A 45,901-nucleotide genomic window follows, 5' to 3' on the forward strand; every position below is an offset into this window, starting at 1 on the left:
ACGGGCAAGATGCCCATCCCACAAGAAAAAATAACTCTTGTGGGATGGGCATCTTGCCCGTCCCATCAATTGATGAAAAGGATTTTTGCAAGAGGTCTAGTGAACCAATCCCAAATAATGGAGATTGCTTCGCGACTTTAAACAAGTCGGACAAATTGTAATTATGGAACTTACACAAAGGTGGTGAGAAACCGGGTTTTTTCAGGAAAATCATTCGCTACAGCGCGAATAAACCATAAAAAACCCGGTTTCTGGGGTCTTGATGCGTAAGCCCTAAATTAAACAATTTGTCGCTTAAATGCTCTCAGGATCGATGTTCAATTCGCGCAGTTTTGCTGCCAAACGTTCGGCCCTTTGAGCTTCTTGTTCGGCACGCTGGCGGTTTAATTCCCCCTGTTCCTCCAATTCCGCATAGGAAAGAAACCTTTGTCCATCGGGTCGATATATTTCTAACCCAGCTTCGCCCAACTCAAATCGTACTCCCAATCTCGGACTTACCCAGCCCTCCATCGGCTCAATTATTTCTAAGTTTCGTTCTATTCTTTGCCAACCGCTCAAATCGTTGTTTTCGGGATCGTAAAGGTAATATTCATCGACTCCATAGCGATTGTAAAATGAAAGTTTTTTGTACATCTTGGTTTGTCTGTCGTTGTGAGAGCGAATCTCAAACGCAACTTGGGGAGCAATATTATCTTCGTTAAATTGCAGGTAGGAACGTCGATCGCCCTTTGGTCTGCCAAATATTACCATGACATCGGGTGCTTGAGAAATGTCTGGTCTACCTTCAACTGGAGACCACAGTAAATCCGCTGCTACAAACACGTTTGGGTCGTTTTTAAATAGCGATTCGCAACCTTCTTTGATTTTGACAATTAATTTGTATTGAATTGTGCTATCTGCCATTGGTTGACCGTCGCTGCATGGATAAATAATTTGTTCGGTCGTGACTTGCATGGTGGTTGTCTCCGAGAACTATTTGATATTAATTATACTATTTTTTGAACTAGCATAATTTGTTGATACTTTTTTTGTTTAGATTACAGCTTCTCTAATTTTGCCAATTGTTCCTGGGCAAATTTGCGGACTTCTTCCTCTGGATCGTTGGCAAATCGATCGCGAAGTATTTCTAAAGTTTTTGGGCGATCGGGGTATTGCTTGAGCATTATTTCAAGTGCTGTTTGTCTGGGATTTTCTTGGAATTTGGATTGGCGTTTAAAAGGATGATTGATAGCAATATCGCCCAACCATTCAAATATCTCTGGTTCATCTTTCCAACCGCGTGCTAATTTTTTAACCGCTAAATATCGCACATCCCAATTATCATCAGATTGAGCCAGTTGTTTGAAGATAAGTAAGGTTTTCGGGTCATCTTTCCACCCCCGTGCTAATTCTTCGACTGCTGCTTGCCGCACAGCTAAATTGTCATCAAATTGAGCCAGGTGTTTGAGGATAGGTAAGGTTTCCGGATCATCTTTCCACCCCCTTGCTAATTGTTTGACTGCTGCATATTGCCCAGCAAAATTATCATCAGATTGAACCATTTGTTTGAGCCAAGGTAAGGTTTCCGGATCATCTTTCCACCCCCGTGCTAATTCTTCGACTGCTCCATTTAGCACATACCAATTATTATCAGATTGAGCCAGTTTTTTGAGCCAAGGTAAGGTTTCCGGGTCATCTTTCCACCCCTGTGCTAATTCTTCGACTGCTGCACGTCGCACATTCGGATTATCATCAGATTGAGCCAGTTGTTTGAGAATAGGTAAAGTTTCCGGGTCATCTTTCCACCCCTGTGCTAATTCTTGGACTGCTGCCGATCGCACATCTGAATCATCATCAAATTGAGCCAGTTGTTTGAAGATAGGTAAGGTTTCTGGCTCATGTTTACACCGCCGTGCTAATTCTTGAACTGCTGCTTGCCGCACAGCAGAATTCTTATCAGATTGAGCCAGTTGTTTGAGGATAGGTAAGGTTTCCGGGTCATTTTCCCACCCCCGTGCTAATTCTTGGACTGCTGCTTTTCGCACATCCGAATCCTCATCAAATTTAGCCAGTTGTTGGAGCCAAGGTAAGGTTTTTGGGTCATCTTTCCAAGTGTAGGCGATCGCACTTACTGCTTGATTATGAATTTCCCCAATCAGTTTAATTTCTGCGTCATTTACATGAAAAATTATGCTATTCTTGCTGAGAGGGCACTGCGTTAACTGTTTTAAACGTTCAAGCAATTCACTATCAATCCCAGCAATAATTTTTCTATCTCTCACCTCGTTCAAACACTTTGCAGCCAAAAACAGGCTCTGGCAATTTTCAAATTTCTCAGACTGTTCAATCAAAAACTCAATCAATTTCCCTGTAAACCGTCCATCTATCAATCCCGCAATCAAGCACAAAACTTCCTGCCAAGATTCATCATTCCAGTGCGTGCCAAAAACCTCTGTTTTCAACTCATCTAAAGAAAGTTCTCGCGTCTTCTCAAATCTCTCCACCACCTCCGACGCACAGAAATATTCCAAAAAAGTTCGATGCACAAACCCATAAGTATCCGCACCCAAATAACATAAAATAAAGTTGCGAGTTCGCAGTTGGTTAATTATCAACTTTGCCCGCTCTTTCGGTCGATCGAAATCTTTATTCTTCAGATATGCTGTCAGGGTATTCTCCAAATCTTCCGCACTAATAATATTGCCAGCCAACCCTTCAGGTGCTGCTTGCATTTTGTAAGCGACTCGCCGCAGCATTTCTTGCTTATCTTTAGCATCAATAGTTTTCGGATCGAGCCTGCTATCCTCTACCAAAGACCTTTCCACATCCCATTGATAAAGCAATACCCGCGAAGCTTGATTGTAAAGTTCCGCCCTGTCTCTCGGCAATTCTTGCCCGCGATTTAAAATCGCCATAATCGTCAACAATAACGGATTACCCGCTAAATCTCGAATCGTTGATGAATACGCTAATGCTCTTTCCATGCGATCGCGAATCCGCGCTTTTTCCCCAGCATCAGTAAAAGTTAATTCGTGCCAGCGGCGAACAAAATCCTGAATTTGTTCCGCGTTCAAATCTTGAAGAATAAAGTGATGAAACTCTGCATCTTGCAACCGTTGAGGTTTGTAACCAATAATCCGAGACGTGACAATTACTCGCACGCGGGGATACTCATTGGTAAACCGATGAATCGCGGTAATTACATCTTCTCGTTTCCCGGGATCGAAAATTTCATCTAACCCGTCGAACATCACCACAGCCTCGCCTGCTTTAAGCTGTTCCTGCAATTGATGCTGATTCAAGTGACAAATTGAACCAGGACTTTGATGGAAAAATTCGAGGAAGTTCTGGCAATGTCCTGATTCCCCGCTGCGAATGTAAGTCCGCAATTCTATTAGCAGCGGAATCGGCAGAGATGTCACGCTATTTAAGGGCGATCGCGCCCAGTTTAATGCTAAATATTGTAACAGAGTAGACTTGCCAGAACCCGGATCGCCTAAAATAACAATGTAGGGATACTTTTGCTGGTCATTGATAACATCTAACACCGATACGATCGGCTGAGAAAAATAACCGCGCCGATATTTCTCTAAATTTTCTAGATCGATCGCGTCTAATTGATTGCAGTCTTGCAGCCGCCGTTGATGTTCTTTAGGAATTTCGTAAGCTTGGGGCAAAAATGATTCGTAAATCGATCGCACATCTTGGAAAATAAAGATTTGCCAAACCTTCAGTTTTTCCCGATAACCGAAGGTAGTGGGATCGACGCTGCTTAAATTGAGATTGCTGTAACGCTCGCACAAAGCTTCTTGATATTGCCTCAAGTCAAAATCGGGAATAATCCCCGCCGTTTCTTGAGTATTTTTCTGAATGCTATCCAGATTTTGAGCATTCAAGATATCGCGCAAGTCTTGTGAGTCAAAGAGAATTTCTTGAACTTCTTCGAGATACTGATTGGCGATTCTTTCCCACTTAAATCTTGCGGGTAAAGGAGTTAAATCTAGTTGACTCCAGGTTTGTTCGAGAAGTTCTGCATCGAGAGATTCGCGATCGCTCTCAAAAGCCTTGCCCAAAATTTCCTTAACAGACTTGTTGCTGATAAACTGTTTAACATCTTTAATATACCGCTTAATTTCCTCGGGGGGAAGTCCGGCGATTTTTAACTGCTGTTGCACCAACTCCAAAAACTTTTTGATCGCTTTGCCCGCTGCGACTTTTCGCGGGTCTTTTTCGCCTAAGAAGACGTTTTTTAGGGAATCTTTAAAAAAATCTTTAGCAAAATCCTTCGCGCCGTCTTTGACTAAATCTTCTAAGATGGGTTGAACGAGAATGCCGACTCCTTGCGTCACTCCCCAGATCACAAGCCAATCGATCATAAAGCTAGCCCGAGAATTAATTTATCTTTATAATATAGCAATTATCAAGGATGGATGAAATTATCAAAAACTGTATGGTACTAATCTCCCGTGATTGGCCCGATAGGTTAGGGTAGTATCAGTTTTCTATCCCTGCGCTGCGATTAGCCCCGATCGCCCCTGATTCTTGCCCCCTACTTCCCCTTAAAAATCGGGAACAGTATCAAAGTTGCGCTTTTTTACAAGGATTTATGGGAGTTCGACTCGGCTATAACGAGCGATCGACAATTAGCTCTTTTATTCTTGGCGGCGGCTCGAAAATAGTTACATTTTTATATGTTTTTTGTCGATCGCTTGTGCTATACTCTAATAATGGGAGTGTGAGCAGTTTTAAATTAAACGCACAGATTCCTATTATTAAATAATACCAGTGCAAGCGCAAAAAGTAAAGTAGTTGACCCCAAAAAAAACAAAAAATTTTTGAGATATCATTAAGAAAAGTAGACCTCTTGCAAAAATAACTAGGACGGGCAAGATGCCCATCCCACAAGAGTTATTTTTTCTTGTGGGATGGGCATCTTGCCCGTCCAATAAATTTATGAAAAGGACTTTTGCAAGAGGTCTAGTAAAGGACAAAAATCGTAAAATTGAGATAGGACATTCGCGACAATTATGACATACGACTACGACTTGTTTGTGATAGGTGCAGGTTCCGGCGGATTGGCGAGTTCCAAGCGAGCAGCATCCTACGGCGCAAAAGTGGCGATCGCCGAAAATGACTTAGTAGGCGGAACTTGCGTAATTCGCGGCTGTGTCCCCAAAAAACTCATGGTGTACGCCTCAACATTTTCGCACCTTTATGAAGATGCGGTGGGCTACGGTTGGAGTCCAGTAGAAAGCAGCTTTGATTGGGAAAAACTGATCACCAGCGTAGACACAGAAGTGCGGCGGCTGAGCAAACTGCACATCAGCTTCCTCGAAAAAGCCGGAGTCGAATTAATCTCAGGATACGCCAAATTTATTGATCCCCATACCGTCTCCGTTGGTGACAGAAAAATTACCGCAGCCAAAATCTTAATAGCAGTCGGCGGAGAAGCCACAAGAGTCCCAATTCCCGGCATCGAACACGCGATCACCTCCCGGGAAATCTTCCTGCAAAAAGAGCAGCCAAAACGGTTAGCCATTTGGGGCGGCGGCTACATCGGCGTCGAATTTGCTTGCATTATGAACGGGTTGGGAAGCAAAGTAAGTCAAATCATCCGCCGTGACTTAATTTTGAAGGACTTTGACACAGATATTCGCACCAACGTGCAAGAAGGAATGATTAAGCACGGAATAAACATTTTGACAGAAAGCTCGATAAACCACATAGAGAAAACCCCAGAAGGCTTAAAATTAACTTTGTCGGGAACATCGGAAGGAACGCTGATAGTAGACGCGCTGTTGTCCGCAACCGGGCGCTTGCCGAATTTGGAAAAATTGGCTTTAGAAAATGCGGGAGTAGAAATCGATCAAGGTGCGATCGCAGTTACCAAAGACAGCCGCACCAGTCAGCCGCATATTTTTGCAGTCGGAGATTGCACCAACCGCATCAATTTAACGCCAATTGCTATCGCCGAAGGACGCGCTTTTGCAGATACTGAATTTGGCAACAATCCCAGAGCAATCAGTTACGAAAATGTCCCGTCGGCGGTATTTTCCCAGCCGGAAGCGGGTACAGTCGGCTTAAACGAAGTGCAGGCTAGAGCAAAGTTCCCCGACTCAATTAAGTGTTACACAGCCAAGTTTAAGCCGATGTTTCACGCCTTGACAGGTGCAGATGAGAAAACTTTTGTCAAGTTAATCGTTGAAACTAATACCGATCGAGTTTTGGGCGTGCACATGGTTGGAAAAGACGCGGGCGAAATTATTCAAGGAATGGCGATCGCGGTTAATATGGGAGCTACCAAGAAAGACTTCGACGCGACTATTGGCATTCACCCATCGACTGCTGAAGAGTTTGTGACTCTGCGGTAAAGCTAAAGTCGGGATGCGGCAATCAGGAGGCGGCATTGCTCAAGCCGTGTCAATTTACTCGTTACTTTCCCTGGAGCGAAAGTAACGCAGATAGGCGAGGAAGAGCCTCCTTTTTTACTCGTTACTCGTTACTTTCGCTGGAGCGAAAGGAACCAGTTAAATCAAGACACGGCCAGGCTCATTGCTGTCAACTTAAGACTGAAAGCCCTGATAAATCTTGCTTCCCCTCAAGTTTCGATCCCCGTCGCATCCCCTTTAAGAAGGGGGAAGAAAGAGAAGATTCCTGTCCCCCCCTTATTAAGCAGGGCTGTTTTATCCTCCGGTGCGATCGCTAAAAATAAAAGCGATCGCTTGTCTGATAAAAGCTTGAGCGATCACTTAAAAACAAAACAAATATATATGCTGACTCTAATCTCCTAACTCAAAAAAGTCAATTACCTACGCCCAAATCACCGAAATAGACATCCTTTATGGCTGATATTACTATTGATTATTTTGGGAATTATGTTCTGTCATCTGGGATATAGAGACCTCCGACACCAGTGCTAAAGCAAACCAAAAACTGATTGTCACTACGTTTAAGATCGCATTTCAAAATTAATGAATTTTTTAACCAAAATCCACACCTTTTTAACTGCTTTAATTAGTTGTTAATCCCTTCAACTATGACCTTAGTTGTTCTTTGTGCAAAATACCCCACCCTCAGAGCAAACCATCTTTTTGTGGCGATGTTATAGCACGGGAGCCAACTTCAGAAGACCTAGATTAACTCTTGGTCTGCAAAGTGTATAGTGGTCAGAAGGGTAACATAAGATAACTAAAGTAAAAATACCGCGGGTGTGGATGAAATCAAATTTCTAACCCCAAAGCAACGTATTAATACCAATTTAATGTGAAGTTGCACATATCTCGATCCCCCTCGCATCCCCCTTAATACGGGGGACGAAAGAGCGGGATCTTGTCCCCCCCGATGCCTTGGGGGGCGCCAGGGTGATCGGATTCTACGGGGCCTCATAAAAAATTGGTATAACTGGGTAGCTTGGTGACGGCAACCCCTGTCAAGGTGCGATCGACCAGCTTTACGTCATCCTACTGGTTGGCGATCGACAATAAACCTAGCTTATTGGTAATCACCTGTTAAAACAAGAAGATTTAACGATCGCCAGCAACCAATTTTCAAGGGTTTTAGGGTCTTCTTCACCACCTTGACAGGGCGGGCGTGGAAGAGCAACCCCAATAGGCTAAACTTGTCTCTGATAACCACATTGACTATAAAGCAATGACTACTTCTGTGCATCAAGACCAGACCGAGATTTCCAATACCGTCTCATCAAGCCCACAATTTTTATCTTTCGTGAAAATTATTGAGTATTTATCTCTAGCGGCTTTTATTGGTGCATGGAGCCTTACTAGAGTTTTTCCAGACAATCAACTTATCGTTATCTGGGCAGCAGTTTTTCTCTCTAGTTTTATTTTTCTGTTCCTGGCAAATAGACAATTGGCTTCCAACTCTAGGAATCGTGCTAATCAGTTAGAGATCCGAAGAAAAGCTGAACTCTATAGTTATCTATTAAACCCGAATACTTCTTCGGATAACAATCTGATAACTCCCGTGAGAGAAAAGGCTTTACGATATTGCCAGGAGTTGATTGACGACTATAAAAACACCAGAGAGACTTCGAGAAATATTTACTATACCTTCCAATTGGCAACCGTTATTTTATCGGGAGTCACACCAATTTTAGTATTGGTAGACAAATTGGAACCAAGTCAAGCGTTCTTCAAGTGGCTGCCGGTAATTTGTCCCGCTGTCGCCTCGATAGTCGCCAGTATAGTTACCTCATTTCCTTTTCAGGAAAATTGGATTTCTGCTAACACAACTGTGGAATTGTTAGAAGCGGAACAGGAGAAATTTGTATTGGGAGTGAGTCCGGCTTATCGTTACGATGATGGAGCCGACGAAGCCCAACATCAACAAATGGCAAAAATGGCAATAGAAAACTTTATCACTCAGGTGAATGAGATTCATCTCAAGCAAATCCAAAAACCAGATGAGACACGGTCAAGGGAGCAGAATACGCAGAATACAGAGCCAGCTCAATCTACCGAGTCAAATTAGCGGCAGAGTTAACTAATCTGACAATACCAGTAAGCAGGTAGGGTTAAGTGGCCCCACCTGCTTCTATACGGCTAAACGTTTCATCACACAGGGCATTTCGGGGCCAGAGGATAGCCAAAGACCTGGTCGCCGCCCGTTTTTTTCCCCCTCAAGTAGCTCTGTATGTAGTGTTCAACGGAGTTATTACCAGAAGCAAGTGGCTAGCATTCAGTGGACTTAGCAGCTTAAGTCAGTGCCATTTACTTCAAGATATCTTTGTTTATGATTTTCGGATGAACTAATTAGCCCATGCTACAGACTAGCTACCTGGTTGTAGGAAAAGGACATATTGGCTTAGCCACAGCGGTCTATCTGAGCGCTCAGGGATATACAGTTTACCTTTTTTCTCGCCGTTCTTCTTTTGTGCCCCAGACAAGAACCCTTCACTCAATAGGACCAATTTCTCCCGGAAGTTATCCAGTTGCAGCTTGTTCCAATAACCTTGATGAGTTGGCGACACTCAATGGCGGTCAACTACCGCTGAATGTGCTGATATGTTGTCGCGGTCAAGACATTGAACCCTACGCCAAGATTCTAGCTAAATATATCCATTCCCAAATGAATGTTCTGGTTTTCTGTGCCAGTCGCTTTGCAGGTTGGGTTTTTTGTAAGGTACTCCGGAGAGTGGGAATAACTGAAGAACAGTTGCCTGCTGTGGGGGATGTTAACAATACTCCGTTTGTTAGTCGCATTAATAGTGAGGATCAAGTCAGGATTAGCGCGCTTACCAACAAGTTCTTTGTAGCAGCTCAGAACCGAACCCTGACAAATCGGATTGTGCGCACTTACCAAGCTGTGTTCAATAATTTATGGCCTGCTGCTTCGGTTTTAGAAATTAATCTTAATAAAGTTAATGACATTATCCACCTTCCCCTGCTTCTGGTTTCATTAGCCCGATGGGAATCTGGTGAGGATTACAACATCTATCATAAGGCTGGGCCCCGTACTGTTGGGCTCATTAACCACCTGGATTGCGATCGCATGGCAGTGGGGAAAGCACTCGGAGTAATCAACTTGATTGATATCAAAAGCCACTATCAAATCGCATACGGAACCACCGGACCATCCCTTGATGAACATATGCAGCAGCTTGGATCCTACTCCAGTACAACGCTGTGTAACCCTCATCACCGCTATTTGGTTGAGGATTTGCCTTATGGCTGTTTTCCCTTGCAGGTTTTAGCTCGCCTAGCTGGAGTAGAAACACCATTCTTAGATAGTTGCATCACAATAGGGGATAAGTTCCTTGATATACCTTTGCCGTGGAGCGCTGAGTTTCTGGAATTGGATCTGCCCCAGTTGAGTCAAGAACCCCAAGTGAATCCCAGTACTAGCAACTTCAGTCAACTTAATGACCATCATCGCTGTCCTACTGAGAATAGTTAGCAATCTTCTCTAGAGGAATAACAGTGCGAACGTTTCCCAAGGTAAGCAGGTAGGTGCAATTGGGCCTAATTAAGTAAAGTTTTGTGTAATAATAAATTCCTAAATGCCCTTGCTGTGTAAAGGGAGTCTACATTTCTTTATATAGCTGTGGATATCGCTGAAGAAGAACAAAAAAGTAATAAATTAGATGTCCTAGCTAAGGATGCCGTAATCGCTCTAACGATACAAGGCTTTGGGTTAGTTCTAACATACGTGGGTCAGGTCTTTTTGGCCCGATGGATGGGCAAAACCGAGTACGGCACCTACGAATATGTAATCTCCTGGTCAATACTCCTAGGAATTCCAGCAGCTTTAGGATTCCCGAGGACTGTGTTGCGCTTGCTTTCAGAATACCGTGTAAAAGAAGACTGGGGACATTTACGCGGTCTTATGCGTGGGAGCTGGCTATTAACATTATGGGTTGGTGTCCTATTGGGCCTGGGTGCTGCGGGTGTTGTCTGGGTGCTGAATTCTTTTCACAGCTTTACCTATGCAACACCGTTGCTGATTGGAATGGCGCTAGTACCGCTCCAAGCTTTGACAGTTTTGCAGCTAGAAACAGCCAGAGCAATGGGCGACATTACATTAGCTTATGCTCCCTCTAAAGTTATCTGGCCCATCTGGCTTCTTTGCGGTGGGTTTCTTTTGTTTGACGCGAACCCTTCTCTGGGCAGCTTGCCGATGATTGAGGTTGCAACACTACTGCTGTCAGCTGTTCTGCTGCTTCAGTTGTGGTTGCTGAGGGAGAAGATTGATAGAGAGATTGAACCTGCTACCCCAGTTTATTCCTATCAGGAGTGGTTGGGGATTGCCTGGGTTTTGCTGCTCCAGCAGTCGTTTGGCGTTATTTTGAACCGTACAGATATTCTCATGGTTGGTTCTATTATCGGACCAAGTGAAGCTGGGATATATAATGCGGCTGTGAAAACTGCCGTGTGGGTGAGTTTCATTTTACAGGTTGTGAATATGGTGGCAGCCCCCGTATTTGCGACCCTCTACGCTAAAAAAGATATGCAAGGTTTGCAGAAGGTCGTCTCCAGAGTAACGCTCTGGATTTTCTGGCCTTCGATTGTTCTCGCCCTAGGCTTAATTGCCTTTTCCAAACCAGTGCTGAGTATTTTCGGGCCGGACTTTACTGCTGCGAGTTGGTCGCTGAAAATTCTCATTGTTGGGCAGTTAGTTAATGCATTGTGTGGCTCTGTAGGTAATTTAATGGTAATGACGGGGCACCAGAACAAATCGGTTATTGTTGCTGGCTGTAGTGTGTTGCTCAATATAGTTACAAACGCGATCGCTATTCCGGTGTTTGGGATAACTGGAGCTGCGATTACAACAAGTTTCACTATAGTCGTATCTAACGTTTGGTATAGTATCCTCGTGGTCAAGTATGTTGGGGTACGCCCTTCAGTCTTTTACAGTCTCTTCAACCGAGGAATTGTGTCAGAATCCTAGTTCCTGCTAATATCACTATGGCGGTTCTAATTGAGATGTAAGCCCATCTCCTAACTAAAGTATAGGGGCTTTCTAGTTGGTAGTTACGCCCTTCCCACCGTAAGATTATTTACTACTATTCTTACCCCACTCTCTACTCCCTACTCCCTACTCCCTCTCTTCCATTAGATAATCTTCTCCTGGGAAAGGAGTAGGAGCTGCAACCCCTCGAAAATAAGTTAAATTACTACCCAGTAGCATACTAGCTCCGAGCCATCTGTAGTGTTAAGTTTAACTAACGCTTCAGTTGAAGCTAAAGTTTTTGAGCTGAGTTTACCAATTATCATCTTCTACGTAGCCAAATTGCACTAGGTATTTTTGAGCTTTTTCCTTAAATATTCTTTTTTCTTCCTCAGTCATTTCAGTTTTCCATCTACCTCGACCATCAAATAAAGGTTGATTAATTTGCCAATTTCTCAGATTCTTATGATCTTGAATGTTTTGAATTTCCTCTGGTTTAATAATTTCAGAACTATACCAGTATTTGGGAGTTTCATAATATTTCAAAACTTGCTCTGTATAAGTTTCCCCTAAAAAATTTAAAATTTTTTCTAAAGTAATTTCCGTATGACTCACCAAATTTTCATATTTAACAACCATAACTCTAGGATTATTCCAGTAAGGTAGCCCAGCCAAATTATCATATATCCATCTCTCGATCTTATCTACATAAGTTTTAAACTCTGTTCTATCTTTTAAAGAACAAACAACATCTCTGCCATCTCTCAACATGATAATAAATTGGCTATTGGGACGGTAGAGAGAAAGCTTTTTAATATAAAAAATATGTGAAGGGCTTTTTTCAACCCAACGCTTTTTGCCAACATCTCTACATTGTCGATCCCACTGGTACATAGTTTCTTTGTGCTTAAGCTCATTTTTAAATAACAATCCAGTTTCATGGGGAATAGAATAAAGGTTAGGGTGATTGCCGAGAATGGCAAGCATGAGCGAAGTGCCGCTATGTCCACAACCGACTATAAAAATAGGATTATTAATTTTAATAATATCAGGCTCGTCAGGTTGAATATCTAAGGCATTCTGGTAATTTTGAACTTCATCTGGATTCAATTTAAGGGCGTGGCGGTAATAAAAAGTGGCTGCAAGTATCCCTCCTGGTTGTTCTCTGTGGGCTAGAGCTTCTCCTAGATTTTGGTGATACCAAGCTGAATTGGGAGCGAGGGCGATCGCTTCTCGGAAACAGGCGATCGCTTCATCAAACTGATATTTTTTCAAGTAGAGTTCTCCTAGCTTGTTGTGCAATTCAGCAATGCCTGGGCTAAGCTTTATAGCTTTTTCATATGAGATAATAGCTTTATCCAAGCAACCTTGTTGTACTAAAGTTTCTCCTAATAAGAAAATTTGAGTGTTTTTGGGTTGAGTGGATTGGCGTTCTATACAGTCTATTCCACACTGGTTAAAAGCATGGATAGCCTTGTACACAGTTTGGACAGCACAGCCAAAATGTTTAGAAATTTGGCTGGGTTTGTTGCCATCAGCAGTGGCAAGCAAAATTTGACATCGACGCCGAGTAAAGGCATCCTGAGAACGCAAGCCGGTTTTCAAAACAGCTTTTTCTACCTCGGTCAAAGCTCGAATAAATACTTGGTTGTTCATGCTATTGAAATGTTGGTTCAAGTTTTTTAGCCCCAATCTCCGTTAGGCTTTGTCAAGTGGACTTTTGAATACCTGCTACGTTGTAAGCAGGTATAACAATAGAGACCTCCCTGCAAATTCATGAAATAAAACACGACGAACTAATGTAATATCTGATTAAATGTCTTCTGCTGTTTTCAGGCAGCTTTCCTCGGCTATGTAACATCCGATGATTGTGAATAAAAAGACATTCTTTCGGTGCAAGTCTAATTGTTATCAGTTGCGTTTTTTGCTTGTGTACAACATATTCAGAAAATTTTTCCAGCAATGCAGTCTGTTCGCGGTTACAGGGATTCGATAAATTCCAAGGCACGTAAAACACCCGATAGGTTGCATTGTTTTTGGAAATAAGCGGATAATAAACAACTTCCTCTTCATTGGAACTTGGATTTCTAATCATGCGCGAGACGTTAACTCCACTTAAAACTGAAAGCTCGGCGAGAGTAAAATAATCTCCTATGTCTCTTGTATCTAGCAACAGGCTTGCGCCATCTACTTCATCTTGTTCTACACAATACCATCCAAGCACATCACAAGTTGGCGTATCCGTATGAAAGGCTAATGAAGCTGCTTGATAGACAACGGGACGATTTCTTTTATAATTTCGGCTCATTTGTTGCAGTTGTTTGAGTTTGGCATCTACAACAATGTCGGTGCGTAGTTCAATTGATCCAAGTCGATGCACAAGCGCTTCATAAGCATTTTGGGACAGCGGCTGTTTGATGTGTACAAATCCATGAACTTTAATGATTTTAAAAATCTCTGCGCTTAAAGCGTCAATATCTATTGCGTCATTATGTCCATCAATAAGGGTTTTGGGTTTTTGAAGTTTTTCATGGTTATCCATATATTTATTCCTAGTTATTGTTTAATCTTTTTTGTTTTTTTCCAACTCGGAAAGATACAAACTTTCAAAATCTCCGATCAGCCGTTTTAAATTGAACATGTTCTGAACGCTTTGATGTCCGTTGTAAATTAGTGATTCCCTTAGGGAACTGTTTTCCAGAATAGTTTTTATCCCCTCGTAGATTTGACTGCTGTTTTGATAATCCACCAGGTAAGCATGTTTGTTATGAACAATAAATTCATCCACAACGCCTGACCGCGTGAACACAGAAGGGATTCCTGCTGCTAGAGCTTCTACATACACCTGTCCAAAGGCTTCTACGGTAGGAGTAATTGGAACATGTACAAATACATCGAAAAGCTTATACAGTGAGAACATGTCATTTTCAAACGGAATCTCCACATATCTGTTAGTAGGTATTGATTCGAGTTGCCTCTGAATCACCTTACGGTACTTACCGCGAGCATTTGCAAGTACAAGAAAGGCAGACGGATAATCTTCAAGCAACCTGCGAAAAGCTGGTATTATGTAATGGACACCCTTCCAAGCTACATATCTTGATACAACGCCGACTACTGGAGCGACACTTTTGATATTGTATTTCTCTCTGAGATGTTGCACTTTTTCTTCAGAGACGCTTGCCAAAGATTCCATATCAAAACCATTATGTATAACGACGATCTTACTTGGGGCAGCTCTATCGCAGGAAACTAGCGTATCTTTGACAGTCTGGCTAAGTGCTATAATTTTTGAAGATAAAAAATTGTTAAAACGGTCGTAAGCTCCACCCCAAGGAACACGCTGCGGCCAGGGGGGAGAACTTCCATGATTTCTACTTTGTATACGTATTTGCACCCCCGCTAAACAGGCACCAATCAAGCCGGCTAGGGAGTCATCCACGCCATGTGTATGGATGATATCAATCTTATTTCTTCGACAGTAACGGTATATCTTCCAGATAGTCCAAAGCAGGTTAAGGCTATATTTACTTGAGTATTTGATGCTACAGTATGGGATATTTTGTGCAGTCAAAGACTCGGTCAGATTTGTTGAGCATTGATTTAGTAATATAAATGATAAGTCAAACCTCTCTCTGCTTAAGTCACGACAGATCCCTTCAAAGCGCTTAGAGCGTCTATTTGTTGCCATGACGTAGGTTACTCGAATTTTTCTTGTGTTATTCGCTTGCATGATTTGTTCTCCCCTAAGGCTTTTATCTATTGACCATTTCCTTCCTGATAATTAATGATTAGTGATTTTCCATCTTTCTGATTAAAGGTATGATATTTTTTCCAAAATTAATCATTTCCTCTAGTTTTGGCCATCCCAACAATATAAATTGTGTAACGCCTATTTTTTTATATCGGATAAACTCCGATGCTATTTCTTCGGGCGTACCAACTAGAGCAATCAAGGGAGAACCATGAGTACGGACAGCTCCAGCCCAAAGATTATCAGATAACCATTCCTTCTCTGAGTTCTCGTACATTTCCTTAATCGAAACAGAATCACTTTTATTAACAAAGTTTTCTTCTTTATTTTTAATATCTTTAGTACCGACATCATCCAGGTTTTCAACTAAAGCCTTAGCAGCATTTACCGCTTCCTTTTTGGTTGCTCTAGCAATGACAGAAAGGCGCAGCCCCACTTCTTTTCCAGCTTTTAATACAGGTTCGATTGAACTGACGAGATTTTCCGGGGTATCGGCAAAGCGTATCCAACAATCTCCTTGTTTAATGGCTAGATCTCTTGCCAATAGGGAGCCACCGCCAATAAAAATATAGGGACGCGAACTTTCTTTGGATAGAAAAGGAGTATTCAATCTACCATCCTCAATTTTAAAGTATTTTCCTTCATAATTTACCGCTTCATTCTTATTCCAAAAAGAATTGCATATTGCCAGAAATTCTTCTGTCCGTGCATATCTTTCATCATGGGAAAGAAAGTCTCCATAATATCTTTGCTCTTGAGGTGAATAGCCTGCTACAACATTTAAACTTATTCGGTTGCCTGAAGTTAAGGCGGAGAAAGTATTAACTTGCTGTACAAATAATGTAGGTGAAAGCAGTCCAGAACGAACCGCTATCATGAACTTTGCTTTTTCTGTTTGTAAAGCAAGTGCGGTTGCCAGAAGAAGTGGATCGGGTTTGCCATAACTAAAATCAACGAGTAAAGATTCAATACCACTTGACTCTGCACTTTTACAGAACTCTTGTTGTGCTTTTACATCTGGCAGTGCAGTTTGCTGGACTTCATGTTGAAGTGCTCGTGTTATCCCCGTTCCCTCTCCGCCTTGCAGTAATCTCCAATGAAATTTTAAGGGTTTATTATTCTTTGTCGATGTATTTGTCATATTCACTCTGTTTGGATGGTAATTTAACAACTTTACTTTTGCTTCGCGAGCAAAGGCATAACTCCTTTAGCCAAATGAGTCATCTCTTCAATATCTGGCCAGCCCATAAAAAGATATTGGGTAATACCAATGGCCTTGTAGTCACTAATTGCCTTTGCAATGTTTTCGTAAGAACCTACTAAAGCGATCGCGGGAGGACCAAGATAAGGAACAGCACCAGTCCATAAGTAAGGAGTTACCCAGGGGAACTGCTCCTTTCCCGACAAAGTAAATACAGATTGGAATCCCTCAGAATCCGATTGTTTGTATACTTCTTCAACAACTTCTCGTGTTTTATCTCCGAACTTTCCTACGAGCGCCTGAGCTGCTGCTTCTGCCTCTTCTTGAGTTGGGCGAGTAATTAACGAAACTAATAAGCCAACTTCTTGGCCTTGCTCCAATACGGTTTGAATTTGAGGTTTAAGTTTCTCTGGTGCCTCAGGAAAACGCCAAAGACAATCAGCATACTTACCAGCTAGTTCAGCAGCAAGCGCTGAATTTCCTCCTAGAAAAATTTCCGGTTTACTTCTTTGTGGTGAAACAAAGGGTGTATTGATTTTACCATTTTCAATGTGATAATATTTTCCGGAGAAATTAACATCTCCTTCTTTTGCCCAAAAAGCATTGCATATAGCTAGAAATTCTTCTGTTCTTTTGAATCTTTCATCATGGTTTAAAAAGTCACCGTAATATCGAAGTTCTTGAGGAGAGCGTCCATTAACTATATTGACGTGTACTCTGCCATCGATCAAGCAAGATAGCGTATTGATTTGTTGCACGAATAAAGTTGGAGAAATCAACCCTGGCCTTACAGCCACCATAAAATTAATCTTTTTGGTCTTTTGACCGAGCATTACTGAAAGTAGCAGGGGATCGGGTCTGGTAAAGCCAATTGCCATGAGCATAGAATCAATCCCACACTCTTGGGCTCGTTGACACAAGGCAATTTGAGCCTCAAAGTTGAGAAGACCAGACTGATCGATCGTAGATTTGGCTCTTCTAAATGTATCTCCTGCTTGGGAAAGGCTCCAATGGAATCTTACACGCTTTTCCATAATTGAGTTTCTTTTTTTATCCAGATTATTACTATGAAAACGAACCGCTCTTCATTAAAATAATATGAATTCCAAGGCAAAATCCGTACAGCAACTTTAAGTATTTGGCAGAGCTAAGCATGATTAAGGCTTATATCCCTGTTCTTCTGGGAAGTTCTCGCACTCTAAGGCAGAGTGTGAAGGTGGCTCAGTTTATTTTAGAACAATTGCGGCTGGGCGATCGCGTCCAGACAGAACTCATTGACCTGCGCGAATATAGGCTTCCCATCTTGGAGGAGAGATTGAATGAGATGTCAACTCCTGGGCCCACTGTACTCCAATTCTGTTCTAAACTCGGTCAAGCTGACGGTGTCCTCATTGTCACTCCGGAATATAAGGGAGGATACCCTGGAGTATTAAAGAATGCCCTTGACTACCTCGAACCCCAGGCTTTGCGGTATAAGCCTATTGGTATCTGTACTGTGTCCTCTGGTGGTTTTGGAGGGCTAAATTGTCTGACGCAGTTACAACTCGTCTGTCTGGCGCTGGGAGGCTTACCTATCCCAGACAAGTTACCCGTGTCTAACGTACAGGAACTCTTTGACGAAAGGGGAAACTTACGTAATTCAGCATTTAAAACCAAGCTGGAATCGTTTATCGAGGAACTGGTTTGGTATACGGAGGCGATGATTAATCAAAAACAAGTCTCTAAAACACCAGTCCAGTAATCGCGATACTGCACCCTTACTGAACCGGCGTTCTAGGTTTCATAAACTAGCAGCAAAGTAGAGTCTTCTTGCCGCTGAATTCAGTACTTCCAGTTAATTCCGAAATTCAACCGCTTTCATCATACCCAGGTCTTCATGGTCTAACAGGTGGCAGTGCAAAACCGTGCCGCCTATATACTTTTTGTACTTTGTGCGGATCGTGACTGGGTGGTCTGGTGTAACCAGGATCGTGTCCCTCCAAACTCCTGTTTCTTCCCCCTTTTCGTTTCTGGTGATCACTTCAAACGGATTGACGTGAATATGAAAGGGATGGTTGAAATTAAGGGAAACCAGTGTCCATTCCTCAGTATTACCAACGTTCAATGCTAGTGGCAGCTCGTTATGATCGTATTCCTTATCATCAACTTGAGATTGGCATTTTCCTGTGGAACAGTCAAGGTTAAATGATAATACCCTTCTTCGGTCTACCTTGTGCGCTTCAATGTGTTCGAATTGTGCTTTCAGGTTGTCAGCTTTAGGTAACTCGGTCGGCAAATTCGTCGCTATCCCATTACTCGAAGGTGTCGCATCTTCTATTTCAACCAAAGCTATAACATCCTTTGCCTCCGTGGTGACCATCACTGATTTGTCAGGGCCGACAGGACGGTCAACTAATTTGTATAGTCCTGCCTTTTCCGGTGCCTTTACTAACACATCGCTTCTGTAGCCTGGCTCCAACAGGATTTCATCTTTTTCTTTCTCGTAGTGGGTTTTACCCACCGCCAAACCATCGACAGCAATTTCACGCATCATAAGCTTAGGTGGATTGCTATCCTTATTGCTATTCTTACAGTCCCCCTCCTTACACAAACTGAGGTTCAGTGTCTCCTGCACGCCTGCATGGATGAATCGCCAGCGCTGTACTTCACCTGGTTGCATGGTAATGCGAGGCAATAGCTGACCATTGATTGTGCTATGTCTGCCTAACGTTGTCCATTGATTCGGATTAAAAGAAGCAAAAAAATGTTGAACTAGACGAACTTCGTTTGGCGGACAGTCAACAGAAACTACACTGGATTGGTCTTCTTTAATATCATTTTCACGTTTACACTGATAGGGAATTTGCTGGAAGACAAAGACCTTATCGTAGTCACCCTTGATATTCAGCGTGCCCAGAACCTTGTCAAGACTTCTGGCATCAGTCCCCTCAACAATCAGTGTTCCTGCCATACCACTACTCACTTGCATTGCTGTTGATTCGTGATAATGGGGGTGATACCAGAAAGTACCAGGAGGATGATCGTCAGGAATCGCAAACTCGTACTGGAAGCTTTTACCTGGCTCAATGCCTACGTATACATTGTCGCTATTTCCTGTTGGAGAAACCTCCAATCCGTGAGTGTGCAAATTGGTAATGTTGAATTTACTTGGTGAGACCGCTGCTCTCTTAGTGCCAGCACTCTCATTGCAATCCTTATCATTCAACTCATTCACAATCTTAATTTGGAGCAGATCGCCCGGTTTTACTTTTAAAGTAGGTCCAACTAACAGTAGTGTATCCGGATCTTGTCCAGAGAGCGGTGCGTTGGAAGAGAGTAACTTGTAGGAGCGTAAGCAGACAGGATCTGGGCCAATCTTGTCCTTGACATATTTAGCCTCCAACTCTACGCTTAATACATTATCCTTTGACTCAAGCACTATTGGTGACTTGAAGGGTAAGCCTGCATTTTGAGTTGACTTAGACACTTCTTCTCGTGTCCAGGTTAATTGTGCACGAGAATCAAACACTTCTGATGGTATAACCCCTAGTAATGTGTCTGCCTTTGCAGGAGGAGTGCAGATTACTATTCCCACTATCAAAACAGCCACAATCAGTAAAGACTGAGAAATCAATGCGAAAACTTTTCTTAGGATAGACATACTTGTTTCATCTTCATAACTAGTACAGGGTGACGCAAATAACTGACCAGCTTAGCGGTCTTCTAGAAATCCCTCAAACTTCCAGACAAAAGGCAGGAATTATCGAAACGTTGAAACTCTATCAATTATCCGTATTAAATAAATAGATTTTTAATAAAAGTTTATGATTTCCCTACTTTCCCTACTTTTTGGACTCTTCCGTAGTTGATGACTATGAATACCAATTAGCGATTAAGTTAATCTACTTAATCTACAGAGCTAGTTGTGCTGGTGGAACAATACATTTTCCCAGCTACCCTCGACTACCGCTGATATAGGCTTCTGTAGTAGGTTGCTGAGGATTTTCAAAGATTTGTTGAACCGAACCCGATTCTATGAGTCTGCCACTGCCATCTTTGACCCAGAACAGAGCGACATAATCAGCAATTCGTCGAGCCTGAGCCAGGTTATGGGTAACAATTAAAATTGTGTATTTTCCTCGCAAACTTACAATTAGGTCTTCCACAATACCCGTCGTAATCGGGTCGAGAGCGCTGCAAGGTTCGTCCATTAACAGAATCTCTGGCTGCAATGCCAAAGTTCTAGCAATACATAAGCGCTGCTTTTGACCCCCAGAAAGGCGAAGTGCCGGAGATTTCAGCCGGTCTTTCACTTCATCCCACAAACCTACATCTACCAGAACCTGTTCAACAATTTCATCGATCCTCTGGCGATCTTTGACTCCATGCTCCCTTAGTGGAAAAGCGATATTTTTCCAAATAGAGAGGGGGAAAGGATTGGGTTTTTGGAAGATCATACCCACCCGACGGCGAAGCGCAACTGTATCCGTTTTAGGATGGAGAATATCTAAGCCCTCCAGCCGGACTTGACCGCATATTTTACAGTTGGGAATCAAGTCAGTCAAGCGATTGAGGCACGACAGAAAGCTAGTCTTGCCACATCCAGAAGGCCCAATAAGTGCAGTAATAGAACCTTTGGGAATGGAGAGGGTCACGTCTTGCAGAGCAAGCTGAGAGTTGTAGTATAGGCTCAATCGATCGATATACAGGCAAGGCAGAGGCAAATCATCCTCAGAAGGAGAAGAAATCAATTGTGTTTCTGATGAAGGCATATCCATAAGCGAGTCGCGATCAAAATACCAAGACTTGGTGCAAGCAGATATCAATTTTGGATCCTACTATGAAGCCAGTGCTCTCCTATCCAAATAGCAGCGCCATTAGTCACTAATAGTAGAATCATCAATACCACAACTGAGGCATAAGCACTGCTATCTCCACCAGAAACATTCATCGATAAGCTGTATATGTGCAGGGATAGAGTGCGGCCAGAATCCAGCAGAGACTCTGGCATCCGCTCAACGTAACCACTGGTATACATCAGAGCGGCAGTTTCAGCGATCGCTCGTCCGATTCCCAAAATCAATCCAGTCGCTAAACTAGGGACTGCAGCAGGCAACAACAAATTCAGGAGAGTTGTGGTGCGTGAGAGTCCTAGAGAGGCAGCGCCCAAGCGGTATTCATGGGGAACAGATCGCAGCCCATCTTCTACGGAGCGAATCAGAATGGGCAACACCATGCAAGCCAGGGTTAAACCTCCCGAAAGAATCGAAAATCCCAGTCCCAGGGTGACACAAAAAAAGGCATTGCCGAATAAACCGAAAACAATCGATGGAACACTCGCTAGCATATCTAAACTATGTCGCACCAACCGGCCAAACCAGTTATTCAATGCAGTAAATTCAGCCAACAATATGCCTGTTCCCAAGCCCAGGGGTACGGCAACTCCTAGACAAACGCTCAAAAGCAGCCCTGTGGAAACTAGAATTGAGGCAATGCCACCTTGGCGACCTGCATCTTCGGGTTCTGAAATCAGGAATTCCCAGGACAAGTGTCTGACACCATGCCAAATAATATCAAGTGAGATCCAGAGGAAAACTGCTGTGACGGAAATCGCAACTGCCCAAACCAGCAAACTCAGTAGGATGTCGGGGTAGGAAATCTTTTGGCTTCGTGTTACGAGGTTAGATTTGGTTGTCGCTAAACTGTGGGCGTCGCCTGAAGGATTGTTCTGACTTGGAGGGATAGCTTGTCTTGACATGCGGCTAAAAGTTCGTCCTTAATTCTGAATTTAGATGCAATATCCTGAGAACCTAGTAGTGATAGATCTCCTCTTGTGCGATCGCCTCTGCCAGTAGCACTAAAACAAGGTTTACCCCCATTAACAGCAGCCCGCTAACAAACAAAGCCGAGCGGTGATCTCCCAAAGCAAAATCCATTTCTAAAGCAATGTTTGCAGGTAGAGTCCGAATCGGATCGAATAGACTGCTAGGAATCTGAACAATGTTGCCACAAACCATCAAAACGATGATGGTTTCTCCGATCGCCCTACCCGTTCCCAGGATGATACTTGTGAACAATCCCGATCGCGCAGCAGGTAGAACAATCTCCCTGATGGTTCCCCAGCGTGACAATGAAAGAGCCACTGCACCTTGCAAATACTCTTGAGGTACTCCAGCTAAACTGGCGTCAGCAATTAAGGCAATTGTGGGTGTAATCAGGAGCGCTAGCAACAAAATACCAGCAAGTAAGCTCGCTCCTGGCGGGTGTAAGCGATTAATCAGCGGCACCAGTACCACTAATCCCCAAAAACCGTAGACAACACCGGGAATTCCTGACATGATCTCCAGCAATCGTCGATAGAAATTAGCAACAGGTTTGGGGGCGTAGTAGTGGCAAAACAAAGCTGACAAAATCCCTATAGGAGCAGCTAGTAGAACCGCACCTGCTACAACTAGCAGCGTACTGACCAGCATCGCTGTGAGATTATAGAGCCCTTGGGTGGGATTCCAATAAGCATCGCTCAAGAAGGGGAGTATGCCCACTTTCCGAAATATCGGCATGGACTCCAGAACCAGGAATCCGATAATAAACAGAACAATTGTTCCTACAATCGCTGCGATACCCCGCAGGCTCCAGACAAGTAACCGATCAACTTTTCGCGGGAACGAAGTTTTCTTTGCGAACGAGGTCATAGTTCTCCTTAGCCTGGGCAAAATCTATGAATTGCTTAGTCAATCCTGCAGGTTGTCCCTTTGTCACTAAGTTGAGCGGTCGCTTCCAGGGGAAACTTCCATTTTCAACATTAGCAGTTGTTGCTTTAACACCATCTAGAATGAGAAGTTTAACCTTCACACCCTGCTTAATGCTTTGTTCTGTAGAACCAATAGAAACATAGCCGATTGAGAAAGGATTCCCGGCAACTGTTTTAATACCCTGCTGGTCATCCCCAATCACAACATCAGCTTTAACCGCTTTATTGTCAATGCCAAAATAGTGCAAAAATAGCGTCAGTGTAGAACGTCCCTCTGCCTTGTGTACGATCGTTATAGGACTATCTTTACCACCTAAGTCTTTCCAATTCTTGATTTTCCCAGTGTAGACAGCAACAACTTGGTTTTTGACAATCTTATCTAAGGGGTTGTCTGCATGAACAATTATGCTAATCCCATCACGACCAATGAGAAAGACCTGCATCCCTTTTTGCTCTTCTGGAGTTAGGGCTTCAGAAACCATACCGATGTTAGACAATCCTTGACTTGCATCTGTCAAGCCCCGTGCAGAACCGCCTGTATGGACATCAATGCGAGTACCAGGATGCTGTTTTTCAAACCGTTTACCCAGTTCTGAAACCAAAGGGGCGATCGTACTGGCTCCGGTAATAATCAACTTTTGCTGGTTCAATCCAGCTTTGGGTTGTTCGGCACAGCTCGCGGACAAAAGACACAAAACTATACCCATTGCTAGATGTAGGGTTATTCTATGACTCATCATGTCTCTTGGTTCCTCTTACGAGTTATTTGTCTAGGTAAAAAAACCTGCTGATTATCCTAGCAGCTTCCTCTGATCCCTTAATGATAAATTTTGTATACTCAGCAGGCTCTATGACCGTGATTAGTATAACCGGATACGAAAATTTTTCCAATTTTATCTTTTAGTTAAAAATTGTTAAGTTAGGGGAAATTTTTAAACCAAAGTTATCCGTCAATAGTAGGATTTTTATCAAGTAATTTTTAGCAAGTCACACAGCCTACAAGTGTATGTATGCGTGAAGCTTGCGTAATTCCTATATCCTTTTTCACTTTCGGTGAAACTGAATGGGCAAGACAATATCTTCCCAAGGAAAAATGCTGTCTTTTTGCACCTGCAGACTAATGTTACGAAGATTAATGACTCAAGAAAAATTGACAATCACGATGGGTAATAAACTCCGGAAAATATTGGCGGTATTGGTTTTGGCAGTGGCGATCGCCCTTAGTGGCTTTCGAGAAGCCCTTGCCGATGATGCGCCACGCTCAGACGCTAAAATCTGTGGAGGACCACGCAGTCAGCTAGAAAAAAACCTGCGGGTTTCCCTGAAGAATCCATCACCTAAACCAGGGGATAGACTGCTCACATACGAAGGTTGTCCAGAAGAAATGGGCGCTTGGTATATGCTGCCAATGCCTGAAGAGAAGGATCGGATGCAAGCTGTCCACGCAGCGGTATTACCCGACAACAAAGTCCTAATTGTCAACGGCAGCAGCAACCGCAACCATGTAACAATAGAAGGCAAGATAGAAGACGGTGTTAATACTAAGAGTAACGATGTCGTCAACAACACCTCCATCTTCGATCCTTCCCTTTCCGATCCCTATTACAACAACCAAAAGCCAGACTTCAACAAATCTCCCTTCCAGCGCATTAGCTCACCCGAGGCACTGTTGAACGGCGAAAGCAATGACCCGTTCTGTTCAGGTCATTTACACCTGCCTAACGGGGATGTGCTATTTATCGGGGGCAGCCGACTATATTACCCTGGTGTAAAATTCTCCGGGTCAAAACAAGCCAATATTTATCACTGGAAAGAGAACACTTGGGAAAACCTGGGTTTAACCAAGGATGGTCACTGGTATCCTACTCTCATTCCTCTAGCGGACGGGGCGATCGCTTCCTTCTCCGGATTCACAACAGATCCCTCTGGGATCATTAGCACTCTGGTGGAAATCTACGATCCCAACCTGAAAGATCCTCAAAATCCTCAAAAAGCTTGGCAGTCTATCGATGTCAAGGATCTCCCCAACAATCCGTTTAAAACTCGGATGAACGACGAGAGTTTCGGCTCTGACATCATAGATCTCTACGCCCGCATACTACCTACCAAACAGAAAAACCGATTCTTAATCACCGGAGATGGCGGTGGTAAAAATGAACCTAAGATTGCACACGCAAGTGTCCATAGCTATTTCGTAACCTTCAACAAAGGGGACGATGGAAAATATTCCATTAGCTTCGAGGCTGGTCCTGAGAGAAAAGCCATCAACAAAGTCTATGGCACGTCCGTACTCGACCCCAGTTCTCCTAACGGGGATGTGCTCTTAATGGGTGGCATCATGGGCACCAATAACATTGGTATTGGCCCTGGAAAAGATGTCATCCAGGGAGCAACCATCGTTTCTAGTTTAGAGCGTTGGAAAGCACCACAAGACACTAGCAAAGGCTCGTGGGAGATCGATCGGGACTTCTTTGGCAAAATCGATGAGGACATCCTGCTAAATACTGAGGACATCGTAAATGGCAAGGTGAAGAAATTTCCACTCAATTATAAGTATGACAAGCAGTCCTCAATTTTGGGTCGCTATGGCAAGCGGGCTATGGAACAAGCCGTCATTCTACCCACCAAGGAAATTTTGGTGGTCAATGGGGGTAACTACGCCGAAACCCGTCCGGCTTACAACCCCACGCTGTTGATACCCGATGCCACCAAGACCAACCACCAAGGCTTCCGCACCAAGCTGATGAACCCGGATGTTGAACCGAGGCTTTATCACAATACGGCTTTGCTCTTGCCGGATGCACGGGTGTTAGTCATGGGTGGTAACAACTCTCGTGCCGCTAGATTTGATAAAGACGGAACGGTTCGTCTGGATACCAAGAACGATTTCGCGTTTGTTAACAAAGGCACTGAAGGCAATAGCGGTGAGATCTGGCAACATGCGATATTTTACCCGCCCTATCTCTTCGGAGCGAGCGATCGGCCAGAAATCGAGGGAGATCCTAAAACACTGCAATACGGCGCGTCTCAAACCATTTCTGTGAACAATTTCACTCAAGAGGGGGACGGTTCTCTAGTTCTCGTGAAATTGGGCTCGGTCACCCACTCCTTTGATAATGGTCAACGACTGGTAGATATCAAGATCGACAAGCAACCGAGTCAATCCTTTGCAGCGCCAGAGTCAACACCTGAAAACCCTGTGACTCACTACAGGTCTACCATTACCTTCACTGCTCCCACCGACGACCACTTTACCCCTCCCGGCTACTACATGGTGTTCTACCTCAATAGTGCCGGGAAGCCCTCCCACGCCAAGATCGTGCAATTAGTCAAGAGCTAATTGCCTGGTCGTTAATTCTTCCACAGGGGAGATATTCCTAGTAGTTTTTTAAACTTACTGTTTGTCAAATATCTCCCCGTCTGACTCTCAACCAAACAAAATTAGGTAAACCTGAACTAAGGAGTTAGTTATGACAACCGCCAACGAGAAACCTGCTGTTAATAAAATTGACCTCAACGAAATCATCGAAATTGTTACCCCTTTTGATGAGGTTAAAGACTATGAATCCCTGTTAGCTGAGATACAGGGCAACATCATCAAATCACATGGACGAAACCATGCTGTTTATTTGTTCTTGAAATTCAAGAAAAACGAGGAGGACGAAGAGGAGGCTAACAAGGACATCGAAAAGACCAAGCAATGGATTGGCAGTTTTAGTCACAAGTATGTTACCTCAGCACTGGAGCAAGCCAAGCAGGGAAAGCGCTATCGGCAGAACCAAGAAGTACCCGGCAAAGACGTACCCGCCAAAGTATTTGCCAACTTCTTCTTGACAAGGGCTGGTTATATGCACTTAGGCTATACCTACGATCAGTTGCCCACTGAAGACGCATTTCGGCAAGGGATGCAAGATGTCAACATGCAGCAGGAACTCGGCGACGATTCCAGTCAATGGGATGCGGAGTTTCAAGAGGAAATTCATGCTCTCGTCTTGCTCGCAGCTGATAAAGGAGTAGGTTCCAGAAGCGACGAGCTAAAGAAGTTAGAGCAGGAGGAAAAGAATCGGCTGCATGAGGTGCCTATTCTATTGCAAGAAAAATTAGAGGTTCTAAAAAAAGAGCTAGGTTACATCACCGACGTTATCCACGAGCAGAACGGTTACGTCCTCAGAGATCGAAACCTTGAAGAGATTGAGCACTTCGGATTCCGAGATGGAGTCAGTCAACCGCTGTTTCTTAAACGGGATATTGATAAGGAAAGAGAACATAACAACTTTGACCAATGGGATCCCCGCGCACCCCTAAGCTTGGTTTTGTTTAAAGATCCCTTGGGCGATACCGAAAAGCAAAGTTACGGCAGCTTCTTGGTGTTCCGCAAACTGGAGCAGAACGTTGGCGGCTGGAACAGAGATGTGGTCAGACTGGCTAGAAAATTGTACCCAGAACTTCCTAAATTGGTCGTTACTGAAAATGGTACAGAAGTGAATTTCATAACAGATGAAAATGGTCAAAAGGTGACTCGAGATTGGAATGGTAAACGACTGGAGGAGCCACTCAAGAACAAAAAACCTCTAGATAAGGAAAGTCTCCCAGAGACACTGCAAGAGTGGATGGTGAGGTTGAAGCTAACACCGGATCAATGCAAAAACGTAGCACTAGCAGAAGCATACACTATGGGACGTTTCCGCGATGGAGAACCAACGGTCCTCTCCAATCAGCCAGGTTCTAATCCAAAACATCCAAAGAACAACTTTAATTATGAAAATGATTTGCAAGGTTCCAAGTGTCCCTTCTTCTCCCATGCTCGCAAGGTCAATCCTCGTGGAGATACCGGAACCGCATCCATTGTCGCCACGCCCGTCGCTCTAGAAGAGGAGAAGATGCATCGCATTGTCCGGCGGGCAATCAACTATGGTCATCTCCCTAGCGAAGTGCCAGAAAAGGACGCTGGACTGCTGTTTATGTGCTTCCAAGCTTCTTTAACAAGTCAGTTCAACTTCATGCAGAAGGCATGGGCTAAGGAACAGAACTTTGTCAAGCGAGATGTGGGAACCGATGTAGTCATTGGTGTAGAAAAGAGAGACGATAATGGAAGATCACTTACGGAGACATACAAGTTTCCAAAGGCGTGGGAATCTCAAGCAACGACGGAAGCTGATTTCAAGCATTGGGTAACCATGAGAGGCGGAGAATTTTTCTTTGCCCCCAGCATGAGTTTCCTCAAGGCTCTCGCTCCCAAACCCCGTCGCAATCGCGAAACCCGCGACGATGTTGTATTTCGGGGAGTCCCTATACAAGAGATCGAAGCTGGTAAGAAGATTATCATGGAACTCTTAGATTACCAGCGCCAGAACTGGGCAATTGGTCTACACGGAGATACCAGACAGCCGGACCAATTCCTCACCTTCTTCAACCAGCGAGAGCTGCCATTCAAGTTTTATCTACTGAATCAATTTCAACTGGGTAACTCCAACGCCTACAAAGAGAACATCAAAACGCTAGCTGAGTACCTGGAAGATGCAATCAACCAGGAGATTGAAGCAAGCGAATATAAGATCGTTGAACTTAAGGAATACCAACGGCTGGGCTGGGATATTGGTGTATTTTGCAGAAACGAAGCCTGGGAGACGGACACACTTGTTAATTTCTTTGGCGAGCGAGAGCTGCCATTCGAGTTTTATGTGCGGAGTGAGGAGACTGTACCGGCTCGCTCCGATGCCTACACAAAGAACATCGAAACGCTGGAGACCTACATCGCAAGCGTGAAAGGCTACATCACAACGGCGATATTCCACTTTTCTACCATCATATCAGTGAGACTGGTTTCCAAGCTCGATAACATGGTATTGTCTCTCGTCAAGGCAGATCGAAACGATCGGACAAATGTTGTTGTGTACTCGAAGGAGGAGAACGACCAAAAGCAATTATGGCAACTAAAAGCTGCTGAAAAGGACGAAGCTGGAAAGACGACCTATTACTACGTGGTTAACCAACACAGTGGCAAAGTGTTGCATGTGACGTCTGGCGATAAACCTAACTGGCGCGTCGTCCAGTTTGCTCAACAAGGTAATGACAACGACAACCAGAAATGGAGATTGGAGAGTGCCAAAGATGGCTCTTACTACCTGGTGGCCAAACACAGTGGCAATGTGCTGTATGTGACTGGCACGGGAGAGGGTACTGACGTCATCGAGCATACTAAAGATCTAAGCGACAACCAGAAATGGAACATTGAATTTACCTAAGCTGTCACGCTGAGTCATTTTCAGCTTTAACTTTGTCGATTAGGTTTAGACTAACTGCGCTGAAAGTGCGGTTAGTCTATTTTCCTAAAGTCCAGTGCCTGATGGGTGACCTGCAAGCTAAAGGCTGTGTAATAGCGGTTCTCATTTGCATACACCCCACACCTTTTTCTACTGCAATGTATGGCACTCAAGCCTTAAAGCGCTATATAAATAAGCTTTCTAAGAATTCCGGCTAGACCTAAAGGAATAGTTCTTCTCCAGTCTTATCCTCATGAGTTGTATCCTAATAATCAGCTTAAATTGACTAATTGACATACCACATCTGTAGAGAGCTAGATCGTGAAACAAATAACCCAATATACATGTCACATGAAGGCCGACCAGCGGCCTAGTGTAAAGGAGCCCCTCGATCTTTCGCCCCTAGTCGGTGACTGGGTCAATACTAAGCCAGACAGCAGTTACTTGGTTCGACTCGTCCTTACTGAACAGGACGGTCGCCTTTTGCTCCGGGTTTTTGGAGCCAACGAACCCGATCCCATTGACTGGGGTGAGGTTGAAGCGGTGCCTTACGCGGCAGGAACCTCAACCGTAGCAAGGGGATTCCACGCTTTTTACAACCAGGAAGGGATTGAGAGGCATCTGGTGGCAAACGAAAAACAGGAAATCCTGGTCATTCAGTCCTATACTCGCTACTTGGATGGTAGCGATCGAACCAGTCACATTGGTCGCGAGTTTTATCATCGCTAGTGGAAAAGGAGTATTTCAAGATGGATCGAAACGACTTTGACGATGACCAGTCCAAAATGGACACCGTTATTGATTTCACGCGTGTTTTGGGCACCTGGATCAACTCCAACACAAAGACCAGATGGATCGAGAAATTTACCCTGACCAAGCAGGATGAGCAAATCATCATGCACGCTTATGGTGCCCAATCCCCCGAAGATTGGGGTAAGAGTGAGGTTACGCCGTTCGTGGATCGCATGAATAAGGAGAACGCTTTCAGTGCGCGATACGATCGCGATTCAGTAGAATCCTTTTTGGCAGCTAACATGAACAAAGGCTTGTGCATCATTGCCGGGTTTCACAAGTTTAAGGATGACAAGCAAACCGATTTTTGCCGGGAGTTTTACTATCGGCTGGAGTAATGAAACCAGCGAAGAGGTCATGCTTGGCTTCATTAGCACGTGGAAACAAGTCTCTTGAAACTTTATTTAATGACTTCCAATTTAACTCTAAATAAGCAAACCTTGATTGAGCGTGTTAGCCAACTTGCACGCGATAAATTCGCCTCTCGCGCCCCAGAGTACGATCGCACTTCCAGCTTTCCAAGGGAAGATTTTGAAGACCTGTTTAATGCAGGTCTCAATGCGCCTGCTGTTCCCACAGAATATGGCGGTCTAGGGTTAGGACATGATAGCGATATCTTTACCCTCTGGATGATGACCAAGGAACTGGCCAAGGTGGATTTATCCCTAGCCCGTTGCTGGGAAGGACAGGCCAATGCCCAGGTAATACTTGCGGCTATGGCAAATGAGTCTCAAAAAAAGCGTTGGTTTGAGGGTATTGTCGATCGCGGTGAGAAATGGGCGGCTTGGAGTGGAGAACCGCAGTCTCAAATTCCAGGTCAAAAAGTTGGGGTGGGGACAACCGTTCAAGTGGTAGATGAGGGCTACATCGTTAATGGCACAAAGGTCTTCGCTACCAGCGCCCCAGCAGCACAGTGGGCAGTTCTGCTTGTCAACCCAGCAGGGGCTGGGGGCTCGCGTCATACCAATAGCTCACCGGCATCTGTACTGATGCTGGGCTGCAATTTATCCGACCCCAGTGTTAGTTTTGATGATAGTTGGTGGCAGCCAATTGGCATGAAAAGTACAGTGAGTTACCTGGTTCGCTTTGAGGAGACTTTCATTCCTAAAGAAAACCTGATTGGCTATCCAGGACAGTACATCCTTGAGGAGTGGCAGACGCGGTTTACGCCTCATTATGGCGCTGCTTTTCTAGGGGCGGCTGAGGGAGCCTATGAGTATGCTTTGGCATACATTAATAAGCAGGAAAAAGGGCACGATCCCTACGTACAGCACCGGATTGCTAAGGCAGCAATGAATATAGATACTATGCATTTCTGGTTGCGGCACACAGCCACTCTCTGGGAAACAGGTCAGCAGTTAGGGGCCAAACAAGCAGGCAATCGCGCCCGTTACATAACTGAGCAACTGGCTACTGAAACGGTGAACGACTGCATAAACACTTGTGGTGCTCGCTCCCTGATTCAACCGAGTCCGATAGAGCGAATATTGCGAGACTTGTCCTTTTACGTCCTGCACGATAATCGCGATCGCGTTTTGTCATCCATTGGTCAGGAAATTCTAGGGCAGTCCTACGATCGTTCCTATTTTGGACCCGGCCCTAACCCAACGCCCTAAGCCGAATCGTAGCTTAGCAAATAGCGATTGATATTGTTTCCGGTGGGATCGGAATGATAAAGTCAAGGTCAATAATTCCACATTCCCCCACGGACCACTCCCCATCATGTAGGAGTGCAACCGGAATAGATATGATGCTGCTGGTCGCTGTTGACATCGAGGGCTTTTGACGAGTGAAAGACGATCGCCCTCCTTGTCACCCTTCAAAATTTTAAGTGGGAAGGCGATTCCTGCTAAAAAAACTAATTAATCATCGAGGCCAATGTATCAATATGTCATTGATCTAGCGAGCCGTGGTTCTCAAAAAAATTTACCTTTGGATATGATGTTTTTTGTCACTGGTTTGACGTATTATTTAATAATGGGAATATGAGCAATTTTTAAAATCCTGTTTCTATTCCCATTATTAAATAATATCATGACAAGGGCAAGAAGTAAAGCGCTAGACAATTTTTTTTAGATATAATTAATAAAACTAAAGCGTAAAATTAGCAAGTTGGAGATAGGACATTCGCGACAATTATGACAGAGGATTACGACTTGTTTGTGATAGGTGCGGGTTCCGGCGGATTGGCGAGTTCCAAGCGAGCGGCATCCTAGGGCGCAAAAGTGGCGATCGCCGAAAATGACTTAGTAGGCGGAACCTGCGTAATTCGCGGCTGTGTCCCCAAAAAACTCATGGTGTACGCCTCAAGATTCCCAGAGCAATCAGTCACGAAAATGTCCCGTCAGCGATATTTTCTCAGCCGGAAGCTGCGACAGTCGGCTTAAACGAAGTGCAGGCTAGAGCAAAGTTTCCCGACTCGATTAAGTGCTACAGGGCCAAGTTTAGGCCGATGTTTCACGCTTTGACAGGTGCAGACGAGAAAACTTTTGTCAAGTTAATCGTTGAGACTAATACCGATCGAGTTTTGGGCGTGCACATGGTTGGGAAAGACGTGGGTGAGATTATTCAAGGAATGGCGATCGCGGTTAATATGGGAGCTACCAAGAAAGACTTCGACGCGACTATTCGCATTCACCCATCGACTGCTGAAGAGTTTGTTACTCTGCGGTAAAGCGGGCGAAGCAGCCAGGGGTTTAAACCCCTGCCTAACAGCCTAAAGTCGGTTAAAATTCAGATATTGCACCATTTTCCAGAACAGGCAGGATGCCTGTTCCACAGAAAAATAAAATTTTATTGTGGGGTGGGCATCCTGCCCGCCCGTAAAGCGATTAATGAGTAATTCAACCAAACAAAACAAAATTTTAGCATTCTATCTCGGTCAGCAGCCTGATTCACAAGGTCGGGCGATCGAGGATATTTGGTCGTGGGATTACCAGAAGCTGGAATCCGTGCACAATTACATTCAATGGCTGTTTCCGCTAAGAGAAAAGAGTCGGTTTAATTCCAGTGCTCCTACTTTAAATGATGAGGTGATTCAAGCTTTTAGAACAAGTGAAGAGTTGAGAAATCGCTTAGTCCATTCGTTCACTGTCATGCTGGCGTTTTACGGGTTGGAATGTCGCGAAGGGGAAAACGCAGAAATTGTAATTGCCAAATCCGAGGAATATTTGTCAAGAAAAAGAGAGTGGATTGAAAGATTTAATCACAACTACCTGCGGTTGACTAGGATTCTCACAAGTTTGACAGAGTTGGGATTGAAAAATTACGCTTTAGCTCTTTTCCAATGTTTAGATGAGATCTATAAAGAAGAAAAAGCAAGTATTGGTTTAGAAACTTATACTTATTGGAAAAAGGCTGTAAATAGTTAGAACCGATAATTGAGAATTATCGCTATAGCAAACCCTACAGCCCACAAGAAAATTAAATTTTTGTGGAACACGCCCGAAAGCCTGTTAGGGACACGCTCGCGGGGCTAGAACTAACGCCCCACAAGAAAATTAAATTTTTGTGGAACAAGCCCGAAAGCCTGTTAGGGCTGGCTAGGACCAACGCCCCACAAGAAAATTAAATAAATTTTTGGGGAACAGGCCCGAAAGCCTGTTGCTGACATTGGTGCAGTTTTCCACCCCAGGCGGATTAATGCTCAAAATAATATTTTAAATAATTTGAACCTTTTTTGCGATCGTCCTGTCTAAACCCTTCAGATAACGAACTGGTGAGGGAGACTTCACAGGTGTTAGCTGTGTCAGCCAATGTTTTAACCGATAACTGTTCCGACTCGGACTTAGTTGCTGAGTGTCTAAAGGGCGATCGCACTTGCTTTCGCTACCTTTACAAACGCTACCAACACAAAGTCAGGTCAACCCTTTACCAACTCTGCGGCCCGTCGCTTCTTGACGATTTAGCCCAAGAAGTATTCCTGCGAGTCTGGAAAGGATTGCCCAAACTCAAGCACCAGGAAAACTTTTCTACTTGGCTTTATCGAATCACTTGGAATGTGGCTTCCGATCAAAGACAAGCATTTGCTAAACAGCATTCTTTTGACTCCCAACTCAAAAATCAAGAAGTAATGGATCGGGTTATTCTCAAAGATAACACATCGGACTTGATGCAGTTGCACTATCAAGACTTAGTGCAGCGGGGACTGGAGCAATTGAGCTTTGAACACCGCAGCGTTTTGGTGCTGCACGACTTAGAAGACATCCCGCAAAAAGAAGTAGCCCAAATTTTGGGAATGCCGGCAGGGACTGTCAAATCTCGCGTGTTTTATGCCCGAAATTCTCTGCGGCAATTTTTGCAAAAACAAGGGGTGGAGGAGCTGTGAAGGACAGAATTAGCGACAAAAAGTTAGTCAATTTCTTGAAGCAATATCGCCCAAACGTTCCCGAAGCTGCGCCCGATTTTGAGCAAGAACTTTTAGCAGCAATAGACAGGAATGATGCGGCTGCAAGAGAGCTCAATTATCTAGGAAAGCCGCAATTTACCAGGTCTAGTAAAAGGTCAGGCATTCTCTGTTTTCCCAAGTGGGCTTTTCCTTCTGCGATCGCTGCTAGCCTGCTAGTTTTTTGGTCGGGCTATCGTGTGCTAGTTCCCGCACAATTTCATGCGGATGAGGCGGCGCATCTAGAAGCATTTCTCGTAAATAATTGGGAGGGTGTATTGAACGATTCTCCTGGGGAAAATTCGCTCGATCGCCCGCAAACAGACTGGTTGACTTTCACCTATGCTGCTGACACCGAACCGCCAACAAATAACTAATCTTTAAGAGGTAATTTTCATGTCTATTCGCCGCCTTTCTGCCGTAGCTTTTTTAATGCTGACCCTCGGCAGTGCAACCGCAGCAACAGCCGTTTCCAACCCCGTCGAACCTCAGACAATTGCCCAAAACCAGCGTCCCAATCGACCAGGTGGCAAGGAAGGTGGGATGTTCGATAAACTCAATTTAAGCGCCGACCAAAAGCAGAAAATGCAGGCAGTTCGCGATCGGTACAAAGACCAAGTTTCCCAGCGGATGCAAGCAGTCCGCCAAGCCAGACAAGAATTGGAAACGATGATGGCCGGCACGGCAAATGCCAGCCAAATGCGCGAAAAACACCGTCAAATAATCGGATTGAGGCAGCAGTTGGAAGAGGTGCAATTTGAAAGTACACTCGCAATGCGAGAACTGCTCACGCCCGAACAGCGCAGCCAGTTAGCTCAAATGATGCAGCAGCGCCGACAAACTGCTAAAAACCGGATGCAAAACGGTCAAAAACCGCAGTAGTCAAAAACCGCAGTAATTGACGAGTAGTTTTGAGTGAATCGCAGGGTGCGTAGTGCGCACTCTGCGATTCATTGTAAGCAGGTATAAATCAATAAATGCAGGCAGGGAGAAACGCTGCTGTTCTGTAATCTATGCAAGGGCTTTCTATCTTCGTAAAAGCAGTCTAAAAACGCAGCAATTTCAAGTATATTCGATTGCTTTATCTCTGGGAAAATCAGTAAGCTGTCGCGCATTTAAATTGCATATTAGAGGCGGGCGGGACGCCCACCCCACAAGAGTTTTATTGTTTTTTGAGATACAATTTAAATGCAGAACAGCTTATATATTTTTATCTAATTAGGCGGTTTAATTATTTTTAATAAGTCATATTAAGTTAAAATAATATGTTGGGAACTATCATAAAAATTTCTGGATGAATTTACAGAAGGATTCGAGTTACATTTATTTACACGGATTTGCTTCAAGTCCCGATTCAGCTAAGGCTAAATATTTCCGAGAGCGCTTTTGGAACCTAGGAATTGACCTAAAAACTCCTGATCTAAATCAAAACGATTTTTCCTGCCTCACTCTCACCCGCCAATTAAACCAAATAGAAACAGAATTTTTGCCAACCCAATCCTCCAAATCTCCCACAGAAAATGTAAAAAATTTAGGGGGAGTCACCATAATAGGGTCTAGTTTTGGGGGACTGACAGCCGCTTGGTTGGCCCAGCGACAATTGTCAGTAAAACAAATAGTTTTGTTAGCACCGGCTTTTCAATTTATCTCCCACTGGCTGCCACTGTTGGGACACCAACAGTTAGAAAAGTGGCAGTCTGAGAAATATCTGCCCGTTTACCACTACCGCGAACAGCGTTATCTGCCGCTGCATTATCAGTTTGTGGCAGATATGGCTCAATACCCTGAAGAAAAATTAATGCGGTCAGTGCCTACGTTAATTCTTCACGGCAAGCATGATACAATAATACCGATTCAAGCTAGCAGAAATTTTGCCGCTAACCGTCCCTGGGTGCAATTAATCGAATTAGAAGACGATCATTCTTTGGGAAGTGTCCTAGCGGAAATTTGGGAAGCGATGCCAAAGTTTTGCCAATTCAAAAATTAAAATTTGACCAACTTGCAAGTCTTAACACTCAAATGACTGAACAAGATCGATCGACTCGCACCTTAGCCGTTGACATTGGCGGAAGCGGCATCAAAGTTATGGTTTTGGACGGTGAAGGCGAGCCCCAAACCGAACGCAGCCGTTTAGAAACGCCTCAACCGCCGAAACCTGAACCCGTACTAGAGGCGATCGCCTCTTTAGCTAGCGGACAAGGGGAATTTGACCGAGTATCCGTTGGTTTTCCCGGCGTCGTCAGTGGCGGCTTCATCAAAACCGCAGCAAATTTAGATCCGTCTTGGATAGATTTTGACCTACAAACTACCCTCAAAGATCGCTTGGGAAAACCTGTGCGAGTGGCTAACGATGCCGATATTCAAGGATTGGGAGCAATTGCTGGGACGGGGGTAGAATTAGTAATTACCCTTGGCACAGGTTTCGGTTCTGCCTTATTTGTCGATGGTATCTTGGTGCCAAATCTAGAATTAGGACATCACTCGTTTCGCAAAGGGGAAACTTACGAACAGCAATTAGGGCGATCGGCATTAGATACAGTCGGTGCCAAAAGATGGAATCGCCGTCTGGAAAAAGCGCTCACCTCTCTGCAAAATCTCTTTAACTGCGATCACATTTACATCGGCGGCGGCAATACTAAAAAGATTGTTTTTGATTTACCACCGCAGGTTAAAATAGTCCCCAATGTGAGCGGTTTGTTGGGCGGAATTGCTTTGTGGCGCGATTGAATAAACTTTGTGGCAAAAATGCCCATCAATATTAAAGAAACTGGGTTTTTTGCCCGGATTAAACGTAATAATCCAGTTTTTTCGTAAAAAACCCGGTTTCTGAATCGAGAACAGTTGATTTGGTTTTTTGGCTGGTGCGTTAGCGGAGCCCTCGAAGAGGATCGGGGTTTAAAAAATTATTCACCCATCGGATCGCGGTAGCGTTTGGGTTCATCCTTGCGAAACAGATTCGCCAAACCGAGGATGCCCAACAAACCCAAAGCACCCCAATGCTGGTTGTCGCCCTTGCTTTCTTGAAAGGGAGTTCTGTCTAGAACAACTCCATTAGAATTAGTATTGTTCTGTGCCGGATCGGAGTTAGTTTGAGCTGAGGCAGGCATAGCTGAAGGGAGAACAGCCAAACTTAAAGCTATGAGGGTAGCGGCGGTAGTTTTAGATATATCGGAAGTCTTGACTTTCATAAAAAAACTCGGTAAGTGGGAAACTCAGAGGCTTGAGCCTAGAGAGGAAAACGACTCGGCGATTTCAATCGCCTTGAATCCCCTTACGGGGTAGAGGGGTATAGTTGCCCCTCTGGTGAGGTATGGTTGCCTCGCTCTCCTTGCGGAGTAAAGTTCGCTTTGCCAAGGTTATCGCGGCTTTTTGCGATTGCAGCACTGTTTCAGTGACTTTAAAACTGTTTAACTGCAAACAACAGAGCGGAAAACTAGCGTCGCATTCTCCGGTGTTATGACCTCAATAACGTAGCCAGTTAAGGCTTAGGCGGGTCAGTACAGCTTGGTTCGATTTCTCTTACAAGCTCAGCGGCTTTAGCCCGCTCGTTACTGACACTCGGTTCCAAATATCAGCAGTTACTATCTCAAAATAATCAATTTGCCGCGCCTCCGGCATCAATCGAGCGACATAAACTCACTTCCCTCTCTCCTCTTGCTTTCGAGATAGAAAAGGCTATATCCTAAGTTTAGACGCCTGTGATACAGCATTCGTAAGTCGGCATTAGGCAAAAATTTCAGCAGCGAGGTAAAAAATGAAAATTTTTGCATTCGTAATTTTTCTTGACTTGTGCCTTCTGCCTTGCTTTGTAAGGTGACAATCTCAATCAAAAGTTTAAAATCATACCATGCTTCCCTTTATCCGAAAAGACTTAGCCGAACTTACCGCATACACTCCCCATCCCGGAGGCGCGTCAGGAGAATCAGCGCACTCGGAAAGTGTACTCGATCGCCTCGATACGAATGAATGCCCCTACGACTTACCAGAAGAATTAAAAAAAAAGCTAGCTTGGACTTACCAGCAGTTAATTGAGACAAATCGTTATCCCGACGGAGGCCACGCAGCGCTCAAAGAGGCGATCGCCCAATACGTCAATGAATCAATCACAATCCCCGCGCTAGGTGGGGTTGCACTGCCCAAAACCGCCATTACAGCCGACAATATTTCTGTGGGCAACGGTTCCGACGAACTAATTCGATCGCTCTTAATAGCTACTTGCTTGGGCGGTACAGGCTCTATTTTCGTTGCGAATCCCACCTTTTCGATGTATGGAATAATCGCCCAAACCCTCGGCATTCCCGTTGTGAGTGTTCAGCGGAAAGAGGAGAATTTTGAAATCGATATCGAGGCTGCTAAAAGGGATCTCGCCCAAAATCAAAATCCCCCCGTGCGCGCCGTCTTTGTCGTTCATCCCAATTCCCCCACAGCCAATGCTTTGACACCAGATGAAATAGAATGGCTGGAAAATTTGCCCTCAGAAATATTAGTAGTAATTGACGAAGCTTATTTTGAATTCAGCCAAAATACTTTAGCCGGCCAATTGCACCATCACCCGAATTGGATAATTTTACGCACATTCTCCAAAGCATTTCGACTAGCATCAATGAGAGTCGGATATGCGATCGCCCATCCCGAACTCGCAGCCACCTTAGAAAAAATCCGCCTCCCCTACAACCTCCCCAGTTTTTGCCAAGTTGCAGCAGAATTAGCCCTAGCGCAACGGCAATTATTGCTGGCAGTAATTCCCGAAATAATCTCGGAAAGAGGCAAATTAATTGCAGCGCTAACTCAGTATCAAAAATTGCAAATTTGGCCGAGTGCGGCTAACTTCGTTTACCTGCGGGTGAAAGCTGGTGAGGGCAAATCCCCCCAACAGGAACACCAACAAATCATGCAGCACCTAAAAGATCGAGGTACTTTAATTCGGCATACTGGGGGAGGTTTGCGAATTACGGTGGGTAGCCCGGAGGAAAATCAGCGAACAGTCGATCGAATGGCAGCGATTTTCGATTAAAATTAATATCCACCGTTGCTCAATACAATGCTAAAATCATGAACTCTGTAGAACTATTCAGCGGCGCAGGAGGCTTAGCAATAGGCGTATCAAAAGCCGGCTTTTGTCATAAAGCAGTTATCGAGCGGGATAAAAAGGCCTGCGAGACAATTCGCGAAAATCAGCGTCGGGGTGTAAAAGCGATCGCCAACTGGTCTGTTTTTGAGACAGATATCGCTAAATTCGATTTTACATCGCTAGAACTCAAAGAGGGGGTAGACCTCCTAACTGGAGGGCCGCCCTGTCAGCCTTTTTCTGTAGGAGGAAAACACTGCGGGAGTGAGGACGATCGAAATATGTTTCCGCACTTTTTTCGAGCCGTGCGAGAACTCAAACCCAAGGCATTTGTTATCGAAAATGTTAAAGGTTTATTGCGTTCCTCCTTCACTAAATATTTTGAGTATATTGTCCTACAACTCACTTATCCAGAAGTTGTACAAAGACTGGATGAGGATTGGCCCCATCACCTGTCCCGGTTAGAACAGCATCATACCGCCGGTCGCGGTGACGGACTATCATACCGTGTAGTGTTTCGCTTACTCAACGCGGCAGACTACGGCATTCCCCAAAAGCGCGAAAGGGTTTTTATTGTAGGTTTTCGATCTGACTTAGGATTAGAGTGGTCTTTTCCTGAACCGACTTGTTCTCAGGAAGCCTTGCATTGGGATCAATGGGTGACTGGCAATTATTGGGAGCGCAATCAAATCTCTAAAAGCGATCGTCCAGACATACCTAGCAAGCTTTCCTCGCGCATCTTCAATCTTCAGTTCAATCTTTTTCCACCTCAAAAACAGCCTTGGCGCACAGTGCGCGATGCCATTTCGGACTTACCACAAGAAGGCAATAAAGAAAGCCAAAACAGCATACTAAATCACATTTTTATACCAGGAGCCCGAAAGTATCCAGGCCATACGGGCAGCTTGTTAGATGAACCAGCTAAAACTTTAAAAGCAGGAGTTCACGGTGTCCCTGGAGGAGAAAATATGTTAGTTGCTCCCACGGGACAGGTGCGTTACTTTACGCTTCGCGAAGCTGCTAGACTGCAAACTTTCCCTGACGAATACTTCTTTCCTCACAGTTGGACAGAAACTATGAAGCAGTTGGGGAATGCTGTCCCAGTCGCTTTGGCAGAAGTTATTGCCTCTAGCATTAGAGCGCGGCTGGAGACAGTTAGAACAGTTAGAGTGTAGTCACTGTTAAAGATAATTTACTCCATGCTCGAAGTATTTAAAGTCCCACCAGATTTACAAGAAAACTTAATCGCTTTCTGTGGCAGGCAAAATTGTTACAATCTTCAGGAACTTGATCGCTTCAGGAACGATTTGAGCGAATATTGCGGAGCATATTTGCTGTACTACCAGGGCGACTTCTCAATGTATAACTTAATTAAACAGGCAAACTTGAATAAGTGCTGTCTGCCAATCTATGTAGGTAAAGCAGCTCCGGGCGGTCGTCGGACGGGGCGTACAACTATTGGCAACACTCTTTACGGACGCTTGTCAGAGCATAGAAAGTCGATCGAAGCTGTAGACAATCTAAAAATTGAGGATTTCGCGTTTAAAGTCGCCCCGATGGAAATCGATTTAGTTTCCTGGAAAGAAGCAGTTTTGATCCGTCACTTCAGTCCTGTTTGGAATAAAGAAATATCGGGATTCGGGATACATGACCCCGGAAGTGGGCGAGCTGGACAAAAACGTTCTGTATGGGATAGATTGCACATCGGTCGCACTTTTGGCGCCAAGCTTCCTCTAGGGAATACTCAGCTCGATATTGATGCTTTGTCGGTTAGTATAAAACAGCATTGTCAGGGGATGATAGAAGAGTTAGGCTGCCCTTAATTTGGCATCTGATTCGATAGTTTGCAGCCACACGCTAGAATTGGGAAATAGATAAAAATTTTTCATCTTCGATGATTTTGTTGTCGCGCCGCGCGAAGGGTTTGGGGAAATACGCCTACTAAAAGTGCCAAAGCTTCATCGGGAATTTGTGCCACTGTTTCCGAATCCAAATAGTGTTCAAACTGAGTTAAAATCATGTGTGCACGTTCCAAAGCTGTCGGCTGGGCCGTTAACTGTTCCGTTAACCGCACCCACTGCCGCCGAATTCCCAAAGCTTTCTGTCTTTCTTCGGGAGATTCAGGGTAAACCAAACAAAAATCGCCCACGGGAATCGCCTGCTGAGAGTCAACATCAAAACCACCCCCAACGGCAGCCCCTGGCCCGGCAAAGTCCGCGTGGAAGCGTTTAATCAAAATTAGACCGTTTCGGCGACGGCTATCTACCATCAACAGCTTGCCGCTGTTGATTTCTGCGAGAATGTCAGAGGAGTGGGGGTGTTCTGTCAAATCTGTGCCAAGGTTTCGATGTCGCAAGTCCGGATCAGCAGAAAAGCCGACGCGGATAATATCGCTAGAGGTGAAGTACCCCAACTTGCTTCGCTGATGTTGGGGCTTCCAACATCAACTCAATTCAAGGACGGTCTTATTCGTCTTTGGAGCTTCCCGTTTCATCCGCCGATGCCTCTACACAGTCGTCTGTGTTTTGGTCTTACTGGGCGTCCACAGGCAGACCCTCGGCTTCCCCAAGAGTTATTTCTTTGTTTATTTGGCTGCCTTATGTTTGGACTTATCTTTCTACCAGTGACACAGAGGGCTATCTCAGAGTGCGATCGAGAGCGAATCTCATGCACACTTCTGAGAAACTATCCAGCTTTACTATAGAGAACGCCATGCAAGATAGCAGCAAAAGTAGTATACAACATTACAATAGAACAAAACCATGTTGCTTCGCTTTTATTTATTGGTCAAAATTCATCCCCACCTTTGAGAAGGACGGGAAATTCTTTTGACACTCAGTTAAAATCAGAGCTGGATGAAGGAGCGACTTTGGGACCCGCCCACTGCCGATCGAGATTATTCATGTGAAATACCTAACACTAACCTTGCGGTGAGCGTGTAGGCTTCGTGTCTCATTTGCCGTTGCGGGCGTTAGGTATCCCATTACTGGGTATTCGTCACCTAAGACGATCCGAGTCTGACACAGCATAAGAAGGCTTTTGGGCCTTTATCCCTTCCTAGGGAACCCAGGCATTCGCCCTGTTTCCCAAGGCAAAAAACTATTTTCGTATGACAAACTTGGTTTATATTTTACGGTAGAGCGTTACCTTGCTTTCCCAGCGGTCTGTCTTTTCCCCCTTTCTCTCGCAGTTATCCGGGGTCAAGCATATTACTGCTACTGTGACCTGTTGTTTGCAGTCGAGTGGGCGGGTCGCAACCATTTATATCTTACACTATTAGACAACAAGATCGGGAAACTTTCGATTATTTCTTAGACCTTGCGAAAGCTTATATCCCAACGCCCAATTGAGTACAATTACAGCGTGGGACTTACGCCAATTGAGTTAAAGTTATAAATTAATACTGTCACAAGGTGGTAGCGTGAGCGCGCTCGAATATCAAATGCAGGTACAACAAGCAGTAGACACCCTGAAAGCGGATCTCCCGACGCTTTTTGAAAAAGACATCTCCTACGAGATATACACAAAAGGTGTCTATTTTCAAGATTCTGTTAACAAATTTAAAGGAAAAATCAACTATCGCATTATCTTTTGGACTTTGCGATTTCACGGGCAGCTATTTTTTAGCGAGATTTACTTCGACCTGCACGGCGTAAGTCAGACAGCCCCTGATACTATTGTGGCAAATTGGACTGTTCGTGGCATCCTGCGAGTTCCCTGGAAAGCTCGGATTTTTTTTAACGGGTACTCTACTTATAAACTGGATAAAGACGGCTTAATTTACGAACATATCGACACCTGGGACAGAGCTCCCGCAGAGATTTTAAAGCAGTTTTTCCGCAAGGGGGAGGATGCGAGCCAAGGATAAGCCAAAAAGGTCGATCGCGCCGCGCCATCTGGGCCGGCCACCCAACTAACTTATAATGGCTAAAATAATCATCATCCCTCCGATCCATTTTCTGCTATGTGTAAATTAGCTAAAATGATTGTCGCCTCTGATTCAATTTCTGCTACTTGCACTCCTGAAAAACATCATGGCTGATATTGTCGAGACTGCCACCAATGCCGGCTCTTTCAAAACACTCGTGACTGTTATTGAAGCGGCTGGTTTGTTAGATTTATTGCAAAGTCCGGGCCCCTACACCGTCTTAGCACCAACTGACGAGGCATTTGCCAAAATTCCTACGAACACTATTGCCTCTTGGCTGGAAGACATACCCAAGCTCAAAAAAATTCTGACCTATCACATTTTGTTTGGCGAGGTACTAACGGAGAACTTGCTGGAGTTAAGTTCTGCTGAAACAGTGGAAGGTTCTGTGGTGGGAATTGATACTTCAGACGGCATTAAAGTGAATGATGCTAAAGTTATCACTCCCAATATTCTTGCCGACAATGGCGTCATTCATATCATTGATGCGGTGCTAATACCAGCATTGGTTGCAGCATAATAAAACTTGTGTTTTCGCCGCAGATAAATCTCGGGTGTGCAAGCGCACCTTAAGCCTATAATAAATTTAGGATGGGCGAGGAAAATCACTGATAAATGTAGGGTGCGCACCTTACGGCTATAAATGTAGGTGTACCCAGAGCACATTACCCTACATTTTAAACTAATTATCCGAACCTAAAATCAACCCCGAGCGCGCCGGCAGCATCAATTCTAAATGCCGAGTTTCCCCGTCACCTTTCCAAACAAACTTGCCTTTCCCATACAGCAATTTATCGTGAGGAGATTTCAACTTAGCTGGCTCAAAGCTAATATTAGCTGCTTCTGTCGCGACATTGACAGCAACAACTATTTCCTCATGCCCCAAAATTCGGGCAAAAACGTAAACCGTTCCCTCAGCAAACAGAATGTGGTACGATCCCGTGCGGAGGGCAGGGTATTTGTGCCGCAAAGCTATCAACTGCTTGTGATAATCTAAAACATCAAGTTCCCAGTGAGCTTCTAAGGGAAAACCGCGGCGGGAATCGGGGTCGAGAGCACCGGGTAAACCAACTTCATCGCCGTAGTAAATGCTGGGAGCTCCAGGAAAAGTTAACAACAGCAAAGTTGCAAGTTCGACGCTAGCTTTATCGCCTCCAGCAATTGTTAACAACCTCGCCGTATCGTGACTGGCTAACAAATTTAGTTGAGTTAACTGTATCGGCCAAGGATACAGTTCCAAAACCTGCTGAATTTTGTCGCCGTACTCTTTAGCAAAAAGCGCCGGATAGGGATGGTAAGAACGGCCTTCAAGTTGAGCTAAATCTACCCTGTCGCCCGCTGCAAAAGCAATTGTCGGCGCAGCAAACAGATAATTCATCACCCCGTCAAATTGACTACCGTCGAGCCATTCTCTCGCATCTTCCCAAACTTCGCCGACAATGTAAGCTTCGGGATTAACTGCCTTAACTCGTTCTCGAAATTCCTGCCAAAATCCCGGGCTTTTAATTTCAAAAGGAACGTCCAGCCGCCAGCCATCAATGCCGAATTTAATCCAATATTCGGCAATTTCCATGATGTATTCTCGCACTTCTGGATTGTCGTGATTGAATACAGGAAGGGCTCGATTCCCATCCCAACCAGCATAGTTAGCAGGAAAATTGCCGTCGTAGGCAGATAGTGGCCAGCCTTCTATTTTAAACCAATCCAACCAAGGAGAATGGGGGCCGTTTTCGAGGATGTCGTGAAAGAAGAAAAAGCCGCGGCTGGCGTGGTTGAATACGCCGTCGAGGACGATTTTGATGTTGCGGTCGTGGGCGGCGTCTAGAAGATCTTTAAAAGCTGCATTACCGCCCAACATCGGATCGACTTGATAGTAGTCGTGGGTATGGTAGCGGTGATTGCTGGCCGACTGAAATATGGGGGTGAAGTAAATTGCGTTAATGCCTAAGTCTTGCAAGTAATCTAGTTGTTCCATAACGCCCCACAAGTCCCCGCCTTTGTAGCCTTGCAAGGTGGGGATTTCGTGCCATTCTTCCCAGATGAAGTTTTGCAGCAGGCGTTTGCGGGGCTGTTTGCTTTTGGCGAAGCGATCGGGGAATATTTGGTAGAATACGGCGTGTTTAACCCAGTCCGGTGTTTGAATTTGCATACACTTTTTCTAACTTTTACGCATTAGGCTACAGTAGCAGAGGTTTGTAGGGGATCTAGCTTTTGGTAGAGAATAGACATTTTATCCAATAGACCTCTTGCAAAAGTCCTTTTCATCAATTGATGGGACGGGCAAGATGCCCAACCCCCCAGAGTTATTTTTTTTTGTGGGATGGGCAAATTTCCCCGCCGAGTTATTTTTGCACGAGGTGGAATGTTGTCGATAGACCAAATGTTAAATCTTAAAC

37 protein-coding genes and 1 pseudogene are annotated in these 45,901 nt (G+C 44.4%); 22 read left to right on the forward strand and 16 right to left on the reverse strand.

Translation table 11 applies throughout. The annotated features are described in order from the left end of the window. Nucleotides 1-294 precede the first annotated feature (294 nt). Both ACUVJL_RS32235 and ACUVJL_RS32240 read right to left on the reverse strand, forming a co-directional pair. Nucleotides 295-954 (reverse strand): Uma2 family endonuclease, encoded by a 660-nt coding sequence (locus ACUVJL_RS32235; protein WP_445249548.1) that lies wholly within the window; start codon nucleotides 952-954, stop codon nucleotides 295-297. Nucleotides 955-1,037: 83 nt separating this feature from the next. Then, a complete protein-coding gene (locus ACUVJL_RS32240) occupies nucleotides 1,038-4,355 on the reverse strand; it encodes a HEAT repeat domain-containing protein (protein ID WP_445249549.1) in 3,318 nt (1,105 codons plus the stop codon). 651 nt (nucleotides 4,356-5,006) lie between these two features. Here ACUVJL_RS32240 and gor point away from each other — a divergent pair. The 4 genes from gor to ACUVJL_RS32260 all read left to right on the forward strand — a co-directional run bounded on the left by gor (nucleotide 5,007) and on the right by ACUVJL_RS32260 (nucleotide 11,385). Further along, complete coding sequence (gene gor, locus ACUVJL_RS32245; protein WP_445249550.1) at nucleotides 5,007-6,350, forward strand: glutathione-disulfide reductase; 1,344 nt, start codon at nucleotides 5,007-5,009, stop codon at nucleotides 6,348-6,350. 1,498 nt (nucleotides 6,351-7,848) lie between these two features. Next, nucleotides 7,849-8,469, forward strand: a complete 621-nt coding sequence (locus ACUVJL_RS32250) for a DUF4231 domain-containing protein (RefSeq protein WP_445249551.1) — start codon at nucleotides 7,849-7,851, stop codon at nucleotides 8,467-8,469. 288 nt (nucleotides 8,470-8,757) lie between these two features. Next, on the forward strand, nucleotides 8,758-9,894 hold the full coding sequence (locus ACUVJL_RS32255) for an NAD/NADP octopine/nopaline dehydrogenase family protein (protein ID WP_445249552.1): 1,137 nt from the start codon (nucleotides 8,758-8,760) through the stop codon (nucleotides 9,892-9,894). 147 nt (nucleotides 9,895-10,041) lie between these two features. Next, nucleotides 10,042-11,385, forward strand: a complete 1,344-nt coding sequence (locus ACUVJL_RS32260; protein WP_445249553.1) for a lipopolysaccharide biosynthesis protein — start codon at nucleotides 10,042-10,044, stop codon at nucleotides 11,383-11,385. Nucleotides 11,386-11,697: 312 nt separating this feature from the next. Here ACUVJL_RS32260 and ACUVJL_RS32265 read toward each other — a convergent pair whose 3' ends face one another. The 5 genes from ACUVJL_RS32265 to ACUVJL_RS32285 form a co-directional block, all read right to left on the reverse strand. Next, nucleotides 11,698-13,041, reverse strand: coding sequence for a sulfotransferase (locus ACUVJL_RS32265; RefSeq protein WP_445249554.1), 1,344 nt, complete (start codon nucleotides 13,039-13,041; stop codon nucleotides 11,698-11,700). A 118-nt stretch (nucleotides 13,042-13,159) separates the two neighbouring features. Next, nucleotides 13,160-13,927: a TauD/TfdA family dioxygenase gene (locus ACUVJL_RS32270; protein WP_445249555.1), complete on the reverse strand. Its 768-nt coding sequence runs from the start codon at nucleotides 13,925-13,927 to the stop codon at nucleotides 13,160-13,162. 21 nt (nucleotides 13,928-13,948) lie between these two features. Further along, nucleotides 13,949-15,118, reverse strand: coding sequence for a glycosyltransferase family 4 protein (locus ACUVJL_RS32275; RefSeq protein ID WP_445249556.1), 1,170 nt, complete (start codon nucleotides 15,116-15,118; stop codon nucleotides 13,949-13,951). A 58-nt stretch (nucleotides 15,119-15,176) separates the two neighbouring features. Next, a complete protein-coding gene (locus ACUVJL_RS32280) occupies nucleotides 15,177-16,280 on the reverse strand; it encodes an LLM class flavin-dependent oxidoreductase (RefSeq protein ID WP_445249557.1) in 1,104 nt (367 codons plus the stop codon). Nucleotides 16,281-16,312: 32 nt separating this feature from the next. Beyond that, nucleotides 16,313-17,374: an LLM class flavin-dependent oxidoreductase gene (locus ACUVJL_RS32285; protein WP_445249558.1), complete on the reverse strand. Its 1,062-nt coding sequence runs from the start codon at nucleotides 17,372-17,374 to the stop codon at nucleotides 16,313-16,315. Nucleotides 17,375-17,493: 119 nt separating this feature from the next. On the opposite strand from ACUVJL_RS32285, the gene ACUVJL_RS32290 reads away from it, so the two are divergent. Next, nucleotides 17,494-18,081, forward strand: coding sequence for an NADPH-dependent FMN reductase (locus ACUVJL_RS32290; RefSeq protein WP_445249559.1), 588 nt, complete (start codon nucleotides 17,494-17,496; stop codon nucleotides 18,079-18,081). Between the two features lie 93 nt (nucleotides 18,082-18,174). Here the strand turns inward: ACUVJL_RS32290 and ACUVJL_RS32295 are convergent, their stop codons facing one another. The 5 genes from ACUVJL_RS32295 to ACUVJL_RS32315 all read right to left on the reverse strand — a co-directional run bounded on the left by ACUVJL_RS32295 (nucleotide 18,175) and on the right by ACUVJL_RS32315 (nucleotide 23,810). Continuing rightward, nucleotides 18,175-19,980 (reverse strand): multicopper oxidase family protein, encoded by a 1,806-nt coding sequence (locus ACUVJL_RS32295; RefSeq protein WP_445249560.1) that lies wholly within the window; start codon nucleotides 19,978-19,980, stop codon nucleotides 18,175-18,177. A 292-nt stretch (nucleotides 19,981-20,272) separates the two neighbouring features. Further along, nucleotides 20,273-21,091 carry a phosphate ABC transporter ATP-binding protein PstB gene (gene pstB / locus ACUVJL_RS32300; RefSeq protein ID WP_445249561.1) on the reverse strand — a complete coding sequence of 273 codons (819 nt, stop codon included), beginning with the start codon at nucleotides 21,089-21,091 and terminating at the stop codon, nucleotides 20,273-20,275. A gap of 50 nt (nucleotides 21,092-21,141) precedes the next feature. Further along, nucleotides 21,142-22,077, reverse strand: a complete 936-nt coding sequence (gene pstA, locus ACUVJL_RS32305) for a phosphate ABC transporter permease PstA (RefSeq protein WP_445249562.1) — start codon at nucleotides 22,075-22,077, stop codon at nucleotides 21,142-21,144. Nucleotides 22,078-22,129: 52 nt separating this feature from the next. Then, on the reverse strand, nucleotides 22,130-23,011 hold the full coding sequence (gene pstC, locus ACUVJL_RS32310) for a phosphate ABC transporter permease subunit PstC (protein WP_445249563.1): 882 nt from the start codon (nucleotides 23,009-23,011) through the stop codon (nucleotides 22,130-22,132). Then, complete coding sequence (locus tag ACUVJL_RS32315; protein ID WP_445249564.1) at nucleotides 22,968-23,810, reverse strand: phosphate ABC transporter substrate-binding protein; 843 nt, start codon at nucleotides 23,808-23,810, stop codon at nucleotides 22,968-22,970. Before ACUVJL_RS32315 ends, pstC begins: the two co-directional genes overlap by 44 nt. Before the next feature lie 395 nt (nucleotides 23,811-24,205). Here ACUVJL_RS32315 and ACUVJL_RS32320 point away from each other — a divergent pair, with 395 nt between their 5' ends. The 12 genes and pseudogenes from ACUVJL_RS32320 (at nucleotide 24,206) to ACUVJL_RS32375 (ending at nucleotide 37,236) form a co-directional block, all read left to right on the forward strand. Beyond that, on the forward strand, nucleotides 24,206-26,410 hold the full coding sequence (locus ACUVJL_RS32320; protein WP_445249565.1) for a galactose oxidase early set domain-containing protein: 2,205 nt from the start codon (nucleotides 24,206-24,208) through the stop codon (nucleotides 26,408-26,410). 130 nt (nucleotides 26,411-26,540) lie between these two features. Next, nucleotides 26,541-29,315 (forward strand): RICIN domain-containing protein, encoded by a 2,775-nt coding sequence (locus tag ACUVJL_RS32325; protein ID WP_445249566.1) that lies wholly within the window; start codon nucleotides 26,541-26,543, stop codon nucleotides 29,313-29,315. A gap of 339 nt (nucleotides 29,316-29,654) precedes the next feature. Further along, complete coding sequence (locus ACUVJL_RS32330) at nucleotides 29,655-30,062, forward strand: hypothetical protein (RefSeq protein WP_445249567.1); 408 nt, start codon at nucleotides 29,655-29,657, stop codon at nucleotides 30,060-30,062. 20 nt (nucleotides 30,063-30,082) lie between these two features. Then, the gene (locus ACUVJL_RS32335; protein ID WP_445249568.1) at nucleotides 30,083-30,463 is read left to right on the forward strand and encodes a hypothetical protein; all 381 of its coding nucleotides are present in this window, start codon (nucleotides 30,083-30,085) and stop codon (nucleotides 30,461-30,463) included. 69 nt (nucleotides 30,464-30,532) lie between these two features. Continuing rightward, nucleotides 30,533-31,741, forward strand: a complete 1,209-nt coding sequence (locus tag ACUVJL_RS32340; protein ID WP_445249569.1) for an acyl-CoA dehydrogenase family protein — start codon at nucleotides 30,533-30,535, stop codon at nucleotides 31,739-31,741. Nucleotides 31,742-32,439: 698 nt separating this feature from the next. Then, a pseudogene (locus ACUVJL_RS32345) lies at nucleotides 32,440-32,799 on the forward strand (glutathione-disulfide reductase); the annotation flags it as partial. 160 nt (nucleotides 32,800-32,959) lie between these two features. Further along, the gene (locus tag ACUVJL_RS32350) at nucleotides 32,960-33,496 is read left to right on the forward strand and encodes an opioid growth factor receptor-related protein (protein ID WP_445249570.1); all 537 of its coding nucleotides are present in this window, start codon (nucleotides 32,960-32,962) and stop codon (nucleotides 33,494-33,496) included. A 365-nt stretch (nucleotides 33,497-33,861) separates the two neighbouring features. Then, the gene (locus ACUVJL_RS32355) at nucleotides 33,862-34,452 is read left to right on the forward strand and encodes a sigma-70 family RNA polymerase sigma factor (RefSeq protein ID WP_445249583.1); all 591 of its coding nucleotides are present in this window, start codon (nucleotides 33,862-33,864) and stop codon (nucleotides 34,450-34,452) included. Further along, on the forward strand, nucleotides 34,449-34,886 hold the full coding sequence (locus ACUVJL_RS32360) for a hypothetical protein (RefSeq protein WP_445249571.1): 438 nt from the start codon (nucleotides 34,449-34,451) through the stop codon (nucleotides 34,884-34,886). Before ACUVJL_RS32355 ends, ACUVJL_RS32360 begins: the two co-directional genes overlap by 4 nt. A 19-nt stretch (nucleotides 34,887-34,905) precedes the next feature. After that, complete coding sequence (locus ACUVJL_RS32365; RefSeq protein WP_445249572.1) at nucleotides 34,906-35,391, forward strand: Spy/CpxP family protein refolding chaperone; 486 nt, start codon at nucleotides 34,906-34,908, stop codon at nucleotides 35,389-35,391. A gap of 412 nt (nucleotides 35,392-35,803) precedes the next feature. Beyond that, nucleotides 35,804-36,496 carry a YqiA/YcfP family alpha/beta fold hydrolase gene (locus ACUVJL_RS32370; protein ID WP_445249573.1) on the forward strand — a complete coding sequence of 231 codons (693 nt, stop codon included), beginning with the start codon at nucleotides 35,804-35,806 and terminating at the stop codon, nucleotides 36,494-36,496. A 32-nt stretch (nucleotides 36,497-36,528) separates the two neighbouring features. Next, on the forward strand, nucleotides 36,529-37,236 hold the full coding sequence (locus ACUVJL_RS32375) for an ROK family protein (protein ID WP_445249574.1): 708 nt from the start codon (nucleotides 36,529-36,531) through the stop codon (nucleotides 37,234-37,236). A 176-nt stretch (nucleotides 37,237-37,412) separates the two neighbouring features. Here ACUVJL_RS32375 and ACUVJL_RS32380 read toward each other — a convergent pair whose 3' ends face one another. Continuing rightward, entirely contained in the window at nucleotides 37,413-37,697 is a 285-nt protein-coding gene (locus ACUVJL_RS32380; protein WP_445249575.1) for a WGxxGxxG family protein, read from the reverse strand. Between the two features lie 659 nt (nucleotides 37,698-38,356). On the opposite strand from ACUVJL_RS32380, the gene ACUVJL_RS32385 reads away from it, so the two are divergent. Genes ACUVJL_RS32385 through ACUVJL_RS32395 form a run of 3 tightly spaced genes read left to right on the forward strand, consistent with a single transcriptional unit; the run spans nucleotide 38,357 to nucleotide 41,400 of the window. Beyond that, nucleotides 38,357-39,523, forward strand: coding sequence for a histidinol-phosphate transaminase (locus ACUVJL_RS32385; protein WP_445249576.1), 1,167 nt, complete (start codon nucleotides 38,357-38,359; stop codon nucleotides 39,521-39,523). 38 nt (nucleotides 39,524-39,561) lie between these two features. Then, nucleotides 39,562-40,752 carry a DNA cytosine methyltransferase gene (locus tag ACUVJL_RS32390; protein ID WP_445249577.1) on the forward strand — a complete coding sequence of 397 codons (1,191 nt, stop codon included), beginning with the start codon at nucleotides 39,562-39,564 and terminating at the stop codon, nucleotides 40,750-40,752. Nucleotides 40,753-40,776: 24 nt separating this feature from the next. After that, the gene (locus ACUVJL_RS32395; RefSeq protein ID WP_445249578.1) at nucleotides 40,777-41,400 is read left to right on the forward strand and encodes an Eco29kI family restriction endonuclease; all 624 of its coding nucleotides are present in this window, start codon (nucleotides 40,777-40,779) and stop codon (nucleotides 41,398-41,400) included. Nucleotides 41,401-41,462: 62 nt separating this feature from the next. Here ACUVJL_RS32395 and ACUVJL_RS32400 read toward each other — a convergent pair whose 3' ends face one another. After that, nucleotides 41,463-41,990, reverse strand: a complete 528-nt coding sequence (locus ACUVJL_RS32400) for a hypothetical protein (protein ID WP_445249579.1) — start codon at nucleotides 41,988-41,990, stop codon at nucleotides 41,463-41,465. 1,029 nt (nucleotides 41,991-43,019) lie between these two features. On the opposite strand from ACUVJL_RS32400, the gene ACUVJL_RS32405 reads away from it, so the two are divergent. After that, the gene (locus ACUVJL_RS32405; RefSeq protein ID WP_445249584.1) at nucleotides 43,020-43,445 is read left to right on the forward strand and encodes a DUF2358 domain-containing protein; all 426 of its coding nucleotides are present in this window, start codon (nucleotides 43,020-43,022) and stop codon (nucleotides 43,443-43,445) included. A 166-nt stretch (nucleotides 43,446-43,611) separates the two neighbouring features. Further along, nucleotides 43,612-44,025: a fasciclin domain-containing protein gene (locus tag ACUVJL_RS32410; RefSeq protein WP_445249580.1), complete on the forward strand. Its 414-nt coding sequence runs from the start codon at nucleotides 43,612-43,614 to the stop codon at nucleotides 44,023-44,025. A 162-nt stretch (nucleotides 44,026-44,187) separates the two neighbouring features. On the opposite strand, the gene ACUVJL_RS32415 is transcribed toward ACUVJL_RS32410, so the two are convergent. Further along, the gene (locus ACUVJL_RS32415) at nucleotides 44,188-45,654 is read right to left on the reverse strand and encodes a glycoside hydrolase family 13 protein (protein ID WP_445249581.1); all 1,467 of its coding nucleotides are present in this window, start codon (nucleotides 45,652-45,654) and stop codon (nucleotides 44,188-44,190) included. Between the two features lie 23 nt (nucleotides 45,655-45,677). After that, a partial coding sequence (locus ACUVJL_RS32420) for a hypothetical protein (RefSeq protein ID WP_445249582.1) occupies nucleotides 45,678-45,901 on the reverse strand: 224 nt, incomplete at its 5' end.

Origin of the sequence: Microcoleus sp. OTE_8_concoct_300, from assembly GCF_031383065.1 — a bacterium.
Lineage (GTDB): Bacteria > Cyanobacteriota > Cyanobacteriia > Cyanobacteriales > Microcoleaceae > Microcoleus.

Bases quoted from the DNA above. Each gene is read 5' to 3' on its own strand.
- ACUVJL_RS32235 (WP_445249548.1), bottom strand. From the start codon at position 954: ATGCAAGTCACGACCGAACAAATTATTTATCCATGCAGCGACGGTCAA.
- ACUVJL_RS32240 (WP_445249549.1), bottom strand. From the start codon at position 4,355: ATGATCGATTGGCTTGTGATCTGGGGAGTGACGCAAGGAGTCGGCATT.
- gor (WP_445249550.1), top strand. From the start codon at position 5,007: ATGACATACGACTACGACTTGTTTGTGATAGGTGCAGGTTCCGGCGGA.
- ACUVJL_RS32255 (WP_445249552.1), top strand. From the start codon at position 8,758: ATGCTACAGACTAGCTACCTGGTTGTAGGAAAAGGACATATTGGCTTA.
- ACUVJL_RS32265 (WP_445249554.1), bottom strand. From the start codon at position 13,041: ATGAACAACCAAGTATTTATTCGAGCTTTGACCGAGGTAGAAAAAGCT.
- ACUVJL_RS32270 (WP_445249555.1), bottom strand. From the start codon at position 13,927: ATGGATAACCATGAAAAACTTCAAAAACCCAAAACCCTTATTGATGGA.
- ACUVJL_RS32275 (WP_445249556.1), bottom strand. From the start codon at position 15,118: ATGCAAGCGAATAACACAAGAAAAATTCGAGTAACCTACGTCATGGCA.
- ACUVJL_RS32280 (WP_445249557.1), bottom strand. From the start codon at position 16,280: ATGACAAATACATCGACAAAGAATAATAAACCCTTAAAATTTCATTGG.
- ACUVJL_RS32285 (WP_445249558.1), bottom strand. From the start codon at position 17,374: ATGGAAAAGCGTGTAAGATTCCATTGGAGCCTTTCCCAAGCAGGAGAT.
- ACUVJL_RS32290 (WP_445249559.1), top strand. From the start codon at position 17,494: ATGATTAAGGCTTATATCCCTGTTCTTCTGGGAAGTTCTCGCACTCTA.
- ACUVJL_RS32295 (WP_445249560.1), bottom strand. From the start codon at position 19,980: ATGTCTATCCTAAGAAAAGTTTTCGCATTGATTTCTCAGTCTTTACTG.
- pstB (WP_445249561.1), bottom strand. From the start codon at position 21,091: ATGCCTTCATCAGAAACACAATTGATTTCTTCTCCTTCTGAGGATGAT.
- pstA (WP_445249562.1), bottom strand. From the start codon at position 22,077: ATGTCAAGACAAGCTATCCCTCCAAGTCAGAACAATCCTTCAGGCGAC.
- pstC (WP_445249563.1), bottom strand. From the start codon at position 23,011: ATGACCTCGTTCGCAAAGAAAACTTCGTTCCCGCGAAAAGTTGATCGG.
- ACUVJL_RS32315 (WP_445249564.1), bottom strand. From the start codon at position 23,810: ATGATGAGTCATAGAATAACCCTACATCTAGCAATGGGTATAGTTTTG.
- ACUVJL_RS32320 (WP_445249565.1), top strand. From the start codon at position 24,206: ATGACTCAAGAAAAATTGACAATCACGATGGGTAATAAACTCCGGAAA.
- ACUVJL_RS32325 (WP_445249566.1), top strand. From the start codon at position 26,541: ATGACAACCGCCAACGAGAAACCTGCTGTTAATAAAATTGACCTCAAC.
- ACUVJL_RS32335 (WP_445249568.1), top strand. From the start codon at position 30,083: ATGGATCGAAACGACTTTGACGATGACCAGTCCAAAATGGACACCGTT.
- ACUVJL_RS32340 (WP_445249569.1), top strand. From the start codon at position 30,533: ATGACTTCCAATTTAACTCTAAATAAGCAAACCTTGATTGAGCGTGTT.
- ACUVJL_RS32350 (WP_445249570.1), top strand. From the start codon at position 32,960: ATGAGTAATTCAACCAAACAAAACAAAATTTTAGCATTCTATCTCGGT.
- ACUVJL_RS32365 (WP_445249572.1), top strand. From the start codon at position 34,906: ATGTCTATTCGCCGCCTTTCTGCCGTAGCTTTTTTAATGCTGACCCTC.
- ACUVJL_RS32370 (WP_445249573.1), top strand. From the start codon at position 35,804: ATGAATTTACAGAAGGATTCGAGTTACATTTATTTACACGGATTTGCT.
- ACUVJL_RS32375 (WP_445249574.1), top strand. From the start codon at position 36,529: ATGACTGAACAAGATCGATCGACTCGCACCTTAGCCGTTGACATTGGC.
- ACUVJL_RS32380 (WP_445249575.1), bottom strand. From the start codon at position 37,697: ATGAAAGTCAAGACTTCCGATATATCTAAAACTACCGCCGCTACCCTC.
- ACUVJL_RS32385 (WP_445249576.1), top strand. From the start codon at position 38,357: ATGCTTCCCTTTATCCGAAAAGACTTAGCCGAACTTACCGCATACACT.
- ACUVJL_RS32390 (WP_445249577.1), top strand. From the start codon at position 39,562: ATGAACTCTGTAGAACTATTCAGCGGCGCAGGAGGCTTAGCAATAGGC.
- ACUVJL_RS32395 (WP_445249578.1), top strand. From the start codon at position 40,777: ATGCTCGAAGTATTTAAAGTCCCACCAGATTTACAAGAAAACTTAATC.
- ACUVJL_RS32405 (WP_445249584.1), top strand. From the start codon at position 43,020: ATGCAGGTACAACAAGCAGTAGACACCCTGAAAGCGGATCTCCCGACG.
- ACUVJL_RS32410 (WP_445249580.1), top strand. From the start codon at position 43,612: ATGGCTGATATTGTCGAGACTGCCACCAATGCCGGCTCTTTCAAAACA.
- ACUVJL_RS32415 (WP_445249581.1), bottom strand. From the start codon at position 45,654: ATGCAAATTCAAACACCGGACTGGGTTAAACACGCCGTATTCTACCAA.